This window comes from Roseinatronobacter bogoriensis DSM 18756, from assembly GCF_004366635.1.
In the GTDB taxonomy this organism is placed as follows: domain Bacteria; phylum Pseudomonadota; class Alphaproteobacteria; order Rhodobacterales; family Rhodobacteraceae; genus Roseinatronobacter; species Roseinatronobacter bogoriensis.
In genome coordinates, this window is record NZ_SORN01000002.1 from 511,017 (window position 1) to 557,196 (window position 46,180).

Here is a 46,180-nt window from a genome sequence, read left to right on the forward strand (position 1 = left end):
GCCCCGCTGCCTGCACCCCGGCGACCAGCGCGGCATGGATCGCGCGCGAGGAATGGAAACTCTCGGAGCCGCCGCGCAGGATCACGGCATTGCCCGATTTCAGGCAAAGCGCGCCTGCATCTGCTGTCACATTAGGCCGCGATTCATAGATCACGCCGACCACGCCCAAGGGCGTGCGCACGCGCTGGATATGCAGCCCGCTCGGGCGGTCCCATTCCGAGATCACGGCCCCCACGGGATCGGGCTGTGCAGCAATCTCGCGCAAGGCCCCCGCGATCCCCTGCAAGCGCGGCGCGTCCAGCATCAGCCGGTCCAGCATCGGCGCCGACAGCCCCTTGTCGCGCCCGGCCGCCATGTCGCGGGCATTGGCTGCAAGGATCGCGTCCTGCGATGCCAACAACGCGTCAGCCGCTGCGTTCAGCGCCTGCGTCTTGGCCTCGGGCGGGGTGGTGGCGAGCATCGTGGCGGCAGTGCGGGCGCGGTTGCCCATCTCAAGCATTTCGGGGCTGATCTCGGTCATAGGGCCATCTCGTCTCTGTGGATCAGGGCCACGCGGCCCGGATAGTTCAGGATTTCAGTGATTTCGCGCGAATGGTGCCCGGCAATCGCCGCCGCCTCGGTGCTGTCATAGCCCGCCAGCCCGACACCCAAAGCCCCATCTGGCCCCATGATCGCCACGGGATCGCCGCGCTGAAACTGCCCCTCGATGCGGGACACCCCGGCGGGCAACAAGGACTTGCCCTGACCAAGCGCCTGCACAGCCCCAGCATCGACATGCAGCACGCCCTTGGGTTTCATCGCCGCAATCCAGCGTTTTCTTGCAGATCGCGGGTCACCCTGCGCCACGAACACGGTTGCGCGCGCGCCTTGTGTCAACTGTGCAAGCGGGTGCATCGCGGCCCCTGCCGCAATGACCATCGCACAGCCCGCCGCGACAGAGGTCTTGGCAGCCAGAACCTTGGTTTTCATACCGCCTTTGGACAGGCTGGAGGTTGGCTCGCCTGCCATCGCTTCTATCTCCGGGGTAATCACGTCAACCTGCGCGAAATGGCGCGCATCCGGGTCAGTTTGCGGGTTGCCAGTATACAAGCCATCGACATCTGACAGCAGCACCAGCAGATCGGCCCCGATTGTCACCGCGACCTGTGCGGCCAGACGGTCATTGTCGCCATATCGGATCTCATCGGTGGCGATCGTATCGTTTTCGTTGACAATCGGCACAACGCCAAGCCCCAGCAATGTCGCCAAAGTCGCCCTGATATTCAGGTAACGGCGGCGGTCATGGGTGTCATCCAGCGTCAAAAGCACCTGTCCGGTGGAAATCTGATGCGGTGTCAGGGCTTCTTCATAGGCGCGGGCAAGTCGGATTTGTCCGACAGAGGCGGCCGCCTGGCTCTGCTCCAGTGCCAATGCACCCTCGGGCAGGTGCAACGCCCCGCGCCCCAGCGCAATAGAGCCGGAAGACACGATAACCACATCCGCCCCACTAGCACGCAACCCCGCCACATCCGCCGCCAGACTGCGCAACCAGTCTTCGCGCAGCTTTCCCTGCTCCACCAACAGGGCAGAGCCGATCTTGATCACAACGCGCCGCGCCTGCCCCAGCACGCTGGCCGCAGTCAGGGTTGCCATGGCCCATCATCCTCGTCGCTGGGTTTTGACTTGTCGATACGTGCCATCAGCGCGCGCAACACCTCTTGCATCCCCTCACCCGACACTGCCGAAATCATGTGCACAGGCCGACCACAAGCTGCTTCCAATGCGGCCTTTTTCTCGGCGCGTTCTTCCTCATCCAGCGCATCAATCTTGTTCAGGGCAATGATACGCGGCTTCATCGCAACATCATGCGAATAGGCATCAAGTTCATGGTCGATGACACGCCAGTCTTCGGCGACATCCACAGCGGTGCCATCAACCAATTGCAACAGCACGGCGCAGCGCTCGATATGACCCAGAAACTGGTCGCCCAGACCCCGCCCCTCGCTTGCGCCTTCGATCAGACCGGGAATATCGGCCATGACAAACTCGCGCCCGTCTATGCCCACAACGCCCAGATTGGGGTGCAATGTGGTAAAGGGATAATCGGCAATCTTGGGGCGCGCATTGGATGTGGCGGCCAGAAAGGTCGATTTGCCCGCATTGGGCAGACCCGCCAGACCGGCATCAGCAATCAGTTTCAACCGCAGCCAGATTTCACGTTCAACCCCCGGCTGGCCCGCATTGGCGCGGCGCGGGGCCTGATTGGTGGCCGATTTGAAATGCAGGTTGCCCCAGCCGCCATTGCCGCCCTTGGCCAGCAACACGCGCTGGCCAACCTCTGTCAGATCGGCGATGACGGTTTCCTGATCTTCATCCAGAATTTCTGTGCCCACGGGGACGCGCAAAACGACCGACTCGCCATCCTTGCCTGTACGCCCCTGCCCCATGCCGCCTTGACCGGATTTGGCAAAGAAATGCTGTTGATAGCGAAAATCGATCAGCGTGTTCAGCCCGTCCACAACTTCGGCCCAGACATCGCCGCCGCGCCCGCCATCGCCACCATTGGGGCCGCCATATTCGATGAACTTTTCGCGCCGGAATGACACACAGCCAGCCCCGCCCCCGCCAGAGCGGATTTGGACCTTGGCAAGATCAAGAAATTTCATGCGCGTACACTCCGCCTTGTGGTCAGGCGCTAGCCTCTACAGGCAAATGCCTGCCGCCTCAAGCACTCACCGTCCCCTCAGAAGCCCCCCAAGCACACCGCGCACAAGCGCTTGCCCTGAACGCGTGCCCAATTGCCGCGCCATCGACTTGGCAAACACATCGACCGCCGAGTCGCCGCGCCGTGCAGGGCTGCGTCCGGTTGTGGTTGCGCGTCCGCGACGCGCTGGTGGCTCGTACCGGCGGGCGGCAGTAAACTCGCGCTCTTTTTCAGCTTCGGTTTGCTTCAGAAGGGCGTCCGCTTCTTTCGCGGCCTCCTCTGCGCGGCGCGCCAGCATCTCATGCGCGCTGTCACTGTCGATCATTACCTCATATTTGCCCGCGACTGGGGACCGCAGCATCAGCATCTGGCGCTGCCCATCTTCTATTGGCCCCATTTGCGAAGCAGGCGGCCGGATCAATGTGCGTTCTGCCATACCGGGATTGCCCTTGTCTTCCAGAAAAGAGGTCACAGCCTCGCCCACACCCACATCGCGGATGGCATCGGCAATATCAAAGCGCGGGTTGGGGCGATAGGTCTGGGCGGCACGCCGCAAGGCCTGCTGGTCGCGCGCCGTGAAGGCGCGCAGCGCTTGTTGTACGCGGTTGCCCAACTGACCCAACACAGAATCGGGCACATCATCGGGGTTTTGCGTTACGAAATAGACGCCAACCCCCTTGGACCGGATCAGCCGTGCGACACGTTCGACCTTTTCCACCAAGGCGCGCGGCGCATTGTTGAACAGAAGATGCGCCTCGTCGAAGAAGAAGACCAGAATCGGCTTGTCCGGGTTTCCGACTTCGTGCAATTCCTCGAACAGTTGCGACAACAGCCAAAGCAGGAATGTGGCGTAAAGCTGTGGCGTGCGCATCAGCCGTTCGGCATGAAGGATACTAACATAGCCCCGCCCATCAGGCGCGATGCACATGAAGTCAGAAAGCTGCAAGGCAGGTTCCGAGAAGAAATGCGCAGCGCCCTGATTTTCCAGAACCAGCAACTTGCGCTGGATCGCGCCGATGCTTTGGGTTGTGACATTGCCGTATTGCACCGAAATCTCGCGCTGGTTCTCGCCCAGAAAATTCAGGATTGCGCGCAGGTCCTTGAGGTCCAGAATCGGCAGCCCCTCATCATCCGAGATCCGGAACGCGACATTTATCACCCCCTCCTGCGCTTCGGTTAGGTCCAGCATACGTGACAACAACAGCGGACCAACTTCGGCAATGGTTGCGCGTACAGGGTGACCGTGTTCACCAAAGAAATCCCAGAATATGACCGGTGTTTCGCGGTATCCATATCCGTCGAGGCCAATCTGTTCAGCGCGCCGCTCCAGCCCGCCGCGTGGCGTGCCCGGCATTGCCATGCCGCCGACATCACCCTTGATGTCCGTCAGGAACACCGGAACCCCGGCTGCCGAGAATTCTTCGGCAAGAACTTGCATCGTGATGGTTTTGCCTGTGCCGGTCGCCCCTGCAATCAGCCCGTGCCGGTTGCCAAACTTCAGGTACAATTCCTGAGCGGTACGCTGCTCCTCCCCGCCCCCACCGACGAAGATCGCCTTGTCCGGTTGTGACATGCCAAATACCTTCCATGCTCAAGAACGCGACACTGCAAAATCGCTGCGTGAAATCTATTACAGGGCAGACTGCTTTGGGAAGCGAATCTTGGGTGCACGGGGGGATGGCAAAGCCTGTTTCGCCCAGACCAAAGCGCGCTGTCTTCCCCCTTCTGAATATTTTGTACTGTCTATACTTGTGTCAAATATTCGCAGCGCGGCATCTGTAAACGCATGTAAATCATGTGCAAAAAATCCGAAAATTCCAGTTTGGTTTTTTTGTTGACGGGACCAGGAATTAATCCTAACGTCACCGCAATTCGTCGGCCGGTCCGACAGGGAGAAAAAAAAGATATCTAGATAAGGGCCTCTGGGCCCTTATTTTAATATAGATCGGCGTTGCTTGTTTTTTGGGAAGCACACGGGCCACGGCAGCCCATCCACGACCGCCTTGGATGCTAGCCGATAGGCGGATCACGGCCTTTCAAATGTTATGAGTCATTGGCTTTTCCGCCTGACTCTTGGTATGTGACATGCTACCAAATCCCAGAACCTGACATGATATTGAGGAACTTCAATGGCACAGTGGACCGCTGGCATCTTCAGAACAACCATGACGGCAGCGGCGTTTGCGCTTAGTGCCGCAACGCTGAGCGCGCAGACCGCAGAGCAGGCACCAGAGGCGACAGACTCGCCGCTCACTGGCCTGTCAACAGGTGAGGTCATCAACCAGGAAAATGACGAAAGCTATGTGGGAAATACACATGGGGATTGGGAACTGGTCTGTGTCCGCGTTGCAGACCAGCAGGACCCCTGCCAGATGTATCAACTGCTGCGTGATGCGGAAGGCAACCCGACCGCAGAGATCACCATCTTCCCGCTTCCGCCCGGTCAGGAAGCCGCCGCGGGCGCAAGCATCCTGACACCGCTTGACACACTGCTGACCGCGCAACTGGTGATGCAGGTAAATGGGGGGGACGCCAAGCGCTATCCGTTCACATTCTGCACTGCGATTGGCTGTGTCGCTCGGGTTGGGTTCACGGCGTCCGAGGTGGATGCATTCCGCCGGGGTGCAACAGCGACATGGTCACTGGTCCCGGTTGCAGCGCCTGATCAGGTGGTGGAACTGAATATGTCGCTTATCGGGTTTACCGCTGCTTTTGCCGAGCTGAACGAGCAACTGGGCGAATAAACTGCCGAAGAATTCAAGCAAAGACCCGGCCACCGCGCCGGGTCTTTTTGTGCCTGTATCCGTCACAGCCCATCCTGAAGCCTCGCAACGGCGTCTCAGATTTCCGACATCTCTCCATTCGGATCTTGCACGCGGGCCAAACGCAAAGCGGCTTGCCGGGCAAAACTGCTAATCAACACCTTTCGTCTGGGCGCTGATAAAGGTGACACCTCTGGCATGCGCAGGATTTCCGCCCCATACCCATCGCCAAGCAACACACCAGTCTGCTGTGGCAATAACTCGATTGGGAATTCCGGGTTGACGGCCCAGAAGAACCTGTCGCACCAGTCCAGATAACCGTGCCATTTCTGGTCGGATGTGAAATCACTGCGAGATGATTTACACTCTACCACCCAGATTTCACCTTTTGGGCCAAGCGCAATAACATCGACACGCAACCCACGAACAGGAACAAATTCAGTCAGGGGCGCATAGCCAAGGGTCCGCACAAAGCGGCTTACCCCTCGTGCCAGCACCTGCCCCGGCGCCAGTCCTTGCGAATGTGAAAACGCTTGTGACATTGCCCAACAATGAACAAATCATGAACCTTGGTCAAGCAGAGGTTTGACCTTGCACCAAGGCGTTTGCCAACCTATCTGTTGGTGCAGGCAGGTGCTGCTCTTCGCGTGTGTGGCCCTTTTCCAGTGGCCGATAAGCATTTCCGAGGGAGCTGGCTCTGACAGGGTCCTGGCCTTGTTATCTGGCGCCCACCTGATATTTCAGGCTCTCGGGAAATTCACGCCACCACGGTTGCTGCGGGCCTGCCGCCCTCGCCCCCTGCCTTAGCGCTGTGTGTCTGAACTGCGAATGGCGATCGGCTGCGCGTTCCAGACAGGCATTCCGCGATCATCATCATCGTCGTCATCGTCTTCATGGCCCATACGCATGATGCGAATGGCGAACTGAACCCCTGCGAAGACAAGCCCATTAAAGAAGAATATCAAAAAAAGTCCCAAAAGCCCATCGCTGGAGCCAAGCAAAAGCCGTTGCAGATTTGCGACGTTGAAATACACCAGAATGGCGGTGAACACCGCAGATAGACCGAACCCGATCAGGACTTGCTGAATGTATAGCCTAACCAATTTCGGCATAATCGCACCCCTGCTTGCTTTGTATACAAATAGACACCGCAAACGAAAAAACAACCTGACAAATCTATCACAGGCAGTATGTCGCACACTATGCACTTAGGCTTGAATGGTCGGGGCGATAGGATTCGAACCTACGACCTACGGTACCCAAAACCGTCGCGCTACCAAGCTGCGCCACGCCCCGACTTGTGGCTCTCTTAGCGGGGTTGGCGCACCGAGAAAAGAGCGAATTGCCTCTTGAGCGAAAGAAAAATGATTACTCGCACGGCCAGACTGCAATATCCTGATCCAGCCGCGGGTGGCGCAGCTCGCTTCCTTCGGTCATGCCAAGTGTCCGCGACAGCCCACCGTTGATTTCCAGCACCATAAGTACATTCGGGCCACCGGGAATTGGGGTCGTGTCGTGCGGTATGGCATCGGGATGGATCCGGGTCACCTGCCCTTCAGGGTTGACGAATATCATATCCAGCGGAATCAGGGTGTTGCGCATCCAAAATGAGGGTTCTGTAGGTGCATCATAGATAAAAAGCATACCCGCCGAGCTGGGCAGCTTTTCGCGATGCATCAATCCAAGCGCGCGCGTTTCTTCCGTATCGACAATCTCAACAGAGAACCGCGCCTGCCCCCAAGGGCCACGCAGATCGACATAGTCCGTCGAACATGCACCATAGGCCTGCGTTGTCCAAACGGACAAAACCAGAATGGACAGCAAAGCATGATAGAGCTTTTTCATGTTTCGGATGCTTTGTGTTGCGTCTCGTGCAGGACAGTACCCGCTTCCCAAGGCTCTATCGATACAGCCATGCGCCCGCGCTCGCCCGCGACGGCCCTCAGCGCGATAGCTTCCCCTGGCTGCAAGTCGGCCATACCAGACCGGCGCAACGTTTCCATATGGATAAAGACATCTTCAGATTTTCCGAAGACATTGGCAAAGCCAAACCCCTTGACCTTGTCAAACCACTTCACGCGCGCGGGTTCAATCTGGATTGAAGTATCAATCAGCGCAACCTGCCCTGCGACATCTTCCGAGGTGGCATCCTGATCCTCGGGCGGCAGAACCTCCAGCACCTCATGCGTTTGCAATCCACGCGCAGTGCTTTGGACGGAAACTCGAATGCGCGCACGATCACACACCGAACTCAGCCCGAAATTGCGCAACGCATTCGCATGTAACAGAATATCCGAAGACGCTTCATCCGACAGGATGAAGCCAAAACCCTTGGCGGGGTCGAACCATTTGACCACTCCCGTGATGATTTCGACGGAGTTTTCATCAGAGGCCATTGTCACTGTCTCGCCTGTTCTGGGGTGATCAGGTTTTATACCGACCACGGTCATTCGGTCTACACTAACAAACACAAATAACGGAACCACACAATTACAGCGTCTTGGTTATGGCGAAAGCCGGGCTACCTCCCAGCCCGTGCCGGACGCGGCTTTACGCCAGCAAAACCGGTCATGCAATCGAAACGCGCCATCTGCCCAGAACTCTATTTCCACCGGGCTTACCATAAAGCCGCCCCAATGCGGCGGGCGTGGTGGGTTGGTGCCATGACGCGCTGTCTGGCGCGCCACTTCGGCCATCAACTCTGCCCGCGACCCAAGTGGGCGCGACTGCCGCGAAGCCCAGGCCCCAAGACGACTTTTCAGCGACCGCGACGCGAAATAGGCATCAGCGACTTCATCACTCACTCTGCTGATATTCCCACGCACGCGCACCTGCCGACGAAGCGATTTCCAATGCAGCACGAAGGCGGCCTTGCCGCTATGCGCCAGCTCTTGGGCCTTGGTGCTTTCAAAATTGGTATAGAAGGTAAACCCCTCTGCGGTGATATCCTTGAGTAGCACCATCCGTACATTGGGCATGCCAGTGCCATCTACCGTCGACAGGGCGATGGCGTTTGGATCATTGGGTTCTGTCAATGCGGCTTCATCCAGCCAACGCCTTGCGATCTCGAAAGGGTCCTGCCCTGAAAAAATTCCACTACGCTCGCTCAAGGCCCCTCCTGAGACTGTTCAACTCGGTCATTGCGATGACTGACCTACCGTATGCTGCGGTGCCATCGCCGTCGGAGTGCAAACTAAGTCATATTTCTGTGTTAACAACTCTTTCAGATGACGCAACCCCGCATCAGGAAAGCCGCGCAACTCAGGGAAAGAATGCACCCCGAACAGGCACTGTGTTTTGACCCGACAATCTTGCGATCATGCATGGCATGGCATAGAACACCGTAACGTCATTTTGGGGTGAATAACGATGAGCGGTTTGATGAAGGGAAAGCGGGGCCTGATAATGGGTCTGGCGAACGACAAATCCATTGCATGGGGGATCGCAAAGGCCTTGTCGGAACATGGCGCTGAACTGGCGTTTTCCTACCAGGGCGAGGCCCTGAAAAAGCGTGTGCTTCCGCTTGCTGAACAGCTTGGTCGCCCACATGTCTTTGAATGTGATGTCAGCGACATGGCGTCGCTCGATCAGCTATTTACCGAACTCGAAACGCTGTGGGGCAAGATTGATTTTGTTGTCCATGCGATCGGGTTTTCGGACAAGTCCGAATTACGCGGTCGCTATGTCGATACCAGCCGCGACAATTTCAACATGACAATGGACATTTCTGTCTATTCCTTCACCGCCGTGTGTCAACGCGCGGCGCGGCTGATGCCTGACGGCGGCAGCCTGCTGACCATGACCTATTACGGCGCAGAACAGGTCATGCCGCATTACAACGTGATGGGCGTGGCCAAGGCTGCTTTGGAAGCGTCGGTCAAGTATATTGCCGAAGATCTGGGCAAGGATGGCATTCGGTGCAACGCAATCAGCGCGGGGCCAATCAAGACACTGGCCGCATCCGGCATCGGCGATTTCCGCTATATCATGAAATGGAACGAGTTGAACTCTCCCCTGCGCCGCAATGTGACACAGGAAGAGGTTGGCAAGGCGGCACTCTACCTTCTGTCCGATCTGGGCTCAGGCACCACGGGCGAGAACCTGCATGTTGACGCAGGCTATCATGTTGTCGGCATGAAAGCGGTGGATGCGCCCGATATTGATGTTGTCACCGGCAAGAAGGACGCCTGAACATGAATGACCGTCTGCCCCATGAAAAAGGGTTTCACATCAGCTGGGACCAGATTCACCGCGACAGCCGCGCACTGGCATGGCGGCTGGACAAACAAGGGCCGGACGGGGGCCAATGGCGGGCAGTCGTTGCTATCACACGCGGAGGGCTTGCGCCCGCGATGATCATCGCCCGCGAGCTGGATATTCGTGTTGTCGATACCATCAGCGTGAAATCCTATGACAACCAGACACAGGCAGAAGCAATCGTGCTAAAAGCGCCTCAGGCCGAGATCATGGGCGATGACGGTGAGGGTATTTTGGTGATTGATGATCTGGTCGATACCGGCAAGACACTTGAACTGGTTCGCAAATTATTTCCCAAAGCGCATTTTGCAACAGTCTATGCCAAGCCGATGGGCCGCGATATGGTCGACAGCTTCATCACCGAAGTCAGCCAGGATACATGGATTTTCTTTCCTTGGGACATGGCGCTGCAATATGTAGAACCCTATCGCGGGCGCTGACAGCAGCTTAGCGCCCCAATCGGTTCCGGATGATCGCACATGCCTGTTTCACGGCGTCTTCAATGCTCAAATCAGTCGTATCCAACTTCACAGCGTCCTCTGCCGGGCGCAAGGGGGCGTCGGCGCGGTCTGTGTCGCGCGCATCGCGCGCTCGCACTTGCGCCAGAACATCTTCGTAACTGCCTTCATCTGTTTCCTGCCAGCGGCGGCGGGCACGTGTCTCGGGGCTAGCGGTGACGAACAGTTTCACCTCTGCCTCGGGGCAGATCACGGTTCCGATGTCCCGGCCATCAAGGACTGCGCCGCCATCACGGCGGGCAAAATCACGCTGAAACGCCACCAACGCCGCGCGGACCTCTGGAATGACTGCAACCCGGCTTGCGGCCTCTCCCGCTGCAAGACTGCGCAGGTCATCACGTGACAGGTCTGATGGGGACAGGCTGCGCGCGGCCTCGACCGGGTCGCCCCCTTTGACGCCAACTGCGCGATATAACAGCCCCGTATCCAGATGCGCTGCCCCAAGGCTTTCGGCTACAGCGCGGCTGATTGTGCCTTTTCCTGCTGCTGCTGGCCCGTCAATCGCAATGGTAAACTTCATTCTGCCTCCCGCCCCCTCATGTTCATGATGGACGCAATAAACGAGCTTTTGCCAGCTTTGAAGTTTTTCCTTCAAGCTGTGGTGTAATTTGCGTGGGATCGCAATATATCGACGCTGACACCGCAATTTTATGCGATTCTCTGCACCGAGGGACCCATGTTTGATTTAAGAATTGGCTTTTCTGCTTTTACAATTGCCTTGGCGGGGTTGGCGCATCCAGCACTTGCACAGGACCGTGCATTGGCCTTCTCGCTGACCGGTGGCGCAGGCATTGCACCAAGCTATTTCGGGGCAGATGACTACCGCGTAAGCCCTGCGGGGCGGCTTGGATTTACCGGGCTGCGCTTTGGCTCGGTTCAACTGGGTGATCCGGATGGTCCGGCCCGCTTTGTTGAAGGCACCCGCATACGCGGCGCATTTCGCTACATCCCGAAACGCAAAGGCAGCGATGAACTGGCTGGTCTGGACGATGTCGATGCCGCACTCGAACTGGGTCTTGGCGTGCATCATTCTGCCGAATGGTGGGAAATTTATGGCGACCTGCGCTATGGCGTGATCGGGCACAAGGCCGTCGCGGGTGAAATCGGGGCAAATCTGATTTATCGTGGCGCGGAAGGCTTGACCGTATTTGCAGGGCCGCGCGCAGATTTCGGGAATGCGCGCTTTGCCCGGACTTATTTCGGGGTGACAGACTCAGAGGTGGCGGCACTTCCTCCAGGGTCCAATCTTGAAGCCTACAGACCATCTGGCGGGTTTCATTCTGTGGGTCTGGAAATCGGGGGCTATTATCCGCTCAGTGCCGATTGGGGCGTTTCGGGAACGGTGCGCTATGACCGGCTGCGCGGAGATGCAGCAGCATCGCCTATCGTGAAGCAAGGCAGCCGCAACCAGATATCGGCAGAAATTGGGCTGACACGGCATTTCAATCTGCGCTTCTGACAGCAAAGTCAGCATCGACCGCGCATGGGTGGCGCATTTGCGACTCTGGCATGGTCTTTAGGCGCAAGGCGCGCTACCTCTGGGTCAAATCTTTGACCCGGAGGCCATATGACCCGCTGTTTGCCGACCGATGCACAGCCTTTCTCGCTGGAAAAAATCGCAGCCCACGAGGGGCGAGTCGTTATCTTTGCCGATCTGGACAGCCCCCTACCAGACGCGGCAAACCACGTGGATACCCTGACCCAAGGCGCGGTAACACGCGCGATTGCCAGCGCCGCCTTCAAAAAGTTGAAGCCGGGGGCGGCCTTGCAGATTGGCTGGCCGTCCAATATGGCCGCCGAGGCCCTTCATATCATCCGCATATCGCCAAACCCTGCCCCGACAGACCTGCGCGCGGCGGGTATCAGCATTGGCAAGACGCAGGGTGAAGCAGCGACATTGCTCTGCGCTGACACGCTGCCAGTTGAACACATGGTCCAAGCGGCCTTGCTGCGCGCGTATCAATACGAAAACCAGAAATCCGACCCGAAACCCGATTTCGGCCCGCTGCATGTCATGGTCCGCGATACGAAAAAGGCCGATGACGCGCTGCACCTGGCCGCCTGCATGGCCCGCGCCGTGCATCTGACACGCGATCTGGTCAACGCGCCGGCAAATATTCTGACCACCAGCAGCTTTGCCGAACAGATCGAAGGAATGGCCAGTCTTGGCCTGAAGATTGAGGTGCTGGATGAAGCAGAGCTGGAAAAGCTGGGCATGGGTGCGTTGCTTGCAGTCGGACACGGGTCAGAAAGCCCTTCGAAACTGGCGATCTTGCGCTGGGAAGGGGCAAGTGGTGCCCCTCTCGCCATCGTTGGCAAGGGGGTGATGTTCGACACGGGCGGCGTGTCGTTGAAACAGGCCGCAGGCATGGAAGAGATGACCATGGACATGGGCGGTGCGGCGGTCACTGTCGGGTTGATGCAGGCTTTGGCCGAACGCAAGGCCCCCGCGCATGTCGTGGGGTTGGTCGGGCTGGTCGAGAATATGCCCGACGGTCGCGCGCAACGGCCCGGCGATGTGGTCCGTTCCATGAAAGGTGACATGATCGAAGTGATCAACACCGATGCCGAAGGGCGTCTGGTGCTGGCTGATGTGCTTTGGTATGCGCAGACACGGTTCAACCCACGTGCGGTAATTGACCTTGCAACGCTGACCGGGGCGATCATCATCGCGCTTGGGCATGACAAGGCCGGTGTGTTTTCCAATGACGATGATCTGGCGAATGGCGTCCTGCAGGCAGCCGCAGAGGTTGGCGAAGGGGCTTGGCGAATGCCACTGGACCCTTGCTATGACACCCTGATCAAGTCGCGCATAGCCGATGTGAAGAATTCAGGCGGGCGGCCCGCAGGCTCGATCACGGCGGCGCAGTTCCTGCAACGCTTCATCCAGCCGGACACGCCTTGGGTGCATCTGGACATTGCGGGTGTCACCCTGACGAAAACCGACAGCGCCCATGCGCCCAAAGGCGCATCGGGCTGGGGTGTGCTGGCACTCGATGCGCTGATCCGGGCCCGCTTTGAAAACAGGTAAGCGTCATGGGCAAGGCGATGTTCTATCACCTGACGCGCAACCCGCTGGAGGTCACAGCCGCCAATCTGCTGATCCGCGCCTTGGCACAAGGGATGCGAGTTGCAGTTCGTGCGCGTGAAAATGCGCGGCTGGAATGGCTGGATGCTGCCCTCTGGCTTGGCCCAAAGGACAGCTTTTTGCCTCATGGGGTGGCCGGTGGTCCGCATGATGCCGACCAGCCCATCCTGCTGACCAAGCAGACCGAAAACCCGAATGCGGCGAAGATCGTGATGGCCATCGACTCTGCCGCGGCGCTTCCTCAAGAGGTGGCGCATCTTGAACGGCTCTGGATCCTGTTTGACGGCAATGATCCCGATGCGGTTGCACATGCGAGGGGGCAATGGAAAGCAATGGCTGGCGCGGGTATCATGGCAGAGTATTGGTCAGAAGACAGCGGTCGATGGGAATTGAAGGCACAGACCGACCGTTAGTTCGCGTCTCCTCTCGATGGCCTGTCGTCGACAAGGACAAATCGCCGCGATCTGCAGCGTCTTTTCTGCGGGTCGCCAACCAGAAGGGAAAACCGACCCGCGCAATATGCGGCCATTGCATCTGGCGATGTCGCCAGCGCCCTGCAACCACTCAGGCAGAGCGCTTCATCTCGCCCAGTTTATTCAACAACGCGGCGCCCGTGCGTATCCCTGCGTAAAACAGTTCTACCTCAAGGTTTTCATTCGGCGCGTGGTTGGCCTCATCCGCATTGGCATAGGGCACAACGAAGGCCGGAACCCCGAGGATCTTGGTGAACACATAATCCGGCAGGCTTCCACCAGCCGAAGGATACATCAAGGGATCTTCGCTGCGCGCAGCGCGAATTGCATCTACGATCACGGCTGAGAAAGGCGATTCAATCGAGGTGCGCGATGGCAACATCCCTCCACGGGGGATGACCTCAACCTCAGGGGCGTGGCGGGCCACATGGGCGCGCACACAAGCTAAAACCTGATCCGGCGTCATATCCGGTACAAGGCGGATATCGCATTTTGCCACAGCAGCACAGGGCAGAACCGTTTTTGTCCCCGGCCCGTCATATCCACCATGCAAACCGTTGATTGTCAGCGTGGGGTGGAACATCAGCCGGTCGTGAAAGGGGCGATCTGCAGGCGCATCGAGCCGCGCCACGCCCATTTCTTCCATGTAGCCCGCAATATCGACCGGTAGCGCATCGGCGGCGGCGCGTTCGGCATTGGTGGGCAGAATGATCGGGTCATGCAAGCCATCAATCGTGATCTCGCCTTGTGGCGTCTTCATGGTTGCCAGCAAGTGAACCAAGGTCCAGATGGCGTTCGGCATTGTGCCGCCGTGATTGCCCGAATGCGCGTCTGTCCGCCCAGTGCGCGCCACCAGATCAAACCCTGCCATCCCGCGCACGCCGAATTCCACAATCGAACGCCCCGAAGGATGCAGCGGCCCGTCCGCGGTTATCACCAGATCTGCTTTCAGCAAATCGGCATGGTCGCGGACAAAATCTGCAATGCGCGGGCTGCCGATTTCTTCCTCTCCTTCCAGAAGGACGATCACATTGCAAGGCAATGTGCCATGAACCGCCAGATGGGCCTCTATGGCCAAAAGCTGTGCAAAATGCTGGCCCTTGTTATCCCCTGCGCCACGCGCATAGACGCGGCCATTGCGTAATGTCGGCTCGAAGGGGGGGCTGTCCCATGCTTCCAGCGGGTCGGCGGGCTGCACATCGTAATGACCGTATAGCAAGACGGTCGGCGCACCCGGAACATCTGAACGCCGCCCCAGCACCATCGGATGACCCGCTGTCGGGATGGCCTCTGCGGTCATGCCAAGGGATTTCAGCTTGTCCACAAGCAAGGCCGCGACCTCTCGTATGCCAATGTCGTGGGCGCTGATGCTGGGGTGGCGAAGATAGTCTATCAGCCGCTCCAGATAGGTTTCTCGGTGCTCCTCGATATGGTCAAAAACCGCGTCCAGATCGCTCATTGTTATTCCTTTCTTTCACCCCAGCCCATCCCATGCGCGCCGCCGGTTTCCTGCGCGCAACCCGACGCGATCATCGGTCTGCTGTCAATATCGCAAAAGCAGGGCTTTTTAGTGCGCGAGCCGTGCTCCGTCACAAATTGACCGTGACATTGCAGAGAACGGCAATCAGCAACGTCGAAAGCGACGCTTTCAACTGATGAACAGCGGTAGCACAGCGCAAGTTGGCGCGCGCGCCGTGAGATGGCAGGTGCTCTGGCCTATCCCCCTTACCTTGCTCAAAAGATATACTTTCCAGCAATAGACATGGCCTACATCTGTTTTTCCCGTCAACAGTTCTCATTTGTCGCACAGCTTCTGTGGCCTGATGCAGAATGGCCTTTCCTTCACAAGCGCAGATATGTGTCGCAGATCATCAGCAAAGGACACGATCATGACCAACACAACCCTTCTACTTGTCGCGCGTATTTTTCTGGGGCTGCTTTTTCTGGTTGCCGGAATAGGGAAACTTGGCGATGTCGCCGGATTTGGCGGCTATATGGCAACCGGCGGCATTCCGGCGGCGCTTGCCTGGCCGGTGGTCCTGTTCGAAATCGCAGCTGGCCTGGCGCTGATTGTCGGGTTTCAGACACGGATTACAGCGCTGGCACTGGCCGCGTTCTGCGTGCTTTCAGGGCTGCTGTACCACTTCGACCCCGCCGATCAGATGCAGATGACACAGCTTTTGAAGAACCTGGGCCTTGCGGGCGGATATCTGGCGCTGTGGGTCACGGGTGCCGGTGCATGGTCGATTGACGCCAAATCCGGACGAGCTGCCACCGCCTAAGCAGTGACCTTGTTTGCAGGGCGAGACATTAGTCTCGCCCTTGCTTCTGTCAGACTGTCTCTGGCAAGCCGCGCGCGGCGCGCACCAGATCGAGGATCTTTTTCGCTGCATCCGGGATATTGGTGCCGGGGCCGAAAATCGCCTTCACACCGGCATCATACAGGAACTGGTAATCCTGCTGCGGAATGACACCGCCACAAATCACCAGAATATCATCGGCACCCGCCTCTTTCAGGGCCTTGACCAATTGTGGTGCCAGCGTCTTGTGGCCTGCTGCCTGACTGGAAATGCCAATGATATGCACGTCGTTATCAATGGCATCCTGTGCCGCTTCGGCCGGTGTCTGGAACAGCGGACCCACATCCACATCGAAACCGATATCGGCAAAGGCCGTGGCGATGACTTTCGCCCCGCGGTCATGGCCATCCTGCCCCATCTTGACCACCAGCATCCGCGGGCGGCGGCCCTCGGCCTCGGCGAAGCGCTCCACATCGGCCTGTATGGCGGCGAATCCATCATCCCCTTCATACGCAGCACCATAGACGCCAGCCAATGTCTTGACCTCGGCGCGATGGCGGCCGAACACCTTTTCCATAGCCATGCTGATCTCTCCGACTGAGGCGCGGGCGCGGGCTGCTTCCACGGCGGCTTCAAGAAGATTACCGCCTTCGGCAGCGCGGCGGGTTAGTTCCGAAAGAGCCGCGTCACAAGCGGCCTGATCCCGGTTTGCGCGAATACGCTGCAAGCGCGCGATCTGGCTGTCCCGCACTTTCATGTTGTCGATATCAAGAATGTCGATCGGGTCTTCCACATCCTTGCGGTATTTGTTGACGCCGACGATCACTTCGTCGCCCCGGTCGATCATCGCCTGACGCCGCGCTGCGGTCTCCTCGATTCGCAGCTTGGGCATGCCAGAGGCCACGGCCTTGGTCATGCCCCCCATCTCCTCGACCTCTTCCATCAGCGCCCAAGCGGCTTCGGCCAGATCATGAGTCAGCTTTTCGATGTAATAGCTGCCTGCCAGCGGATCGACGACCTTGGTCACCCCGGTTTCTTCCTGCAACACAAGCTGCGTGTTCCGCGCAATGCGGGCGCTGAATTCAGTGGGCAAGGCGATCGCTTCGTCCAGAGCATTGGTGTGCAGCGATTGCGTGCCGCCCAAAACCGCGCTCATCGCCTCATAAGCCGTGCGGATCACGTTGTTATAGGGGTCTTGTTCCTGCAAGCTGACGCCCGACGTCTGGCAATGAGTGCGCAACATGCTGGATTTCGGGTCTTTGGGGTTGAATTCCTCCATCACCCGCGCCCACAAGAGCCGCGCGGCGCGCAGCTTGGCAATTTCCATGAAGAAATTTGTGCCAATTGCGAAGAAGAAGGACAGCCGCCCGGCGAAATGATCCACATCCATGCCGCGATGAATTGCGGCGCGCACATATTCGCGCCCATCGGCCAGCGTGAATCCAAGCTCTTGCACCAGATTGGCCCCGGCTTCTTGCATATGGTAGCCGGAAATCGAGATCGAATTGAAGCGTGGCATCTCGGCGGAGGTGTATTCGATAATATCCGCAATGATCCGCATCGAAGGTTCGGGCGGGAAGATATAGGTGTTGCGGACCATGAATTCCTTCAGAATATCATTCTGAATGGTTCCCGACAGCAGCTTGCGATCCACGCCCTGTTCTTCGCCCGTCACGATGAAATTCGCCAGAATCGGGATCACCGCGCCGTTCATGGTCATCGACACGCTGACCTTTTCCAGCGGGATGCCGTCGAAGAGGATTTTCATGTCCTCGACCGAGTCGATGGCGACGCCCGCCTTACCGACATCGCCCTCGACACGCGGATGGTCGCTGTCATAGCCGCGATGGGTTGCCAGATCGAAAGCCACGGAAACACCCTGCTGACCTGCCGCCAGCGCCTTGCGGTAAAAGGCGTTGGATTCCTCAGCAGTGGAAAAGCCTGCATATTGGCGGATAGTCCAGGGTCGCCCGGCATACATGGTCGCGCGCACACCGCGTGTATAGGGTGCCTCGCCCGGAATGCTGCCCAGGTGGGGCAGCGCTTCGACATCTGCCTGTGTGTAGAGCGGCTGGACATCAATTCCTTCCAGAGTCTTCCATGTCAGACTCTCAAGCGGACGGGATTTCAACTCTTTTTCCGCGATGGCCGACCAGCGGAGTTTCGGATCGCTCATGGCAAGTCCTTTCTGACGTCTCGGGCTGGCAAAAATGCGTAGCCTATGGTGTTTTCTCTGAATTTACCCCTATATGCAGCACATGCAGGAGGCCTTATGAAACCGCTCGTTACGATTGTTTTCTCACTTCTTTTTCCAATCGCTCTTGGCGCGACCGAGGCGACGGAGGCACCACAGCCTGAAACGGCCACGGATATGGCCGCCCAGGTTGAAACCGAAGGCGACACCGAAGACGCGGTGCTTGACCCTGACAGCACCTTGCTGTTTCTCGATGCGCGCGAAGTGAATGTGCGCGACTTCATCTGGGAAAGGCGGATCATCGTTGTGATGGCAGAAACCCCGGATGACCCACAGTTTAATCGCCAGCTTGAGGCGTTACGCGAAAGGTCGGACGATTTTGTGGAGCGGGATGCAATTGTGATATTTGATGCCCATCCGGCAGATCGAAGCGCTTTGCGGCAAGTCCTGCGCCCACGCGCCTTCATGACTGCGATTATCGACAAGGACGGCGAAGTAAAGGCACGGCGTCCGGCTGTGCGTTCAGGGCGCGAATTGATGGCTGTCATCGACCGTTTCCCGACCAGACGGCAAGAAATGCTGGAGCGCCGCCCTTCTGGCCGCTGAGCGCATCCGCCCTCATACTGGACCCGGCCAGACATGGTTCCAACCGCCTTGTCATAGAAGACATTCGATGCAGTGAGGTTGGATAGGGCGAAAGACTGGATCATTTAAAATACCCAATCTTCTCTGCCCATTGCGATACGATCCACCAGCCCGGCCCGAAAACACCCGCCAACCAGAACACAAGCGCGGTGCCCGGGTCCAGCAGGCCCAGCCAGACAGCGCCAGACAGCACAGCCCCAAGCCCATAAACCAGTGCACCACCGACTGCGATGAATTCCAACCCAAGGCGAATACGGCTAAGCAACGGGAACAGCCCGTGAAATACGGCCATTCCCCCAAGCGGCGGCATCAATAGCAGAACCCAATTCCCGTCGCGCACGCCTTCGGCCAAACCCGACAGGATCAACCACGCGACACCCAATGCCGCCGCGAAGCTTACAAAATAGACTGCAAACAGGCGCATCGGGCTGCGGGCCGACATTATTCGAACTCCATGATCACTTCATCCACCGCCAGTGACGCACCTGCGGCAGCATTGATCTTGGCGACCTTGCCCTTGCGTTCGGCGCGCAGGATGTTTTCCATTTTCATCGCCTCGATGGTGGCCAGCGCCTGCCCTTCATAGACTTCATCGCCTTCCTGAACTGCCACTGACACGACCATTCCGGGCATGGGGCACAAAAGCAGTTTCGAGGTATCTGCCGGGACCTTCTCCGGCATCAGTTGCGCAAGGCGCGCCTGACGTTTCGAGAAGACATGGACCTTCAGATCCGCCCCGCGCAGGCGCAAACGGAAGCCGCCGGGCAACTTGCCCACTTTCATCACCAGTGGCGTGCCGTTAATCGACAGGCGCGCCAAGGGTTGACCCGGTTTCCAGTCAGAGGTGATGCGGAATTCCTGACCGGCCAGCGTGACCGTTGCCCCCTCTCGGTCGGCGGCAATGGTTGCAGGCAGGCTTTGCCCATCGATATTGACCACCCATTCCGTGCCGACCACGCGTTCGTGGTTGTCCATGCGCCCCGAAACCCGCGCACGCCGGATTTCCGCAACACGATTCATGGCACAAGCCCCGGCAGCGACGCGGTGCAGAAGATCATCGCCCAACTGCGCGCCCTCAAACCCGTCAGGGTATTCTTCCGCGATAAAGGCGGTCGTAATCTCGCCCGAAACAAAGCGCGGGTGATCCATCACGGCCGAGAGGAACGGCAGGTTATGACCAATTCCTTCCAACTCGAATTCGTCCAGCGCCAGCCGCATTTCCTCGACCGCCTTGGCGCGGGTGGGCGCCCATGTGCAAAGCTTTGCGATCATCGGGTCATAATACATCGAAATTTCGCCGCCCTCATAAACGCCAGTATCGTTGCGGACAGCGCGCGCGGGTTCCGCGACTTCTTCTGGCGGACGGTAGCGGGTCAGGCGGCCAATCGAGGGCAGAAAGTTGCGATATGGGTCTTCAGCATAGAGGCGCGATTCGATCGCCCAACCGTTAATCTTCAGATCAGATTGCTTGAAGGCCAGTTCTTCACCAGCCGCAACCCGGATCATCTGCTCGACCAGATCGACGCCGGTTATCAATTCGGTCACCGGGTGTTCCACCTGCAAGCGGGTGTTCATCTCAAGAAAATAAAAGTTTCTGGACCCATCGACGATGAATTCCACAGTGCCCGCCGAAGTGTAGCCCACAGCCGCAGCAAGCGCGCAGGCCTGCTCGCCCATGGCTTTACGGGTCGCCTCGTCCAGAAACGGTGAAGGCGCTTCTTCAATGACTTTCTGGTTACGGCGCTGGATCGAGCATTCGCGCTCGTGCAGATACAGGGTGTTTCCATGACTATCGGCAAGAACCTGAATCTCGATATGACGCGGCTGGGTCACGAATTTCTCGATGAAGATACGATCGTCGCCAAAGCTGGACGCCGCCTCGTTCTTGGAAGACTGGAACCCTTCGCGCGCTTCCTCATCATTCCATGCGATCCGCATACCCTTGCCGCCACCGCCGGCACTGGCCTTGATCATAACAGGATAGCCAATTTCGTTGCTGATCTTCACCGCTTCGTCTGCATCGGCGATCAGGCCCATATAGCCCGGCACCGTGCTGACCCCGGCCTCTGCCGCCAACTTTTTTGAGGTGATCTTGTCACCCATCGCTTCAATCGCAGAGGCGGGCGGGCCAATGAATGCCACGCCTTCTGCGGCAAGCGCTTCGGCAAATTTCATGTTTTCGGACAGGAACCCATATCCCGGATGCACGGCCTCGGCCCCGGTCTGGCGAATGGCATCCATGATCTTGTCGATCACGATATAGGACTGGTTTGCAGGGGCAGGACCAATATGAACGGCCTCATCTGCCATGCGAACATGCAAGGCATTGCGGTCGGCATCGGAATAGACCGCCACGGTCGCAATGCCCATCTTGCGGGCGGTCTTGATAACGCGGCAGGCAATTTCGCCACGATTGGCGATCAAGATCTTGCGGAACATGCGGACTCCTTTTCCGGGAATGGGCTGGGGAAGGCGATACGTGTCGGCATCACTCTTCCCAGGTATCAAAAGCGAATTCAGACGATCCGTCGAAAAGCTGTGGGAAACTGGCCTGTGCAACGCGCATATCGACGCGCAGCACAGCCTCATAGCTTGCGGGATCAAACGGGTCGGATGCGGGCACAACCTCGCGGCCCAAAAGCCATGACAAGCGCCCAGCGTCCAGATTGCCGCGCTCGAATGGTTCATCTCCGAAATGGGCGATCAATGCGCCCAGAAATGCCTCATCAGCGCGGCGATCCCCGGCGCGACGGTCGGCAAAACGTTTGCGCGGCACCAGCGGTGTCACCCCCTTGGGGTTCGCGCGCCGTATGGTGAATTGAAAGTCAGTGCTGGGCAACCGCCCCGGAAAACCGCGATGCTTTAGCATTTCTGCCCCCCTTCAATGCCAGAGGGCCGTGCGGTGTACGGGTCAGACCCAAAAGCCTGACCCGAAGAATTCTGTGCGTCAGCCTTTGTAGCTTGTCGGCTCCATGATGATTGGCTCTGGCATGGGTGCTGGCTCTGGTTCGGGTGCCTGCCGTGCACATGCTGCGAGAACCAGGACTGCACCGAAAGCAACAATGATGGTCGATTTTGACATTGGAAACTCCTGTTGTCAGTTTTGGTCAATATCCGCGATATCAACCGCGATTCCGTACAAGCCTTGCGGCTGTACAGCACCAAAACGGTAGCAGAAGGATTTTCGTTTGACCACAGAGAGAATTCACGGCGCGAATAATCGGCAGTGCTGCGTCTAACAGCACAGGTCTGCAGTCTATTTTCACCTGTGGCGGCTGAGGCAGAACCTGAGTCCTGCCTCAGTTCAGTATCAGCGGTATTTGCCCTTGCTGGAGGACGGCTCAACATAAATCGGCGCCGAGATCGGCTCGAAATGCTGCACAGGTTCCGGGGACTTACGTGCACAGGTTGCCGGGATAAAGGACACCAGAAACGCTGCGGCCAAAGCGAGTTTCGCCATTCTATTCTCCTGCTCAATTTGCCTGGGCGCGATTTTTTTTCTGCACGCGCCCATTGGTTATCGTTCGCGTACGCCAGAATATGCGCACGCGTTCCGATAATACCGCGTTTGCAGATTCCTGACCACGAGAATCTTTCATCATCATGGGCTTGTTGCAACCTTGCATCAAAACAGGCCATGCTTGGCATTTTAGTCATGGTAATCATCCATTTCAGGCTCGCATCCGTCCATTGTCACAGCGAACCATTCAAACAACTGGATCGTTTCGGCATCGCGTTCGCCGAACTCAATCGGTCTATCCATCAGGGTGACCACAACAACGTCCCAGCCTTCATCCTGCACCGCCACCCAGCTATCGAACAGGTTGCTCATCTGGGTTTCGCATAGCCATTGCATGTCGTCAAAAACACGCAACGCATCAGCCTGATAAACGCTTTCCGGCTCTGACAATTGCGGCACAACATATCGCAGGCGGACGGCGGACAGGTCCTCGTCCCAGATCGTGTCATGAAACCGCGCCTCTATGCCCGATGGCAGAACCAGTGGCGCGCCTTGCGCCGCCCCCAGCCCTGACCAGCAGACACATGCTATCGGTATTGCCGCGCGTTTCAGCACCTTCATGACACAATCAGCCCCCTGCACATTCCAATCACAGCGGGATGTTATCGTGTTTTTTCCACGGAATCTCGATCTTCTTCTTGCGCAATGCCGCGAAAGCGCGCGCGACGCGCTTGCGCGTCGATTGCGGCATGATCACCTCGTCAATAAACCCTTTTTCGGCAGCAACGAAGGGGTTTGCAAAGCGTTCTTCATATTCGTTGATGCGCGCGGCGGTCTTTTCCGCATCGCCCAATTCGGAACGATATAGAATCTCTACAGCACCCTTGGACCCCATCACTGCAATCTCGGCAGTGGGCCAGGCATAGTTGAAATCTGCCCCCATATGCTTGGATGCCATGACCACATAAGCGCCGCCATAGGCTTTGCGCGTAATAACGGTCACTTTGGGAACCGTCGCTTCACCATAGGCATAAAGCAGCTTTGCCCCATGCTTGATAACACCCGCATATTCCTGCCCGGTCCCCGGCAGGAAGCCCGGCACGTCCACCAGCGTCAGAATGGGAATTTCGAACGCATCGCAAAAGCGCACGAATCTGGCGGCCTTGCGCGACGAATCGATATCCAGACACCCCGCCAAAACCATCGGCTGGTTTGCCACCACGCCAACGGTCTGCCCCTCAAGCCGGATAAAGCCGGTGATGATGTTTTTCGCAAACTCTGCCTGTATCTCGTAGAAATCCCCTTCATCTGCAACCTTCAGGATCAATTCCTTCATGTCGTAGGGGCTGTTGGGGTTATCGGGGATCAGGCTGTCGAGGCTTGGCTCAACGCGCGCGGGGTCATCGAAGAAGGGTCGCACGGGTGGCTTTTCGCGGTTGTTGAGCGGCAAGAAGTCGATCAGACGGCGCACTTCGATCAGCGCTTCGACATCATTTTCAAAAGCGGCATCTGCAACCGAGGACTTGCGCGTATGGGTAACCGCACCGCCCAATTCTTCGGCGGTGACAACCTCATTGGTCACGGTCTTGACCACATCGGGGCCAGTGACAAACATGTAACTAGAATCCTTCACCATGAAGATGAAGTCGGTCATGGCAGGGCTATAGACCGCACCACCCGCACATGGCCCCATAATGACGCTGATCTGTGGAATCACGCCCGATGCCTTGATATTGCGGTCGAACACATCGCCATAAGCGGCAAGGCTGGCTACTCCTTCCTGGATCCGCGCGCCGCCTGAGTCGTTCAGACCGATCACCGGCGCCCCGTTCTGGATGGCCATATCCATGATCTTGCAAATCTTCTTGCCATGCGTTTCTGAAACAGAGCCGCCCATGACTGTGAAATCCTGCGCGAAGACATAGACCATCCGGCCGTTTACAGTCCCCCAGCCGGTCACCACACCATCGCCCGCCGGACGCTCGGCCTGCATTCCAAAATCAGTGCAGCGATGCGCCACGAACATGTCGAATTCTTCGAAGCTGTCCTCATCCAGCAACAACTCGATCCGCTCGCGCGCCGTCAACTTGCCTTTTGCGTGCTGCGCGTCGATGCGGCGCTGTCCGCCCCCCAGCCGCGCCGTTGCGCGCTGCGCTTCGAGTTGTTGCAAAATGTCCTTCATACGCTCCCCCATGGTCACAAGACGCAAGTCCTGAATGCATTGTTAGGGATACTACCGTTGGGCGCGGCAACAAGAAAGTGAAATTCGGAAAATTTGCAAATATCAATGCGAGGTGCACCGCTAATTTGCAAAGCCTATGCCGCCTTGACTTTTGGCCACTTTGCTCTTCTGTTCACATGTGTAATATACACTTTCAAAATGTCGAAAGCACGCCTTTATGCTGCACGCCTCCCCTGCTGTGAAAGTCAGGTTTCTGGACAGCCAGACACCACCGCATGTCGCAACGCTCGTCGCACAGGCGTCAATCGCGGCGCTAGCGATGAACGTGTTTTTGCCGTCCCTGCCCTCGATGGCCGCATATTTCGAGACCGATTACGCCGTGATGCAGCTTTCGGTGTCGCTTTACCTGCTGGTCAATGCAGTGCTGCAAGTTTTCATTGGTGCAATATCGGATCGCTTTGGGCGCAGGCCGGTGATGCTGGCTGCGCTGATTGGCTTCATTTTGGCAACAATTGGAACCCTACTTGCCACCTCAGCGACCGTTTTCTTGGTATTTCGTATGCTGCAAGCCGTAGTCGTGTCGGCAATTGTTTTATCACGGGCATCAATCCGCGATGTGATGGATGAAGCACAGGCCGCGTCGCGGATCGGCTATGTCACGATGGGCATGGCGATTGTGCCGATGATTGCCCCCGCAATCGGCGGCATTCTTGACGAGGTGTTCGGCTGGCGGGGCAGCTTCGGGCTGATGCTGCTGGCCGGGATTGGCGTTCTGGCGCTGAGTTGGCGCGACATGGGCGAAACAAAACAGAATCTTGGTGGCCCCATAAAAGGGTTATTTGACGGCGTGCCCGAACTTATGCGTGCAAGGCGGTTCTGGGGGTATTGCATGACAGCCACGCTCGCATCGGGGGCATTCTTTGCCTATCTCGGCGGCGTGCCCTTTGTCGGCTCTCAGGTGTTTGGGTTGTCGCCTGCGACGCTTGGTCTGTATTTCGGCGCCCCTGCACTTGGCTATGCTGCGGGCAATTTTTTGGCTGGGCGCTATGCCGCGCGGGTCGGGATAAACCGCATGATCCTTATGGGATGCCTTGTCGGCTTTGGCGGGATGGCACTTTTATTGTTGCTTTATCTTGCTGGGTTCCTGTCAGCACCTGTGTTCTTTGGCTGTTTCATTTTCACTGGGCTTGGAAATGGGATGCTACTGCCATCGGCCACATCCGGCATGATGTCGGTGCGCCCACATCTTGCTGGCACCGCCAGCGGTATTGGCGGTGCGATCATGATCGGTGGGGGCGCAGGCCTGTCGGCTTTGGCGGGTGCGCTTCTTACAGCGGAAAGTGGCGCCTCGCCCCTGATATGGTTGATGGTCATCACAACGGGGCTGGCAATCCTGCCGCTTTTCTATGTGCTGCATCGGGAAAACCAGATTTCAGCTTGACCAGAGGGAAGCAGTTTGCAAACCCTGATGCAGAGTTAGCAAAGCCAGCCGGGGTCAGATGCCACCACAAAAACTCTATGCCGGGGCAAAGCTGCGCGAGACGCGCAACCAGCTTGGGCTGACGCAAAAGGACTTTGCAGCGAAACTGGGTGTCTCGCTGCCCTACCTGAACCAGATGGAAAACAACAACCGCCCGCTGTCCACGGCGGTTGTTCTGGCGCTGGCGCGCGAATTCGGAATGGATGTTACCGAATTATCCACAGGCGATAGCGAACGCGTTGTTTCCGACCTGCGCGAAGCGCTGGCGGACCCACTTTTTGCCAAGACCAACCCTGCCCTGCCGGATTTGCGTCTGGTCGGCGCCAACGCACCGGGATTCGCGCGTGCTTTTCTGGACCTTCACCGCGCCTACAGGCAGGGACAGGAACAACTGGCCTCGCTGGACGAAGCACTTGGGCGCGAAGATTCGACCCTGCGCCTGTCGCCATGGGAAGAGGTGCGCGATTTCTTCCATTATTGCGACAATTACATCGACCCGGTAGATCGCGCGGCAGAGCATTTCGCCGCTCAGGGGCGCGATGCCATGTCATTGGCGACAGAAGCGCTGGCAAAGCGCAAGATCACCCTGCGCTACAGTTCTGGCCGGAAGTTGCGCCATCTCGACCTTGAGAGCAACACATTGGAGCTTTCGTCCAAGGCGACCCGCGCCACGCAAGCCTTTCAGATCCTGCACCAACTGGCCTTGCTGACCCAGAACGATCTGCTGGAAGCAACGCTGGATCTGGCGCGCTTTCAGTCAGACGAGGCGCGCGCGATTGCCAAGATCGGGCTTGCCAATTACTTCGCCGGCGCTGCCCTGATGCCCTATCGACGTTTTCAGGAAGCGGCAAGCGCCACCCGCCATGATCTGGAGGCGCTGGCCGACCAGTTCGGCGCCTCGATCGAGCAAGTGGCGCATCGGCTTTCGACATTGCAACGCCCCGGATTGAAAGGGGTGCCATTCTTCTTTGTGCGCGTTGATCAGGCGGGCACCATCACCAAGCGCCATTCGGCGACCCGCCTGCAATTTGCGCGGTTCGGTGGGTCTTGTCCTTTATGGAACGTGCATCGTGCCTTCGAGACGCCGGGGCGGTTTTTACGTCAATTGGCCGAAACGCCTGATGGAATGCGCTATTTCTGCCTTGCGCTGGCCGTCACCAAGGGCGGTGGCGCATTCCACGCCCCGGTCCGGCGCTACGCGATCGGGCTGGGCTGCGAGATCGACCATGCAGGTGCGCTGGTTTATGCGGATGGGATGGATCTTGGGCGCGAGGCAAGTTTCGAACCCATCGGAATTTCATGCCGGATATGCGAACGCGACGCATGCCACCAACGCTCTGTGCCGCCGTTGGAACGCCGCTTGAAAGTGGATCATGATTACCGCGATTTGCTGCCCTACCGGATAGAATAGCGCTGACGTCAATCGTTAATCAAAAACGTCCTCGGGATCGACCCCCCAAAGGTGGCGCTTCTCGACCCAGCCGCGCGCGCTATCGACCTCCAGCCTGCACCAGTCAGGCTCACAGGCGCGAATGCGGGCGATCACCCCGCGCTCCAGCAGGGCTGTGGCCGGACTGGCGTCATCGGGGCGCTGGCGAAGCTGTGCCATATCGGTTTGCACCAGCGCGGTACGCAGCCCCGAAAGCAGCGCATAATGCATCCACCCGCCCATGCCATCGGCGTCTTCCACGCGCCGCCAATGCTCGTATTCTGCAGTCACCCGCAGGGGGAGGTCGCGGCGCTGATAGACCCAATCGATACGGTGAGACTGGTCCGGTCCGCGTCTTGCATTGCCTTCATTGGCCTTTAGCGACACAAAGCGCGGCAAAGGCAGGTTTGTCACGGGGCCGCGTTCGCTGGCCTGAGACATGGCTGGTGCGCAGGCCAGCATGGCAACAAGTGCCAAACTCCAGAAAGTCTGTTTTTTCATGTGCCCGTTTGCCCGGTTGGTCCGGGTTCCATATGTGATCTGCTGCTCTTTGTCTGCCTTGTGGCCCGTTTGCGGCATTTGACCGCTTGTAGAACGGGGCAAGTGCTGGCACTTTGCCAGAAACACCGTCAGATGCAAAGAGGTGAGACGCGCATATGCCCAATCAACGCCTGAGTGTTGTCGTAACGCGACGCCTGCCCGATGTCGTGGAAACACGGTTGAAAGAATTGTTCGATGTAGAGTTGCGCGACGACGATACGCCCATGCGCCGCGAAGAGATTGCCGAAGCGATGCGGCGGGCTGATGTGCTGGTCCCGACCCTGACAGATGAAATTGATGCCACTCTGCTGGCACAGGCCGGTAGCCAACTGAAACTGATCGCCAATTATGGCGCGGGCGTTGACCACATAGATGTGCATTCTGCCCGCCAGCGCGGCATTCTGGTGGCGAATACACCAGGCGTGGTGACCGATGACACTGCTGATATGGCGATGGCGCTGATGCTGGCCGTCACCCGACAGATTCCCCAAGGGTTGGCTGCAATGCAGTCCGACACATGGCGTGGATGGTCGCCGCTTGCCTATCTTGGCACGCGAATTGGCGGCAAGCGGCTTGGTATTCTGGGTATGGGGCGTATCGGGCAGGCTGTAGCCCGGCGCGCGCGGGCCTTCGGGATGCAGGTGCATTACCATAACCGGCGCCGTTTGCGCCCCGAGGTGGAAGATGCGTTGGAGGCAACATGGTGGGAAAGCCTTGATCAGATGGTCGCGCGGATGGATGTGATTTCCATCAACTGCCCGCACACGCCCTCGACCTTTCACCTGATGAATGCGCGGCGTCTGAAACTGCTCAAGCCCAGCGCGGTGATCATCAACACCTCTCGCGGTGAGGTGATTGACGAAAACGCCCTGACACGCGGGTTGCGCGCAGGTGAAATTGCAGGTGCAGGGCTGGATGTGTTCGAACGCGGCCATGACATTAACCCGCGCTTGCGCGAATTGCCTAATGTTGTGCTGTTACCGCATATGGGCTCTGCCACGCTCGAAGGTCGGATCGAGATGGGCGAGAAAGTGATCCTGAACATCAAGACCTTTGCAGATGGCCACCGCCCCCCCGATCAGGTGTTGCCGGGAATGCTCTGACGCGCACATCTTCGGACAGGCACATGTGAATGCTGCTCCCGTGGCGGCCGCAAAACCAGATGTCATGATTTCTGCATCAGATGATCCAATTCGGAATAGTCTGGCAGGCAACGGTCAATCGCACGCCCGGCGCGCAACACAATCCGGTCAGATTGCGGCCTCGACAGCGCTTCTGTCCAGTCGCGTGCGCGCAAAATGATCAAGTCAGCGGGCGCACCGAACGCAAGACTGGGCAAGGAGAAGCCACAGGCGCGCGCGGGGTTGGCAAGAAAGGCCTCGATCCAGCCGGGATCGGCATGATCCAGATGCGCGATCCGTGTCGTTTCGCGCAAAACCTCTAACATATCCAGATCGCCATAGGCATAGAACGGGTCACGCGTATTATCCGAGGCGAAACTGACATTGATCCCGCGCGCCCTCATTTCATGAACCAGCGTGATCCCGCGCCAGCGCGGTGTACGGGCAGCGCTGCGGTCTTGCAGATACATGTTGCACATTGGCAGGGACACGATGTTCAAGCCCGCCTTTGCCACCAGATCAAGTGTTTCAAGGGCATCGCGCTCTGACTGGGTGGCAAGGGAACAGCAATGTCCGACCGTAACAGGCTTGTCAAAGCCCATATCAAGCACAGTCTGCGCGATCATGTTCAGGGTCGTGGCATTCGGGTCGCCACTTTCATCCGCGTGAAAATCCACTTCAAGTCCGCGCTCAATTGCCAGCCGGAAAAAGCCGCGCAACTGGTCACGCAGGTCTGGCACAGGATAGGTGACCAACCCCAGAATACCATCATGCTCGGCAACTATATCAGCGGTGCGCGCATACTCGCCCGACATATCGGCCCGGTCAACGCCAGTAAGCGAGGCGCCCTGCAACTCTATGCGGCCGGCCCATTCTGCGCGCAGCTGCGCAAATACAGGCCAGGAAATCGTATCTTGCGGGGCAATGCTGTCGATATGTGTACGGATGGCGCGTGTTCCATGCGCATAGGCGCAGCGCAGGGCGAAATCCATGCGCGTGCGCACATCTTCGGCCGACCACCAGGCCTGACGGTCAGCACCCACGGTATGCAGCGCCCCCTCAAAGCTACCGTCCGGGTTGGGGCTTCGCGGGAAGATGTGCCCCTTGTCCAGATGCGTGTGCGTATCAATGAAACACGGCAGCACCAGTGCGCCACCCATATCGATTTGTGGCCCGTCGATGCGGTCAGACAACCGGCCCTCGTCAATACTCAGCGCATGAGCGACCAACCCGCCGGACTGCCCCAGCAAGCAGGCTGGAACAGTTACATTCTCCAGGCGGAACGGCCCGGAGGCAGGAAGTGTCCGAAAATCACTCATGTGTCTCGCTTCACACTGGTTATTTGCAACTTGGCCTGACATCAGAGCCGCGAAAATTGCGTATATGTTGTCAAGGCAAAGACAAGGGGCGGCCGTGACCGCCCCCCTTGGGGCCTGCTAACTGATTACAAGGTGGCGTTTATTGCCCCACCATCCAGCAGGATATTCTGACCAACAATGAAACCTGCATGGGTCGAACACAGAAACGCACAGGCCGCCCCGAATTCAGCAGCGGTGCCGTAACGCCCCGCCGGAATGGTCGCCGCGCGCTTGGCGCGAGCTTCGTCCATGGTGATACCTTCAGCCTTGGATACACCCCCATCCAGTGCTGTGGCGCGATCTGTGTCATGAATGCCCGGCAAAAGGTTGTTGATGATAACGCCCTTGCCCGCGACCTGACGCGATGTGCCTGCGACATAGCCCGTCAGACCGGCCCGCGCGGAATTGGACAGGCCCAGCACGGCCAGCGGCGCCTTGACAGATTGTGAAGTGATATTGACCACCCTGCCCCAGCCCCTCTCCATCATTCCGGGCACAAGTGCCTTGATCAGGGCAATAGGTGTCAGCATATTGGCATCCAGCGCCTTGATGAAATCTTCGCGCTCCCAATCACACCACATTCCCGGCGGGGGGCCACCTGCATTATTCACCAGGATATCGACAGCGCCTGCGACCTTCAGAACTTTCGCGCGCCCTTCCTCAGTGGTGATATCAGCCACAACGGTCACCACCTCTACCCCATGCGCGGCCCGGATTGCAGCGGCGGCCTCTTCCAGCGCTTCGCTTCCGCGCGCATTCATCACCAGATGAACCCCTTCAGCCGCCAAAGCCTCGGCGCAGCCGCGCCCCAAACCCTTGGAGGACGCACAAACCAGCGCCCGTTTTCCAGCGATACCCATATCCATAGTCGGTCCCTCCACATTTCATCATGCGCAGACCTAGCATTGTCACACCTGTGCGGCCAGATATCGTTTGCGACAATCCAATGTCGCAAAATGACATTTTTTTGCCGGTGGGGGTAACAATCCATGACAAAAGCGTGTTAGCTAAGGTGATCAACGTCATAAACTGTCCCACAATCTGATGAGGAGGGGTCATGTATCGGAAAATCGTTTTTCCGGTCGATCTGACGCATATCGACCAGCTTGCACGTGCCTTGCAGACCGCCATTGACCTGGCCCTGCATTACAAGGCGGAAATCTGCTTTCTCGGTGTGACCGGCACAGCCCCGAGCGCGATCGCACGCACGCCTCATGACTATGAAAACAAGCTTGCAGCCTTCGCGTCCGAGCAGGGGCTTGCGCACGGACTGACCACCAGCTTCAAAGCCTGTCTCAGCCATGATCCGACCATCGACACGGACAAGACTTTGCTTGCCGCGATCGAGGAATTGGGCGGCGATCTGGTCGTGATGCAAACGCATGCGCCACAAGCGCTTGACTATGTCTGGGCAGGGCATGGCGACACGATAGCGGCCCGTTCGCAGGCGTCTGTTTTTCTGGTGCGCTGACACTGCGATGGTTATGGCCTTGCAAAAAACGCCGCACATCAGCGGCCACACAAATAAACAAAAGGGAACATAAATATGGCGAACCTTGAAGATGACGCCAATCAAGAGGCAGCAGAAGAAGCGCTGCCAGAACCCGAGGGGGCGTCCGAAATCATCGAAACAGATTATGAAATCGGACAGGACAATATAACACCAAAAATCGGCCCCTTCGGGCTGGATATTCACAACCCGGTTTTCGCGATTTCCGGCATTGTGGTGATCGCCTTCGTCATCATCACACTGGCTTTTCAGGACACGGTTGGCCCGGCGCTTGGCGCATTGCGTGCCTATCTGACATCCAGCTTTGACTGGTTCTTTCTGATGGCGGGCAATATCTTTGTGATTGTCTGCCTTGGCATTCTGATCTCTCCGTTGGGCAAGGTACGGATCGGCGGCGCGGATGCGACACCCGATTATGGCTATCTTGGCTGGTTTGCGATGCTCTTTGCCGCAGGTATGGGCATTGGCCTGATGTTCTTCGGGGTGCTGGAGCCCGCGTATTACTTTGCCACACCCTGGGGCGATCAGCCCCTGATGCGCGATATCGGGATTGTCGATGGCGCTTTGGTTGACCCCGCAGCAGTCGAGGCCGCGCGCCTGACAGCCATGGCCGCCACGATCTACCACTGGGGGCTGCACCCTTGGGCGATCTATGCTGTTGTGGCACTTTCGCTGGCGTTATTTGCCTATAACAAGGGTCTGCCGCTGACGGTTCGTTCGATTTTCTATCCGATCTTCGGGGAACGCATCTGGGGCTGGCCGGGGCATATCATCGATATTCTGGCCGTGTTCGCAACCCTGTTCGGGCTTGCGACCTCGCTTGGGTTCGGGGCGCAGCAGGCGGCAGCCGGGATTGGCTATGTCTTCGGCATTGAGGGGATCAATGACACTGTCACATTCGCAGTCATCTTGATCGCGGGCATTACCGGCCTTGCGCTGATTTCGGTGTTGCGCGGTCTGGATGGTGGCGTGAAGCGGCTGTCGGAACTGAACATGATCCTGGCAATCATCCTGCTTTCTTTCGTAATCCTTGTCGGGCCGACAATGCTTCTGGTAACGCAGTTCTTTGGGAATATCGGGGCCTATTTCACTGAAATCCTTGCCCTGTCCAACCCCGTGGGGCGCGACGATGACGGCTATCGTCAGGGCTGGACAGCCTTCTACTGGGCGTGGTGGATCAGCTGGTCACCTTTCGTGGGCATGTTCATTGCCCGCGTCAGCCGGGGCCGGACAGTACGCGAGTTCATCACCTGCGTGCTTTTGATCCCGACCTTTGTATCGGCCATCTGGATGACAGCCTTTGGCGGCACCGCAATCGACCAGATGATCAATCAGGTCACAGAAAGCGCTGTGTTCGGTTTTGTCATCGACGCCTATGTACCAGAACTTTCGCTCTTCGGGATGCTGTCCGAATTGCCTTTGGCTGCCATCACATCGGTCGTCGGTATCGTGCTGGTGATCGTGTTCTTCGTGACCTCATCGGATTCCGGCTCGCTGGTCATTGATACGATCACCGCTGGCGGCAAGATCAACGCACCTGTCAGCCAGCGTGTATTCTGGGTGATCTTCGAGGGGCTGGTCGCGGCAACACTTCTGCTTGGTGGCGGGCTGGTCGCGCTTCAGGCGGCCTCTGTCTCGACCGGGTTGCCCTTTGCGATCGTTCTGCTTTTCGCCTGCTATGCCCTGATCAAGGGGCTTATGGACGAGCCGCGCTAGACACCCCACGAGGGCAAACAAAAGGGTAAAGGGCGCCGAAATCGGCGCCCTTTGTCTTGCAGTCAGCAACACAGCAGAACAATTGACGATTTGAAACTGTTTCAGCCTGCTGTAGGGCATGAGGACAGGCCAAGATCGGAAAGGTATTCGTTTGGTATATCATTATGAATGTGAAGTGTTCGAAGCGGCGGCATTGCACGTCACTTGGGGCATTAACGAGGGTGATATTCTCAGCAGCCCTGCTACTGCCTGTCTTGGCGATATTTACACCCTGTCTCGTGACACAGCGCCGATACATTTGCGCCTGAAGATCGACGGTGCAACGCGTATCGCGCCAGATGATGGTGCCAATCATACCGGACTACCGGCTGGAAGCACGGTCAGGACATGCGGTGAAATGCGGCTGATGTCTTCGGATGGCGAACTTGTAACCGCACTTTTGCTAGATTGCTGTGATAGGCTATTTCTCCTTCCGCTGACCCCCATGCGCGCCGCAACAGGCTATGCCCTTATCGCATTGGATCAGACAGAGTCAGCGCTGCGCATGTCTGAACTGGTGCAGGGCTGTTTCGGCGCTGGCGCGCGGGTGACAATGGGCGATGGCAGTCTTTGCCCGGTCGAGACGCTGGAAGCAGGCATGGAGGTCCGCACGCGCGATCACGGGGCACAAGCCTTGCGCTGGATCGGGCAGGTGACGCTGCGCGCCCATGGCCCTTTTGCGCCCGTGACCTTTACCCCCGGCACGTTGGGCAACCTTGGCGCTTTGACCCTTGGGCCGCTGCAACGCATCTTTCTATATCAACGGGGCCAAGATCGGCTTGGCAGCCGCGCCGAGGTGCTGATTCAGGCGCAATCTCTCGTCGATGGACGCAAGGTCTTGCAGCGCGAAGGCGGCTTTGTGACCTATTATCATCTGGTATTCGACGACCACCAGATACTCTATGTCGAAGGGATACCGGTCGAAAGCATGCTTGTCTCGCGTGCCACAGTGGCCCGCCTGCCGGAAATGCTGGCACAAGACCTGTCGGAACGGTTTCCGCATCTGAATCAGCACGCCCATTTTGCACAGGACCTGCCGACCGAACAGGTGACACCTGATATTCGCGACACGCTGCTGCGTCAGAAAGAAAAGTGACGCGGCATGAACTATCTGCTAATCGTAATGGTTCGTTATGACATATCTGGCATAGGTTGACTGTGTTTCGCCTCAAAACAATCGTTGCTGCAACAGACTTTACCCCGCGCTCTGCTGCCGTGACAGGGCGCGCGGCGCAACTGGCATGTGCACATGGCGCGCGGCTGGTGCTGGTCCATGTGATCGAAGCGCGCGCACCCAGAGTGCAACGACTGCGGCTGCGCAAACAAGTTGCCCCTGTCGAACAAGCCGATGCTGTCGTCAGAAAACTGCGAGACGCCTGCCCGGGACTGGATTTGGAATGCCAGGTCGTGAAGGGTAAACCCGGCCAGATTGTGCCGAAACTGGCGCGTGATATCGGCGCGGACCTTATTGTGCTTGGGCTGCATGTTGTGCGCAGGGTGCTTGAAACAGTGCGCCTGACCAACTTGGAACGGATCACACAGCACGCCCCCTGCCCCATCCTCATTGCGCAGGACAAGTCCTTGCACCCCTATGGCAAGGTTCTGGGCGCGATCACGTTTGCCCCCGCATCCGCCAACGCCTTGCAGATTGCCGCAACAATCGCACCAGAGGCAGAGTTTCACGCCATTCACGCATTGCAGCTTCCACTGAGTGCCAAGCTGCCATCAGCGGATGTGATGAAAAGCGCTGAAATGACCGAAGCCGATTTGTTGCGCCAGACTTTCATGACGTTCAACGGGCTGCCCAAGACACTGACCATGCCCGAAATCGTCCCCGGTGGCGTGCATGAAGTCCTCCAATTTCGTATCGACGAATTGAAGCCCGATCTGGTTGTGATCGGCAGCCACTCAGGCCGGGACCCCAACACCCTTGGAAATTATGCGCGCGACCTGATGCGCGCACCGCCCACAGATATGCTGGTCGCAAAGCCGGATTAACAGGGTTCCAGCAGCCTTGTGCCCCCTGCATGGCTGACATGCGCAAAAACTCTCGCAACTATGCATCTTTTGCGCTAAGAAATGGTTTAACATTGAACTATTGCTTCACGGGAGGAGGCGCCGCATATGGCCACACGAAAACCCACTGCGAAATCAAATGTTTCTGCTGAGGAATTGCAATCTTATTATCGCGACATGCTGCTGATCCGCCGATTCGAGGAAAAGGCCGGTCAACTTTACGGAATGGGGCTGATTGGCGGCTTTTGTCACCTTTACATCGGTCAGGAAGCTGTCGTCGTTGGTTTGGAAGCGACTGCGAAAGAGGGTGACAAGCGCATCACATCCTACCGCGACCACGGCCATATGCTGGCCTGCGGCATGGACCCGAAGGGCGTGATGGCCGAATTGACGGGACGCGAGGGCGGCTATTCCAAAGGCAAGGGCGGCTCGATGCATATGTTCTCGAAAGAGAAGCATTTCTACGGCGGTCACGGCATTGTCGGGGCGCAGGTTCCACTGGGCGCGGGGCTGGCCTTCAGCGACAAATACAAAGGCAATGACAACGTTACCTTCACCTATTTCGGTGATGGCGCGGCCAATCAGGGCCAAGTTTATGAAACCTATAACATGGCCATGTTGTGGGATCTGCCCGTGATCTTTGTGATTGAAAACAACAAATACGCCATGGGCACATCTGTTCAGCGCGCGACCAAATCGCCTTCGCTTTGGGAACGCGGCGCGGCTTACGGCATCAAGGGCGAAGAAGTGGACGGCATGGATGTGCTGGCCGTCAAGGCCGCTGGCGAAAAGGCTGTGGCGCATTGCCGTGCTGGCAAGGGGCCGTATATTCTTGAGGTGATGACCTACCGTTATCGCGGCCACTCCATGTCCGACCCGGCCAAATACCGCACTCGCGATGAAGTGCAGAAAATGCGCACTGAACGCGACGCAATCGAACATGTGCGCGAATTGCTGCTGCAAGGCAAGCACGCGACCGAGGACGACCTCAAGGCCATCGACAAAGAGATCAAGGCCATCGTGAACGAGGCAGCCGAATTCTCGAAAGAGAGCCCGGAGCCCGCGCTTGATGAACTCTGGACAGATATCTACGCTTAAAGCGCCGGGAGGATTGAACCAATGGCAACCGAAATACTCATGCCGGCACTCTCTCCGACCATGGAGGAAGGCACATTGGCCAAATGGCTGGTGAAAGAGGGCGACACTGTAAATTCCGGCGATATTATTGCCGAGATCGAGACGGACAAGGCCACGATGGAATTCGAGGCCGTCGATGAAGGCGTCGTGGGCAAGATCCTGATCGAGGCTGGCACAGACGGCGTCAAGGTCAACACACCGATTGCCGTATTGGTGGCCGAGGGCGAAGACGTCCCCAGTGACAGTGCAAAAGCGGCATCAGCCCCCGCTCCTGCGGCGCTGAAGGGGGAAGAGGGCAAGACCGCTGCACCTGCGAGTGCGGCCCCGGCCCCTGCTGCCCCCAAGGCCGACACAACGCCAGACTGGCCCGAAGGCACGACCATGAAAACGCAGACCGTACGCGAAGCCCTGCGCGACGCGATGGCCGAAGAAATGCGCAATGCTGACGAAGTGTTCGTCATGGGCGAAGAGGTGGCCGAGTATCAGGGCGCCTACAAGATTACCCAAGGCTTGCTGGACGAGTTCGGTGCGCGCCGCGTCATCGACACGCCCATTACCGAGCATGGCTTTGCAGGTATCGGTGTTGGTGCCGCCTTTGGAGGCTTGCGCCCGATTGTCGAATTCATGACCTTCAATTTCGCCATGCAGGCGATTGACCAGATCCTCAACTCTGCCGCGAAAACGCTTTATATGTCAGGCGGGCAGATGGGATGCCCCATTGTGTTCCGTGGGCCCAATGGTGCCGCCGCGCGTGTGGGCGCACAGCATAGCCAGTGTTATGCGGCGTGGTACGCGCAGATTCCGGGTCTGAAAGTGGTCATGCCCTATTCTGCGGCGGATGCGAAAGGCTTGTTGAAAACCGCAATCCGCGACCCCAACCCAGTCATTTTCCTTGAGAATGAAATCCTTTACGGACGCAGCTTCGAGGTGCCGGATCTTGACGATTTCACCGTGCCTTTCGGCAAGGCGAAAACCTGGCGCGAGGGAACGGATGTCACCATCGTCAGTTTCGGCATTGGCATGACCTATGCGCTCGAAGCGGCGGAGCGGCTGGCCAAGGATGGCATCAGCGTCGAGGTGATCGACCTGCGCACGATCCGGCCGATGGATACCGACGCGATTCTGGCGTCGGTCATGAAAACCAACAGGCTTGTCACCGTTGAGGAAGGGTTCCCGCAAGGGTCGGTCGGTAATTACATCACCTCTGTGGTGATGGAACATGCATTCGACTATCTGGATGCGCCAGTCATTAACCTGACCGGCAAGGACGTGCCCATGCCCTATGCGGCAAATCTGGAAAAGCTTGCACTGGTAACGACGGATGAAGTGGTCGAAGCCGTGCGCAAGGTCACATATCGCTAACAGGGAGGGACCAAGATGCCTACAGAAATCCTGATGCCCGCGCTCTCTCCCACAATGGAAGAAGGCACGCTGGCAAAATGGCTGGTCAAGGAAGGCGACAGCGTTGCCTCTGGCGACATCATTGCCGAAATTGAAACTGACAAGGCCACGATGGAATTCGAGGCCGTGGAGGAAGGTGTCATCGGCAAGATCCTCATTGAGGCTGGCACCGACGCGGTCAAGGTTAACACGCCGATTGCGGTAATGCTGGGTGAGGGCGAAAGCGCAAGCGACATCGGTGCTCCGTCGAAAGCAGCACCGCAGGCGACCCAGGAAGCCGCCGCCGCCCCGACAAAGGCACCGTCAGAAAGCAGCACCAAAACCTCGGCGCCGCCTGCCCCAAAAGCCGATGGTCAGCGCGTCTTTGCCTCGCCACTCGCACGGCGCATTGCAGCAGAGAAAGGCATTGATCTGACGCAGATCAGTGGGTCTGGCCCGCATGGGCGGATCGTCAAGGCCGATCTGGCAGATGCCAAGCCCGCACAGGCCAGCGCGGCCCCAGCCGATAGCGCGGCCAAACCCGCCGCTGGCGCTGCCATGCCCGCTGGGCCAACAGCGGATCAGGTCGCCAAGATGTATGACGGGCGCGATTATGAAGAAGTCAAACTTGATGGTATGCGCAAGACTGTCGCGGCCCGTTTGACCGAAGCCAAGCAGACGATCCCACATTTCTATCTGCGCCGCGAGGTGCAGCTTGACGCGCTGATGAAGTTCCGTGGTGATCTGAACAAGCAGCTTGAAGCGCGTGGCGTCAAACTGTCGGTTAATGACTTCATCATCAAGGCCTGCGCCATGGCGTTGCAAGCGGTGCCAGATTGTAATGCAGTCTGGGCCGGTGACCGGATGCTGCGCCTGAAACCGTCGGATGTGGCTGTCGCGGTCGCAGTCGAAGGCGGGCTGTTCACGCCGGTATTGAAGGACGCGCATCTCAAGTCACTTTCTGCCCTGTCGGCAGAAATGAAAGACCTCGCTGGCCGTGCGCGCAACAAGAAGCTTGCGCCGCACGAATATATCGGCGGCGCGATGGCGATTTCCAATCTGGGGATGTTCGGGATCGAGAATTTCGATGCGGTGATCAACCCGCCGCATGGCTCTATCCTCGCTGTCGGCGCAGGGTTGAAGAAGCCTGTCGTTGGCAGCGATGGCGAGTTGAAGGTGGCAACCGTCATGTCTATGACGCTGTCCGTCGACCACCGTGTGATTGATGGGGCGCTGGGGGCTGAATTCCTGAAAGAGGTTGTCGCCTATCTGGAAAATCCGGTCACAATGCTGGCTTGAAAAGCAAAAGGGGGCGATTGCGCCCCCTTTTTACGTCATACCCTGAGTATAGAGCACGGCCTTGCTCAGATTTCGCCCTTGAACAACTGATCCATTGTCAGTGAGGGTTGCGCACAGCCTGCCTCGCCCACGATCCGCGCAGGAATCCCTGCTACGGTCTTGCGCGCAGGCACATCTTCCAGCACCACGGACCCTGCCGCCACGCGTGCACAATCGCCCACATGAATATTGCCCAGAACCTTGGCCCCTGCCCCGATCAATACGCCATTGCCGATTTTGGGGTGGCGGTCGCCATCTGATTTGCCTGTGCCCCCCAAAGTTACTGAATGCAGCATCGAGACATTGTCTCCCACCACCGCCGTTTCGCCAATCACGATGGAATGGGCATGGTCGATCATGATTCCCTTGCCGATCTGCGCGCCGGGGTGGATATCGACACCGAAACACTCGGACACCCGCATCTGGAACAAGCTTGCGAAATCCGCACGCCCCTGTTTGCACAGCCAATGCGAGATACGATAGGCTTGGACAGCCTGAAAGCCCTTGAAATACAAAAGCGGTTTCATGAACCGGTTGCAGGCCGGATCGCGCTCAAATGTCGCCACAATATCGGCGCGCGCTGCCTCGCCCAAGCTGGCGTCATCGGCATGCGCCTCATCCATGATCTCGCGTAGGATCTGCTCAGACATTTCCGCCGAGGCCAGTTTTTGCGACAGGCGAAACGCCAGCGCCTGTTCCAATGTGCGGTGGTGAAGAATAGAGGAATGAAACATCCCTCCCAGCAACGGTTCGCGTTCGACCCCTTGCTGCGCTTCCTCGCGGATGCGCGCCCAGACCGGGTCCAGACGGGAAATATTGGGCTTGTGCTGCTGTTCAGTCTTGCTTTGCGGTGACATTTTATTTCCCTGTGGTTGCTGCAAGCTGGCTGTTGGCCCGTAGCGGAGGATATAAGTTTCGCGCGACAAAAAAACAACGTCGGCCACTCAAGATTTCAGCGCACATCGTCGCGCGCCAGTGCTTTTAATGCACGCATGCGTGCGCGCGGTATGGATGCCACCTCAACCGCAGTAAAAACATGCACAGTATCAAGATCATGATCACAAATCGCGTGATCAGAAACCCATCCCCCCAGTCCAAGATAAAGCCGCAACAGTGCCGGGACCTCGCGCAAATCGGTCGCTTGGGGGGTATGATCACCATCTGTGAGAACGTGGTTCAGCCCTGCGCGGCGTCCTGGTTTGACATTCGCGGGACCAGGATGGCGGTCAAAAAGATAGTTCAGCGCATTTCGGTGACGTGCGGGCTCTGCCCCCGGAAAAGACGCACAGCCGATGAGCATATCCGCCGAATAATCCGACGTTATGCGGGCAAGGGACGCAAGCAGAACGCGCGCAACATCCACATCCTGCGCGTGGTTTTCATCAATACAGATACGCCCAACTTCCACCAGACGGCGGCCACTTCTCGCAAGCTCTGCCAGATCATAGAACTGACCCGAATAGCAGGAGAGAATATCTTCGGGCGTTGTCAGGATACGCAAACGCGCAACGCCGATTGCAGCCCGATCCGGCGGCACTGTGATCATCAGATGCTCGGATAATGCATCAAAGCGATCCAGATCCCCCGAGGCAGCGTGTGCGCGAAACCGCATCGCGCGCAGGCGCTGCACAGCTTCCATCTGATCTGTACCGGATGCGAAATCTGCCGCGAAAACACCCAGCTGAAGGCTGAATTTCGGTGTATTGGACTGGCCGCGCTCTGCGTTTGTCACAGTATCAATCCGAGTTGTGGTGCCGCCAGCCAAGATGTTGCGGCAAGCAACGCGCGACGTGCCAATGCCACCCGCGCGCGCAATATCTAGCGACTGAGCATTTGCGCCGGATTGAACTGGCCAATATTGCCCAGCAACTGGCGCAACAATGTCATACCTGTAGGCCCGGTAGACGTGACCCGGCGCGACAGTGCAACCACTTCGCCCTGTTCCTGACCGAAGCGCTCAACGTTGGAAACCCGCCCCGCCTCATCAAAGGAAATCGCGACGACTTCGCGTCGCACCTCGACCGGGGGACGCCAGCCTTCATTTACCCAATCGCTCTGGACATAATACCAGGCAGACCCTTCCATCACCCCGGTCATGCCTGGCCTGCCAATTTTCTCGGCCACAGTCTCGCGCGTGTCGCGGGCGACTTCAATCTCTGCAAGTTGCATATCATCCGGCGCATAACCGTGAAAGCGCTGTATCGGGCTGCAACTCGCCAAGGCCAGAAACAGCGCTGGAAGGACAAGCCGCATCGCAAGTGTTTTCATCAACTTATTGCTTCCTCACTCTACACGCTTGCATTCGTATCATCGGAATACCTGCGCGTCATTCGGTTTGACAGCCCACGCTGCGCGCTTACTTCAGGATCAGGGATATACAAGGACGCCGCGCACTTCAAGAAAGGAACGAAAGCGCTTATATGGAAGCGAGAACGCGCCGGAAACAAGGATGGCCCAAATTGTCCCAGACACCTGAACCCATAACGTCAATTTCGTTGCACCCGCCTTTTCGGGTAAGCCAGCTTGGCGGGCGCAAACGGCACGATGTTGATATACAGCCAGATGCAGCGTTGCGCCAGCAGATCGCCGAAATGCTGGGCCTTGAGGGGGTAAAGAAATTTCGCTTCAAGGCAGAACTACGCCCACTCAACAAATCAGATTGGGAATTGGTGGGCACGTTAGGTGCCACGATTGTTCAGGCCTGCGCCATCACACTTGCCCCGGTCACCAGCCGAATCGACGAACGCGTCACGCGCCGCTTCCTTGCCGACATGCCAGAGCCGCAGGCCCAAGAGATCGAAATGCCGGAGGATGACAGCGTCGAGGCACTTGGTGCAATGATTGATGCCAGCGCCATAGCCATTGAGGCTTTGACCCTGGCCATCCGTCCATTCCCCAGAGCAGAAGACGCAAAACTGTCAGATCAGGGCTATCTGGAACAATCCCCGCCCGATTCAGCCCCCCTTCCCGAGACAACGCACAGACCCTTCGCAGGACTGGCCGATTTAAAGGCAAAACTGGCGCAAACCGACAACGACAGCGCTAAGTCAGATAAATAACACTTGCAGCGTCATAAATGATCACTATTTTGCGCTGCTCGTGCTTTGGGGGCTTGGAAGCAACGCGCAATCCGTGTATGCCGCGCCAAATCGCAACTTTCGCTTTCGCATCGGAACTCGTCCAGACAGGGCAAACGGTTCGGATGCCCTGATACAGAGGTCTGATATGGCTGTTCAACAGAACCGCGTTACCCGTTCCCGTCGCAACATGCGCCGCGCGCATGATGCCCTAGTGGCGGCAAACCCAAACGAATGCACCAATTGCGGCGAATTGAAGCGCCCGCACCACGTGTGCCCGTCATGCGGCCACTACAATGACCGCGAGATTGTCGCTCAGACAGGTGATGTCGACCTGGAAGACGACGCAGCGTAAGTCTGCGTATCCCGGTTCGGGGTGACACATGACAAGCACGCCGAATGGCATGACGCAGACTGAAAGCAACAAGGTCACGATTTCCGTGGACGCAATGGGGGGCGACCAAGGCCCCTCTGCTGTTGTAGAAGGTTGCGCACTGTCGGCTGCGAAGAATGATGAAATCGCCTTCATCCTCCACGGGGATGAAGCTGTACTGCGTGCGCAAGTTGCACGCTTTCCAGTGCTTGCGGGTATTGTCGATATCCATCATAGCCCCGATGTTGTGCAGATGGATGATAAGCCATCGCAGGTCATGCGGCGCGGTCGGGAAACTTCAATGTGGTCTGCACTGACCGCGCTGCGCGAGAATCACGCGCAGGCGGCGGTTTCCTGTGGCAATACCGGCGCATTGATGGCCGTCTCCATGCTTCGGTTGCGCAAGCTCGATGGCGTACATCGCCCCGCAATCGCCTGCCTATGGCCCTCTCGTGGCAAGACCGGTTTCAACACCATGCTCGACGTCGGCGCGGATGTGCGCGCAGACGAAGAATCGCTATTGCAATACGCGCTCATGGGCGCAGCCTACTATCGAAACGCGTTTGATGCGCCGCGCCCGCGCGTGGGCCTGTTGAATGTCGGCACCGAAGAGCATAAGGGCCGCGCGGAAATCAAGGAAGCTGCCCGCCTGATTGCAGATGCCGCAGAAATTGGACGGTATGATTTTGTAGGCTTCGTCGAAGGTAATGACCTGCCGTCTGACCATGTCGATGTCATTGTAACGGACGGGTTTACCGGCAATGTCGCCCTGAAGACAGCCGAAGGCACCGCGCGTCTTATTGGCGACACGCTGCGAGATGAGTTGACAGTCAATCTCCCCTCGAAACTCGCAGCACTTTTTGCAAGCGCGCCTCTTGGACGCTTACGCAAACGGATGGACCCGCGGCGGATGAATGGCGGGGTGTTTTTGGGCCTGAACGGTACTGTCGTGAAATCGCACGGCTCTGCCGATGCGACGGGGGTTTCGGCCGCGATCAAGCTGGCTTTTACGCTTGCGCGCTCTGGCTTTCAGGACCGGATGGCAGAACGCCTTGCATCGGCCGCCGATGCGCAACAAGAAAATGTGCTGAACAAGAAAGACCGCAACGCCCATGATGGCGAGGCAGATGACGACAAACAGATAGGGCAATCATGACCGTGATAAGACCTGTGATTCGGGGAACTGGCCACTATCTGCCCGCGCGCGTGGTCCCCAACTCGGAATTTGCCAAGACGCTGGACACAAGCGACGAATGGATCGTGTCGCGCTCAGGGATAGAGCGGCGCCATTTCGCGGCAGAGGGTGAGTTTACATCTGATCTTGCGATCCACGCCGCGCGGGCTGCTTTGGCGGATGCTGGTCTCGATGCGAATGACATGGATGCGATTATCGTCGCAACCTCAACGCCGGATTACACCTTTCCTGCTGTGGCAACACAGGTCCAGGCCGGTCTGGGCATGACCCGAGGATTTGCTTTCGACATTCAGGCTGTCTGCGCGGGGTTTGTATTTGCACTGGCAAATGCCAGCGGGCTGATTGCTGCGGGACAGGCGCAGCGCGTGCTTGTCATCGGTGCCGAAACCTTCTCGCGCATCATGGATTGGAGCGATCGTGGCAGCTGCGTGCTGTTCGGAGATGGGGCTGGCGCGCTGGTCCTTGAAGGGCAGGACAGCGCTGGCACAAACGCCGACCGGGGTGTGCTGGCCTGTGATCTGAATTCGGACGGGCGTTACCGCGACTTGTTATATGTAGATGGCGGTGTGTCGCGTACAGGTGCCGCAGGGGTACTGCGCATGCAAGGGCGTGAGGTCTTCCGCCATGCTGTTGAAAAGCTGGCAAGCACGGCGACAGATGCGCTTGCGAAAGCTGGGCTGACTGCGGCAGATGTCGATTGGGTCGTGCCCCATCAAGCCAATCTGCGCATCATCAAAGGAACCGCTCAGAAACTGGGCGTGTCGATGGATAATGTCGTGGTCACCGTGCAGGATCATGGCAATACATCGGCTGCCTCTATCCCGCTGGCCTTGTCAGTCGCAAATGCAGAGGGGCGGTTCAAGCAGGGCGATCTGATTCTGACCGAGGCGATCGGTGGCGGGTTGAGTTGGGGCGCGGTTGCATTGCGTTGGTAAGGGGCAGCTAAGCAGTTTAACGCCATGCAGCAAGCCCCTGATATTGACTCGAAAATCACTTTCCCCCATGCTATCGCAAATCGTCGGGGGATAAGATGTCAAGCAAAACACTGACGCGGATGGATTTGACCGAAGCGGTTTTCAGAGAGGTGGGCCTGTCGCGCAATGATTCCTCTGCGCTGGTCGATGCGGTATTGCAACACGTGTCGGATGCGCTGGCAAAAGGCGAACAGGTCAAGATTTCATCTTTCGGAACCTTTTCGGTACGTGACAAGAATGCGCGCGTGGGCCGAAATCCGAAAACTGGCGAAGAGGTTCCTATTTCTTCGCGTCGCGTACTAACTTTCCGTCCGTCGCATCTGATGAAAGAGCGTGTGGCCGAGGGCAATCGAAGACAGGAATAACCATGCGAAAGGCACCGGACGCGTTTCGCACAATCAGCGAAGCGTCGGATGCATTGCAGACCCCGGCGCATGTCTTGCGTTTTTGGGAAAGCAAATTCCCACAGATCAAACCTGTAAAACGCGCGGGTGGTCGCAGGTATTACCGACCTGCCGATATATCCTTGCTTTCAGGCATAAAGACGCTGCTACATGATCAGGGGATGACAATTCGCGGGGTTCAGAAACTTCTTGTCGAAAAGGGCGCACGTCATGTTGCCGGGCTGGCCGTCGCGCCTGCATCGACCGAGGATATTCTGGACATTCAAAACGAAGCTGTCACACAACAGCCCGATCAGCACACGGATTGGGATCAATCTGGCCTAAGCAAGGACACACCGCCACAGCCCGAAGCTGTGGAACCGGAAGAGGCTGAGGTTCCAGCGGCTGGCGCGGAACCTGACGAAGCGGAGAAACCTGACCATGTGTCGGCTGAGGCTGAGGCTGAGGCTGAGGCTGAGGCTGAGGCTGAGGCTGAGGCTGAGGCTGAGGCTGAGGCTGAGGCTGAGGCTGAGGCTGAGGCTGAGGCTGAGG

General features: G+C 57.9%; 49 protein-coding genes, 1 tRNA gene and 1 other RNA gene (1 of these 51 running past the window's edge). 25 read left to right on the forward strand and 26 right to left on the reverse strand.

Going from position 1 to position 46,180, the window contains the following annotated elements:
* The 4 genes from EV660_RS07230 to EV660_RS07245 all read right to left on the reverse strand — a co-directional run.
* On the reverse strand, positions 1-520 hold the 5' portion of the coding sequence (locus EV660_RS07230) for a glutamate-5-semialdehyde dehydrogenase (protein WP_071481021.1). The gene continues 737 nt to the left of window position 1, outside the view; the window shows 520 of its 1,257 coding nt (coding positions 1-520); it begins with the start codon at positions 518-520; its stop codon lies beyond the left edge, outside the window.
* Complete coding sequence (proB, locus tag EV660_RS07235) at positions 517-1,632, reverse strand: glutamate 5-kinase (protein ID WP_071481022.1); 1,116 nt, start codon at positions 1,630-1,632, stop codon at positions 517-519. Before proB ends, EV660_RS07230 begins: the two co-directional genes overlap by 4 nt.
* Positions 1,620-2,645, reverse strand: a complete 1,026-nt coding sequence (gene obgE, locus EV660_RS07240) for a GTPase ObgE (RefSeq protein WP_071481023.1) — start codon at positions 2,643-2,645, stop codon at positions 1,620-1,622. The genes proB and obgE overlap by 13 nt, the downstream gene beginning before the upstream one ends.
* A gap of 66 nt (positions 2,646-2,711) precedes the next feature.
* Positions 2,712-4,256: a helicase HerA-like domain-containing protein gene (locus tag EV660_RS07245; protein WP_071481024.1), complete on the reverse strand. Its 1,545-nt coding sequence runs from the start codon at positions 4,254-4,256 to the stop codon at positions 2,712-2,714.
* Between the two features lie 592 nt (positions 4,257-4,848).
* Between EV660_RS07245 and EV660_RS07250 the strand changes: the two genes are divergently transcribed.
* Positions 4,849-5,427, forward strand: coding sequence for an invasion associated locus B family protein (locus tag EV660_RS07250; protein ID WP_084635122.1), 579 nt, complete (start codon positions 4,849-4,851; stop codon positions 5,425-5,427).
* Between the two features lie 95 nt (positions 5,428-5,522).
* Here the strand turns inward: EV660_RS07250 and EV660_RS07255 are convergent, their stop codons facing one another.
* Positions 5,523-5,987 (reverse strand): MmcB family DNA repair protein, encoded by a 465-nt coding sequence (locus EV660_RS07255; RefSeq protein ID WP_071481026.1) that lies wholly within the window; start codon positions 5,985-5,987, stop codon positions 5,523-5,525.
* Positions 5,988-6,075: 88 nt separating this feature from the next.
* Between EV660_RS07255 and ssrS the strand changes: the two genes are divergently transcribed.
* Positions 6,076-6,231: non-coding RNA, 6S RNA (gene ssrS / locus EV660_RS19090), on the forward strand.
* A 17-nt stretch (positions 6,232-6,248) separates the two neighbouring features.
* Here ssrS and EV660_RS07260 read toward each other — a convergent pair.
* The 5 genes from EV660_RS07260 to pdxH all read right to left on the reverse strand — a co-directional run bounded on the left by EV660_RS07260 (position 6,249) and on the right by pdxH (position 8,555).
* On the reverse strand, positions 6,249-6,557 hold the full coding sequence (locus EV660_RS07260; RefSeq protein WP_071481027.1) for a hypothetical protein: 309 nt from the start codon (positions 6,555-6,557) through the stop codon (positions 6,249-6,251).
* Positions 6,558-6,664: 107 nt separating this feature from the next.
* A tRNA-Pro gene (locus EV660_RS07265) sits at positions 6,665-6,741 on the reverse strand.
* A 72-nt stretch (positions 6,742-6,813) separates the two neighbouring features.
* Positions 6,814-7,290, reverse strand: a complete 477-nt coding sequence (locus tag EV660_RS07270; RefSeq protein ID WP_071481028.1) for a DUF192 domain-containing protein — start codon at positions 7,288-7,290, stop codon at positions 6,814-6,816.
* A complete protein-coding gene (locus EV660_RS07275; RefSeq protein WP_071482175.1) occupies positions 7,287-7,841 on the reverse strand; it encodes a cold-shock protein in 555 nt (184 codons plus the stop codon). The genes EV660_RS07270 and EV660_RS07275 overlap by 4 nt, the downstream gene beginning before the upstream one ends.
* Positions 7,842-7,949: 108 nt before the next feature.
* Positions 7,950-8,555: a pyridoxamine 5'-phosphate oxidase gene (gene pdxH / locus EV660_RS07280; RefSeq protein ID WP_071481029.1), complete on the reverse strand. Its 606-nt coding sequence runs from the start codon at positions 8,553-8,555 to the stop codon at positions 7,950-7,952.
* 259 nt (positions 8,556-8,814) lie between these two features.
* On the opposite strand from pdxH, the gene fabI reads away from it, so the two are divergent.
* Positions 8,815-9,636 (forward strand): enoyl-ACP reductase FabI, encoded by an 822-nt coding sequence (gene fabI / locus EV660_RS07285; protein ID WP_071481030.1) that lies wholly within the window; start codon positions 8,815-8,817, stop codon positions 9,634-9,636.
* 2 nt (positions 9,637-9,638) lie between these two features.
* Positions 9,639-10,142, forward strand: a complete 504-nt coding sequence (gene gpt / locus EV660_RS07290) for a xanthine phosphoribosyltransferase (RefSeq protein WP_071481031.1) — start codon at positions 9,639-9,641, stop codon at positions 10,140-10,142.
* A 7-nt stretch (positions 10,143-10,149) separates the two neighbouring features.
* Here gpt and EV660_RS07295 read toward each other — a convergent pair whose 3' ends face one another.
* Positions 10,150-10,740 carry a (d)CMP kinase gene (locus EV660_RS07295; RefSeq protein ID WP_071481032.1) on the reverse strand — a complete coding sequence of 197 codons (591 nt, stop codon included), beginning with the start codon at positions 10,738-10,740 and terminating at the stop codon, positions 10,150-10,152.
* A 156-nt stretch (positions 10,741-10,896) separates the two neighbouring features.
* On the opposite strand from EV660_RS07295, the gene EV660_RS07300 reads away from it, so the two are divergent.
* The 3 genes from EV660_RS07300 (at position 10,897) to EV660_RS07310 (ending at position 13,721) form a co-directional block, all read left to right on the forward strand.
* Positions 10,897-11,679 carry a MipA/OmpV family protein gene (locus tag EV660_RS07300; RefSeq protein ID WP_071481033.1) on the forward strand — a complete coding sequence of 261 codons (783 nt, stop codon included), beginning with the start codon at positions 10,897-10,899 and terminating at the stop codon, positions 11,677-11,679.
* A 108-nt stretch (positions 11,680-11,787) separates the two neighbouring features.
* Entirely contained in the window at positions 11,788-13,251 is a 1,464-nt protein-coding gene (locus EV660_RS07305) for a leucyl aminopeptidase (RefSeq protein ID WP_071481034.1), read from the forward strand.
* Positions 13,252-13,256: 5 nt separating this feature from the next.
* Positions 13,257-13,721 carry a DNA polymerase III subunit chi gene (locus EV660_RS07310; protein ID WP_071481035.1) on the forward strand — a complete coding sequence of 155 codons (465 nt, stop codon included), beginning with the start codon at positions 13,257-13,259 and terminating at the stop codon, positions 13,719-13,721.
* A gap of 151 nt (positions 13,722-13,872) precedes the next feature.
* Here the strand turns inward: EV660_RS07310 and EV660_RS07315 are convergent, their stop codons facing one another.
* Positions 13,873-15,240 carry a M20/M25/M40 family metallo-hydrolase gene (locus tag EV660_RS07315; protein ID WP_071481036.1) on the reverse strand — a complete coding sequence of 456 codons (1,368 nt, stop codon included), beginning with the start codon at positions 15,238-15,240 and terminating at the stop codon, positions 13,873-13,875.
* A 430-nt stretch (positions 15,241-15,670) separates the two neighbouring features.
* Between EV660_RS07315 and EV660_RS07320 the strand changes: the two genes are divergently transcribed.
* The gene (locus EV660_RS07320) at positions 15,671-16,063 is read left to right on the forward strand and encodes a DoxX family protein (protein WP_071482176.1); all 393 of its coding nucleotides are present in this window, start codon (positions 15,671-15,673) and stop codon (positions 16,061-16,063) included.
* Positions 16,064-16,112: 49 nt separating this feature from the next.
* Here EV660_RS07320 and scpA read toward each other — a convergent pair whose 3' ends face one another.
* Positions 16,113-18,257 (reverse strand): methylmalonyl-CoA mutase, encoded by a 2,145-nt coding sequence (gene scpA, locus EV660_RS07325; protein ID WP_071481037.1) that lies wholly within the window; start codon positions 18,255-18,257, stop codon positions 16,113-16,115.
* A 96-nt stretch (positions 18,258-18,353) separates the two neighbouring features.
* Here scpA and EV660_RS07330 point away from each other — a divergent pair, with 96 nt between their 5' ends.
* Complete coding sequence (locus tag EV660_RS07330) at positions 18,354-18,881, forward strand: DUF4174 domain-containing protein (protein WP_071481038.1); 528 nt, start codon at positions 18,354-18,356, stop codon at positions 18,879-18,881.
* Positions 18,882-18,981: 100 nt separating this feature from the next.
* Here the strand turns inward: EV660_RS07330 and EV660_RS07335 are convergent, their stop codons facing one another.
* The 7 genes from EV660_RS07335 to EV660_RS07355 form a co-directional block, all read right to left on the reverse strand.
* Positions 18,982-19,362 (reverse strand): hypothetical protein, encoded by a 381-nt coding sequence (locus EV660_RS07335; protein ID WP_071481039.1) that lies wholly within the window; start codon positions 19,360-19,362, stop codon positions 18,982-18,984.
* On the reverse strand, positions 19,362-21,359 hold the full coding sequence (locus tag EV660_RS07340) for an acetyl-CoA carboxylase biotin carboxylase subunit (RefSeq protein ID WP_071481040.1): 1,998 nt from the start codon (positions 21,357-21,359) through the stop codon (positions 19,362-19,364). Before EV660_RS07340 ends, EV660_RS07335 begins: the two co-directional genes overlap by 1 nt.
* Before the next feature lie 49 nt (positions 21,360-21,408).
* Positions 21,409-21,789 (reverse strand): hypothetical protein, encoded by a 381-nt coding sequence (locus EV660_RS07345; protein WP_071481041.1) that lies wholly within the window; start codon positions 21,787-21,789, stop codon positions 21,409-21,411.
* Between the two features lie 78 nt (positions 21,790-21,867).
* Positions 21,868-22,002 (reverse strand): hypothetical protein, encoded by a 135-nt coding sequence (locus EV660_RS19010; protein ID WP_260162103.1) that lies wholly within the window; start codon positions 22,000-22,002, stop codon positions 21,868-21,870.
* Between the two features lie 228 nt (positions 22,003-22,230).
* Complete coding sequence (locus EV660_RS18600; protein WP_157798937.1) at positions 22,231-22,380, reverse strand: hypothetical protein; 150 nt, start codon at positions 22,378-22,380, stop codon at positions 22,231-22,233.
* A 189-nt stretch (positions 22,381-22,569) separates the two neighbouring features.
* Entirely contained in the window at positions 22,570-23,001 is a 432-nt protein-coding gene (locus EV660_RS07350) for a DUF6497 family protein (RefSeq protein WP_071481043.1), read from the reverse strand.
* 28 nt (positions 23,002-23,029) lie between these two features.
* The gene (locus tag EV660_RS07355) at positions 23,030-24,562 is read right to left on the reverse strand and encodes an acyl-CoA carboxylase subunit beta (protein ID WP_071481044.1); all 1,533 of its coding nucleotides are present in this window, start codon (positions 24,560-24,562) and stop codon (positions 23,030-23,032) included.
* 217 nt (positions 24,563-24,779) lie between these two features.
* On the opposite strand from EV660_RS07355, the gene EV660_RS07360 reads away from it, so the two are divergent.
* On the forward strand, positions 24,780-26,003 hold the full coding sequence (locus tag EV660_RS07360) for a multidrug effflux MFS transporter (protein ID WP_071481045.1): 1,224 nt from the start codon (positions 24,780-24,782) through the stop codon (positions 26,001-26,003).
* 58 nt (positions 26,004-26,061) lie between these two features.
* Positions 26,062-27,453, forward strand: coding sequence for a helix-turn-helix domain-containing protein (locus EV660_RS07365; RefSeq protein WP_071481046.1), 1,392 nt, complete (start codon positions 26,062-26,064; stop codon positions 27,451-27,453).
* Between the two features lie 15 nt (positions 27,454-27,468).
* Here EV660_RS07365 and EV660_RS07370 read toward each other — a convergent pair whose 3' ends face one another.
* Positions 27,469-27,972 (reverse strand): SH3 domain-containing protein, encoded by a 504-nt coding sequence (locus tag EV660_RS07370; protein WP_375781712.1) that lies wholly within the window; start codon positions 27,970-27,972, stop codon positions 27,469-27,471.
* Between the two features lie 155 nt (positions 27,973-28,127).
* Here EV660_RS07370 and EV660_RS07375 point away from each other — a divergent pair, with 155 nt between their 5' ends.
* The gene (locus EV660_RS07375; RefSeq protein WP_071481047.1) at positions 28,128-29,114 is read left to right on the forward strand and encodes a 2-hydroxyacid dehydrogenase; all 987 of its coding nucleotides are present in this window, start codon (positions 28,128-28,130) and stop codon (positions 29,112-29,114) included.
* Positions 29,115-29,176: 62 nt separating this feature from the next.
* Here EV660_RS07375 and EV660_RS07380 read toward each other — a convergent pair whose 3' ends face one another.
* Both EV660_RS07380 and EV660_RS07385 read right to left on the reverse strand, forming a co-directional pair.
* Complete coding sequence (locus EV660_RS07380; RefSeq protein WP_071481048.1) at positions 29,177-30,451, reverse strand: cytosine deaminase; 1,275 nt, start codon at positions 30,449-30,451, stop codon at positions 29,177-29,179.
* 125 nt (positions 30,452-30,576) lie between these two features.
* The gene (locus EV660_RS07385; protein WP_071481049.1) at positions 30,577-31,356 is read right to left on the reverse strand and encodes an SDR family oxidoreductase; all 780 of its coding nucleotides are present in this window, start codon (positions 31,354-31,356) and stop codon (positions 30,577-30,579) included.
* A 191-nt stretch (positions 31,357-31,547) separates the two neighbouring features.
* Here EV660_RS07385 and EV660_RS07390 point away from each other — a divergent pair, with 191 nt between their 5' ends.
* The 7 genes from EV660_RS07390 (at position 31,548) to EV660_RS07420 (ending at position 39,587) form a co-directional block, all read left to right on the forward strand.
* A complete protein-coding gene (locus tag EV660_RS07390; protein ID WP_071481050.1) occupies positions 31,548-31,961 on the forward strand; it encodes a universal stress protein in 414 nt (137 codons plus the stop codon).
* A 75-nt stretch (positions 31,962-32,036) separates the two neighbouring features.
* Positions 32,037-33,716, forward strand: coding sequence for a BCCT family transporter (locus EV660_RS07395; RefSeq protein WP_071481051.1), 1,680 nt, complete (start codon positions 32,037-32,039; stop codon positions 33,714-33,716).
* Positions 33,717-33,834: 118 nt separating this feature from the next.
* Positions 33,835-34,851 (forward strand): Hint domain-containing protein, encoded by a 1,017-nt coding sequence (locus EV660_RS07400; protein WP_071481052.1) that lies wholly within the window; start codon positions 33,835-33,837, stop codon positions 34,849-34,851.
* A gap of 62 nt (positions 34,852-34,913) precedes the next feature.
* Positions 34,914-35,753, forward strand: a complete 840-nt coding sequence (locus tag EV660_RS07405) for a universal stress protein (RefSeq protein ID WP_071481053.1) — start codon at positions 34,914-34,916, stop codon at positions 35,751-35,753.
* 126 nt (positions 35,754-35,879) lie between these two features.
* On the forward strand, positions 35,880-36,869 hold the full coding sequence (gene pdhA / locus EV660_RS07410; protein WP_071481054.1) for a pyruvate dehydrogenase (acetyl-transferring) E1 component subunit alpha: 990 nt from the start codon (positions 35,880-35,882) through the stop codon (positions 36,867-36,869).
* 21 nt (positions 36,870-36,890) lie between these two features.
* The gene (locus EV660_RS07415; RefSeq protein WP_071481055.1) at positions 36,891-38,270 is read left to right on the forward strand and encodes a pyruvate dehydrogenase complex E1 component subunit beta; all 1,380 of its coding nucleotides are present in this window, start codon (positions 36,891-36,893) and stop codon (positions 38,268-38,270) included.
* Between the two features lie 15 nt (positions 38,271-38,285).
* Positions 38,286-39,587, forward strand: coding sequence for a pyruvate dehydrogenase complex dihydrolipoamide acetyltransferase (locus EV660_RS07420; RefSeq protein ID WP_071481056.1), 1,302 nt, complete (start codon positions 38,286-38,288; stop codon positions 39,585-39,587).
* A gap of 65 nt (positions 39,588-39,652) precedes the next feature.
* Here the strand turns inward: EV660_RS07420 and cysE are convergent, their stop codons facing one another.
* From cysE to EV660_RS07435, 3 genes are all read right to left on the reverse strand, one after another.
* Positions 39,653-40,483, reverse strand: a complete 831-nt coding sequence (cysE, locus tag EV660_RS07425; protein WP_071481057.1) for a serine O-acetyltransferase — start codon at positions 40,481-40,483, stop codon at positions 39,653-39,655.
* A 95-nt stretch (positions 40,484-40,578) separates the two neighbouring features.
* Positions 40,579-41,358 (reverse strand): GNAT family N-acetyltransferase, encoded by a 780-nt coding sequence (locus EV660_RS07430; RefSeq protein WP_134013885.1) that lies wholly within the window; start codon positions 41,356-41,358, stop codon positions 40,579-40,581.
* A gap of 86 nt (positions 41,359-41,444) precedes the next feature.
* Positions 41,445-41,894: an outer membrane protein assembly factor BamE gene (locus tag EV660_RS07435; protein ID WP_232727281.1), complete on the reverse strand. Its 450-nt coding sequence runs from the start codon at positions 41,892-41,894 to the stop codon at positions 41,445-41,447.
* A gap of 191 nt (positions 41,895-42,085) precedes the next feature.
* Here EV660_RS07435 and EV660_RS07440 point away from each other — a divergent pair, with 191 nt between their 5' ends.
* The 6 genes from EV660_RS07440 to EV660_RS07465 all read left to right on the forward strand — a co-directional run.
* The gene (locus EV660_RS07440; RefSeq protein ID WP_232727282.1) at positions 42,086-42,685 is read left to right on the forward strand and encodes a YceD family protein; all 600 of its coding nucleotides are present in this window, start codon (positions 42,086-42,088) and stop codon (positions 42,683-42,685) included.
* A gap of 166 nt (positions 42,686-42,851) precedes the next feature.
* The gene (gene rpmF / locus EV660_RS07445) at positions 42,852-43,058 is read left to right on the forward strand and encodes a 50S ribosomal protein L32 (protein ID WP_071481059.1); all 207 of its coding nucleotides are present in this window, start codon (positions 42,852-42,854) and stop codon (positions 43,056-43,058) included.
* A gap of 28 nt (positions 43,059-43,086) precedes the next feature.
* On the forward strand, positions 43,087-44,232 hold the full coding sequence (gene plsX, locus EV660_RS07450) for a phosphate acyltransferase PlsX (RefSeq protein ID WP_071481060.1): 1,146 nt from the start codon (positions 43,087-43,089) through the stop codon (positions 44,230-44,232).
* A complete protein-coding gene (locus tag EV660_RS07455) occupies positions 44,229-45,206 on the forward strand; it encodes a beta-ketoacyl-ACP synthase III (RefSeq protein ID WP_071481061.1) in 978 nt (325 codons plus the stop codon). Before plsX ends, EV660_RS07455 begins: the two co-directional genes overlap by 4 nt.
* Before the next feature lie 95 nt (positions 45,207-45,301).
* Complete coding sequence (gene ihfA, locus EV660_RS07460; protein ID WP_071481062.1) at positions 45,302-45,610, forward strand: integration host factor subunit alpha; 309 nt, start codon at positions 45,302-45,304, stop codon at positions 45,608-45,610.
* Between the two features lie 2 nt (positions 45,611-45,612).
* On the forward strand, positions 45,613-46,180 hold a 568-nt coding region (locus tag EV660_RS07465), incomplete at its 3' end, for a MerR family transcriptional regulator (protein WP_168800668.1).

Excerpts from the sequence above, each read along its gene's own strand:
- EV660_RS07270 (WP_071481028.1), bottom strand. The coding sequence starts at position 7,290 with ATGAAAAAGCTCTATCATGCTTTGCTGTCCATTCTGGTTTTGTCCGTT.
- EV660_RS07250 (WP_084635122.1), top strand. The coding sequence starts at position 4,849 with ATGACGGCAGCGGCGTTTGCGCTTAGTGCCGCAACGCTGAGCGCGCAG.
- EV660_RS07395 (WP_071481051.1), top strand. The coding sequence starts at position 32,037 with ATGGCGAACCTTGAAGATGACGCCAATCAAGAGGCAGCAGAAGAAGCG.
- EV660_RS07335 (WP_071481039.1), bottom strand. The coding sequence starts at position 19,362 with ATGTCGGCCCGCAGCCCGATGCGCCTGTTTGCAGTCTATTTTGTAAGC.
- EV660_RS07380 (WP_071481048.1), bottom strand. The coding sequence starts at position 30,451 with ATGAGTGATTTTCGGACACTTCCTGCCTCCGGGCCGTTCCGCCTGGAG.
- obgE (WP_071481023.1), bottom strand. The coding sequence starts at position 2,645 with ATGAAATTTCTTGATCTTGCCAAGGTCCAAATCCGCTCTGGCGGGGGC.
- EV660_RS07275 (WP_071482175.1), bottom strand. The coding sequence starts at position 7,841 with ATGGCCTCTGATGAAAACTCCGTCGAAATCATCACGGGAGTGGTCAAA.
- EV660_RS07255 (WP_071481026.1), bottom strand. The coding sequence starts at position 5,987 with ATGTCACAAGCGTTTTCACATTCGCAAGGACTGGCGCCGGGGCAGGTG.
- EV660_RS18600 (WP_157798937.1), bottom strand. The coding sequence starts at position 22,380 with ATGGCGAAACTCGCTTTGGCCGCAGCGTTTCTGGTGTCCTTTATCCCG.
- EV660_RS07355 (WP_071481044.1), bottom strand. The coding sequence starts at position 24,562 with ATGAAGGACATTTTGCAACAACTCGAAGCGCAGCGCGCAACGGCGCGG.
- rpmF (WP_071481059.1), top strand. The coding sequence starts at position 42,852 with ATGGCTGTTCAACAGAACCGCGTTACCCGTTCCCGTCGCAACATGCGC.
- ihfA (WP_071481062.1), top strand. The coding sequence starts at position 45,302 with ATGTCAAGCAAAACACTGACGCGGATGGATTTGACCGAAGCGGTTTTC.
- EV660_RS07330 (WP_071481038.1), top strand. The coding sequence starts at position 18,354 with ATGAAACCGCTCGTTACGATTGTTTTCTCACTTCTTTTTCCAATCGCT.
- EV660_RS07345 (WP_071481041.1), bottom strand. The coding sequence starts at position 21,789 with ATGCTAAAGCATCGCGGTTTTCCGGGGCGGTTGCCCAGCACTGACTTT.
- scpA (WP_071481037.1), bottom strand. The coding sequence starts at position 18,257 with ATGAGCGATCCGAAACTCCGCTGGTCGGCCATCGCGGAAAAAGAGTTG.
- EV660_RS07400 (WP_071481052.1), top strand. The coding sequence starts at position 33,835 with ATGAGGACAGGCCAAGATCGGAAAGGTATTCGTTTGGTATATCATTAT.
- EV660_RS07295 (WP_071481032.1), bottom strand. The coding sequence starts at position 10,740 with ATGAAGTTTACCATTGCGATTGACGGGCCAGCAGCAGCAGGAAAAGGC.
- fabI (WP_071481030.1), top strand. The coding sequence starts at position 8,815 with ATGAGCGGTTTGATGAAGGGAAAGCGGGGCCTGATAATGGGTCTGGCG.
- EV660_RS07370 (WP_375781712.1), bottom strand. The coding sequence starts at position 27,972 with ATGAAAAAACAGACTTTCTGGAGTTTGGCACTTGTTGCCATGCTGGCC.
- cysE (WP_071481057.1), bottom strand. The coding sequence starts at position 40,483 with ATGTCACCGCAAAGCAAGACTGAACAGCAGCACAAGCCCAATATTTCC.
- EV660_RS07420 (WP_071481056.1), top strand. The coding sequence starts at position 38,286 with ATGCCTACAGAAATCCTGATGCCCGCGCTCTCTCCCACAATGGAAGAA.
- EV660_RS07455 (WP_071481061.1), top strand. The coding sequence starts at position 44,229 with ATGACCGTGATAAGACCTGTGATTCGGGGAACTGGCCACTATCTGCCC.
- EV660_RS07360 (WP_071481045.1), top strand. The coding sequence starts at position 24,780 with ATGCTGCACGCCTCCCCTGCTGTGAAAGTCAGGTTTCTGGACAGCCAG.
- EV660_RS07350 (WP_071481043.1), bottom strand. The coding sequence starts at position 23,001 with ATGAAGGTGCTGAAACGCGCGGCAATACCGATAGCATGTGTCTGCTGG.
- plsX (WP_071481060.1), top strand. The coding sequence starts at position 43,087 with ATGACAAGCACGCCGAATGGCATGACGCAGACTGAAAGCAACAAGGTC.
- EV660_RS07365 (WP_071481046.1), top strand. The coding sequence starts at position 26,062 with ATGCCACCACAAAAACTCTATGCCGGGGCAAAGCTGCGCGAGACGCGC.
- EV660_RS07375 (WP_071481047.1), top strand. The coding sequence starts at position 28,128 with ATGCCCAATCAACGCCTGAGTGTTGTCGTAACGCGACGCCTGCCCGAT.
- EV660_RS07415 (WP_071481055.1), top strand. The coding sequence starts at position 36,891 with ATGGCAACCGAAATACTCATGCCGGCACTCTCTCCGACCATGGAGGAA.
- EV660_RS07305 (WP_071481034.1), top strand. The coding sequence starts at position 11,788 with ATGACCCGCTGTTTGCCGACCGATGCACAGCCTTTCTCGCTGGAAAAA.
- EV660_RS07300 (WP_071481033.1), top strand. The coding sequence starts at position 10,897 with ATGTTTGATTTAAGAATTGGCTTTTCTGCTTTTACAATTGCCTTGGCG.
- proB (WP_071481022.1), bottom strand. The coding sequence starts at position 1,632 with ATGGCAACCCTGACTGCGGCCAGCGTGCTGGGGCAGGCGCGGCGCGTT.
- EV660_RS07320 (WP_071482176.1), top strand. The coding sequence starts at position 15,671 with ATGACCAACACAACCCTTCTACTTGTCGCGCGTATTTTTCTGGGGCTG.
- EV660_RS07310 (WP_071481035.1), top strand. The coding sequence starts at position 13,257 with ATGGGCAAGGCGATGTTCTATCACCTGACGCGCAACCCGCTGGAGGTC.
- EV660_RS19010 (WP_260162103.1), bottom strand. The coding sequence starts at position 22,002 with ATGTCAAAATCGACCATCATTGTTGCTTTCGGTGCAGTCCTGGTTCTC.
- EV660_RS07390 (WP_071481050.1), top strand. The coding sequence starts at position 31,548 with ATGTATCGGAAAATCGTTTTTCCGGTCGATCTGACGCATATCGACCAG.
- EV660_RS07385 (WP_071481049.1), bottom strand. The coding sequence starts at position 31,356 with ATGGATATGGGTATCGCTGGAAAACGGGCGCTGGTTTGTGCGTCCTCC.
- pdhA (WP_071481054.1), top strand. The coding sequence starts at position 35,880 with ATGGCCACACGAAAACCCACTGCGAAATCAAATGTTTCTGCTGAGGAA.
- EV660_RS07340 (WP_071481040.1), bottom strand. The coding sequence starts at position 21,359 with ATGTTCCGCAAGATCTTGATCGCCAATCGTGGCGAAATTGCCTGCCGC.
- EV660_RS07245 (WP_071481024.1), bottom strand. The coding sequence starts at position 4,256 with ATGTCACAACCGGACAAGGCGATCTTCGTCGGTGGGGGCGGGGAGGAG.
- gpt (WP_071481031.1), top strand. The coding sequence starts at position 9,639 with ATGAATGACCGTCTGCCCCATGAAAAAGGGTTTCACATCAGCTGGGAC.
- EV660_RS07315 (WP_071481036.1), bottom strand. The coding sequence starts at position 15,240 with ATGAGCGATCTGGACGCGGTTTTTGACCATATCGAGGAGCACCGAGAA.
- EV660_RS07260 (WP_071481027.1), bottom strand. The coding sequence starts at position 6,557 with ATGCCGAAATTGGTTAGGCTATACATTCAGCAAGTCCTGATCGGGTTC.
- EV660_RS07435 (WP_232727281.1), bottom strand. The coding sequence starts at position 41,894 with ATGAAAACACTTGCGATGCGGCTTGTCCTTCCAGCGCTGTTTCTGGCC.